Annotated in this window: 42 protein-coding genes and 1 pseudogene; 35 read left to right on the top strand and 8 right to left on the bottom strand. The window is 67.5% G+C overall.

What is annotated here, in order from left to right:
• The first annotated feature begins 440 nt into the window (after positions 1-440).
• From HKK74_RS23395 to HKK74_RS23380, 4 genes are all read left to right on the top strand, one after another.
• Entirely contained in the window at positions 441-1,235 is a 795-nt protein-coding gene (locus HKK74_RS23395) for a DUF3050 domain-containing protein (protein ID WP_187245435.1), read from the top strand.
• A gap of 477 nt (positions 1,236-1,712) precedes the next feature.
• Entirely contained in the window at positions 1,713-1,910 is a 198-nt protein-coding gene (locus HKK74_RS23390; RefSeq protein ID WP_187245434.1) for a hypothetical protein, read from the top strand.
• 36 nt (positions 1,911-1,946) lie between these two features.
• Positions 1,947-2,618 carry a GntR family transcriptional regulator gene (locus HKK74_RS23385; RefSeq protein ID WP_187245432.1) on the top strand — a complete coding sequence of 224 codons (672 nt, stop codon included), beginning with the start codon at positions 1,947-1,949 and terminating at the stop codon, positions 2,616-2,618.
• A 642-nt stretch (positions 2,619-3,260) separates the two neighbouring features.
• On the top strand, positions 3,261-5,690 hold the full coding sequence (locus tag HKK74_RS23380) for an ATP-binding protein (protein ID WP_187245430.1): 2,430 nt from the start codon (positions 3,261-3,263) through the stop codon (positions 5,688-5,690).
• 341 nt (positions 5,691-6,031) lie between these two features.
• Here the strand turns inward: HKK74_RS23380 and HKK74_RS23375 are convergent, their stop codons facing one another.
• Entirely contained in the window at positions 6,032-7,462 is a 1,431-nt protein-coding gene (locus tag HKK74_RS23375; RefSeq protein WP_187245429.1) for an FAD-binding oxidoreductase, read from the bottom strand.
• 961 nt (positions 7,463-8,423) lie between these two features.
• Here HKK74_RS23375 and HKK74_RS23370 point away from each other — a divergent pair.
• The 6 genes from HKK74_RS23370 (at position 8,424) to HKK74_RS23345 (ending at position 16,636) form a co-directional block, all read left to right on the top strand.
• Positions 8,424-9,365 (top strand): ABC transporter ATP-binding protein, encoded by a 942-nt coding sequence (locus tag HKK74_RS23370; protein WP_187245427.1) that lies wholly within the window; start codon positions 8,424-8,426, stop codon positions 9,363-9,365.
• The gene (locus HKK74_RS23365; RefSeq protein ID WP_187245426.1) at positions 9,362-11,017 is read left to right on the top strand and encodes an ABC transporter permease; all 1,656 of its coding nucleotides are present in this window, start codon (positions 9,362-9,364) and stop codon (positions 11,015-11,017) included. The genes HKK74_RS23370 and HKK74_RS23365 overlap by 4 nt, the downstream gene beginning before the upstream one ends.
• Before the next feature lie 693 nt (positions 11,018-11,710).
• On the top strand, positions 11,711-13,261 hold the full coding sequence (locus HKK74_RS23360) for a vanadium-dependent haloperoxidase (protein WP_187245424.1): 1,551 nt from the start codon (positions 11,711-11,713) through the stop codon (positions 13,259-13,261).
• A 593-nt stretch (positions 13,262-13,854) separates the two neighbouring features.
• Positions 13,855-14,382 (top strand): ester cyclase, encoded by a 528-nt coding sequence (locus tag HKK74_RS23355; protein ID WP_187245422.1) that lies wholly within the window; start codon positions 13,855-13,857, stop codon positions 14,380-14,382.
• Positions 14,383-14,404: 22 nt separating this feature from the next.
• The gene (locus tag HKK74_RS23350; RefSeq protein ID WP_187245421.1) at positions 14,405-14,965 is read left to right on the top strand and encodes an ester cyclase; all 561 of its coding nucleotides are present in this window, start codon (positions 14,405-14,407) and stop codon (positions 14,963-14,965) included.
• Positions 14,966-15,010: 45 nt separating this feature from the next.
• On the top strand, positions 15,011-16,636 hold the full coding sequence (locus tag HKK74_RS23345; protein WP_187245420.1) for a class I adenylate-forming enzyme family protein: 1,626 nt from the start codon (positions 15,011-15,013) through the stop codon (positions 16,634-16,636).
• Between the two features lie 279 nt (positions 16,637-16,915).
• On the opposite strand, the gene HKK74_RS23340 is transcribed toward HKK74_RS23345, so the two are convergent.
• Positions 16,916-18,367, bottom strand: coding sequence for an FAD-binding oxidoreductase (locus tag HKK74_RS23340; RefSeq protein WP_187245491.1), 1,452 nt, complete (start codon positions 18,365-18,367; stop codon positions 16,916-16,918).
• A 321-nt stretch (positions 18,368-18,688) separates the two neighbouring features.
• Here HKK74_RS23340 and HKK74_RS23335 point away from each other — a divergent pair, with 321 nt between their 5' ends.
• Together HKK74_RS23335 and HKK74_RS23330 are read left to right on the top strand one after the other, a co-directional pair.
• Positions 18,689-20,299, top strand: coding sequence for a class I adenylate-forming enzyme family protein (locus HKK74_RS23335; RefSeq protein ID WP_187245418.1), 1,611 nt, complete (start codon positions 18,689-18,691; stop codon positions 20,297-20,299).
• 227 nt (positions 20,300-20,526) lie between these two features.
• Entirely contained in the window at positions 20,527-21,846 is a 1,320-nt protein-coding gene (locus tag HKK74_RS23330) for a protoporphyrinogen/coproporphyrinogen oxidase (RefSeq protein ID WP_187245416.1), read from the top strand.
• A gap of 381 nt (positions 21,847-22,227) precedes the next feature.
• Here the strand turns inward: HKK74_RS23330 and HKK74_RS23325 are convergent, their stop codons facing one another.
• Positions 22,228-23,232: a prenyltransferase gene (locus tag HKK74_RS23325; RefSeq protein ID WP_187245414.1), complete on the bottom strand. Its 1,005-nt coding sequence runs from the start codon at positions 23,230-23,232 to the stop codon at positions 22,228-22,230.
• A gap of 765 nt (positions 23,233-23,997) precedes the next feature.
• On the opposite strand from HKK74_RS23325, the gene HKK74_RS23320 reads away from it, so the two are divergent.
• A complete protein-coding gene (locus tag HKK74_RS23320; RefSeq protein ID WP_187245413.1) occupies positions 23,998-25,245 on the top strand; it encodes a DegT/DnrJ/EryC1/StrS family aminotransferase in 1,248 nt (415 codons plus the stop codon).
• Complete coding sequence (locus HKK74_RS23315) at positions 25,242-26,357, top strand: DegT/DnrJ/EryC1/StrS family aminotransferase (protein ID WP_187245411.1); 1,116 nt, start codon at positions 25,242-25,244, stop codon at positions 26,355-26,357. The genes HKK74_RS23320 and HKK74_RS23315 overlap by 4 nt, the downstream gene beginning before the upstream one ends.
• Positions 26,358-26,410: 53 nt before the next feature.
• Here HKK74_RS23315 and HKK74_RS23310 read toward each other — a convergent pair whose 3' ends face one another.
• Positions 26,411-27,073 (bottom strand): response regulator, encoded by a 663-nt coding sequence (locus HKK74_RS23310; RefSeq protein ID WP_187245410.1) that lies wholly within the window; start codon positions 27,071-27,073, stop codon positions 26,411-26,413.
• A complete protein-coding gene (locus tag HKK74_RS23305; protein ID WP_187245408.1) occupies positions 27,070-28,218 on the bottom strand; it encodes a sensor histidine kinase in 1,149 nt (382 codons plus the stop codon). Before HKK74_RS23305 ends, HKK74_RS23310 begins: the two co-directional genes overlap by 4 nt.
• Before the next feature lie 380 nt (positions 28,219-28,598).
• Here HKK74_RS23305 and HKK74_RS23300 point away from each other — a divergent pair, with 380 nt between their 5' ends.
• From HKK74_RS23300 to HKK74_RS41545, 6 genes and pseudogenes are all read left to right on the top strand, one after another.
• The gene (locus HKK74_RS23300; RefSeq protein WP_187245407.1) at positions 28,599-29,045 is read left to right on the top strand and encodes a DUF6220 domain-containing protein; all 447 of its coding nucleotides are present in this window, start codon (positions 28,599-28,601) and stop codon (positions 29,043-29,045) included.
• On the top strand, positions 29,042-30,889 hold the full coding sequence (locus HKK74_RS23295) for a multicopper oxidase family protein (RefSeq protein WP_187245405.1): 1,848 nt from the start codon (positions 29,042-29,044) through the stop codon (positions 30,887-30,889). Before HKK74_RS23300 ends, HKK74_RS23295 begins: the two co-directional genes overlap by 4 nt.
• 44 nt (positions 30,890-30,933) lie before the next feature.
• Entirely contained in the window at positions 30,934-31,317 is a 384-nt protein-coding gene (locus HKK74_RS23290) for a VOC family protein (RefSeq protein ID WP_187245404.1), read from the top strand.
• 3 nt (positions 31,318-31,320) lie between these two features.
• A pseudogene (locus HKK74_RS23285) lies at positions 31,321-31,469 on the top strand (3-dehydroquinate synthase II family protein); the annotation flags it as partial.
• A 240-nt stretch (positions 31,470-31,709) separates the two neighbouring features.
• The gene (locus tag HKK74_RS23280; protein ID WP_222722632.1) at positions 31,710-33,887 is read left to right on the top strand and encodes an MMPL family transporter; all 2,178 of its coding nucleotides are present in this window, start codon (positions 31,710-31,712) and stop codon (positions 33,885-33,887) included.
• 557 nt (positions 33,888-34,444) lie between these two features.
• The gene (locus HKK74_RS41545; protein ID WP_312881690.1) at positions 34,445-36,502 is read left to right on the top strand and encodes a LuxR C-terminal-related transcriptional regulator; all 2,058 of its coding nucleotides are present in this window, start codon (positions 34,445-34,447) and stop codon (positions 36,500-36,502) included.
• Between the two features lie 129 nt (positions 36,503-36,631).
• Here the strand turns inward: HKK74_RS41545 and HKK74_RS23270 are convergent, their stop codons facing one another.
• Both HKK74_RS23270 and HKK74_RS23265 read right to left on the bottom strand, forming a co-directional pair.
• Positions 36,632-37,084, bottom strand: coding sequence for a DUF6069 family protein (locus HKK74_RS23270; RefSeq protein ID WP_187245401.1), 453 nt, complete (start codon positions 37,082-37,084; stop codon positions 36,632-36,634).
• Positions 37,085-37,274: 190 nt separating this feature from the next.
• Complete coding sequence (locus HKK74_RS23265; protein WP_281397984.1) at positions 37,275-40,184, bottom strand: helix-turn-helix transcriptional regulator; 2,910 nt, start codon at positions 40,182-40,184, stop codon at positions 37,275-37,277.
• Positions 40,185-40,684: 500 nt separating this feature from the next.
• Between HKK74_RS23265 and HKK74_RS23260 the strand changes: the two genes are divergently transcribed.
• From HKK74_RS23260 to HKK74_RS23210, 11 genes are all read left to right on the top strand, one after another.
• Positions 40,685-40,867, top strand: a complete 183-nt coding sequence (locus HKK74_RS23260) for a hypothetical protein (protein WP_187245400.1) — start codon at positions 40,685-40,687, stop codon at positions 40,865-40,867.
• 136 nt (positions 40,868-41,003) lie between these two features.
• Positions 41,004-42,092, top strand: a complete 1,089-nt coding sequence (locus tag HKK74_RS23255; RefSeq protein WP_187245399.1) for a polyprenyl synthetase family protein — start codon at positions 41,004-41,006, stop codon at positions 42,090-42,092.
• Positions 42,092-43,195, top strand: coding sequence for a mevalonate kinase (gene mvk, locus HKK74_RS23250; protein WP_187245489.1), 1,104 nt, complete (start codon positions 42,092-42,094; stop codon positions 43,193-43,195). Before HKK74_RS23255 ends, mvk begins: the two co-directional genes overlap by 1 nt.
• Complete coding sequence (mvaD, locus tag HKK74_RS23245) at positions 43,185-44,234, top strand: diphosphomevalonate decarboxylase (protein WP_187245398.1); 1,050 nt, start codon at positions 43,185-43,187, stop codon at positions 44,232-44,234. The genes mvk and mvaD overlap by 11 nt, the downstream gene beginning before the upstream one ends.
• Positions 44,231-45,349 carry a phosphomevalonate kinase gene (locus HKK74_RS23240; protein ID WP_222722629.1) on the top strand — a complete coding sequence of 373 codons (1,119 nt, stop codon included), beginning with the start codon at positions 44,231-44,233 and terminating at the stop codon, positions 45,347-45,349. The genes mvaD and HKK74_RS23240 overlap by 4 nt, the downstream gene beginning before the upstream one ends.
• Entirely contained in the window at positions 45,346-46,437 is a 1,092-nt protein-coding gene (fni, locus tag HKK74_RS23235; RefSeq protein WP_187245396.1) for a type 2 isopentenyl-diphosphate Delta-isomerase, read from the top strand. Before HKK74_RS23240 ends, fni begins: the two co-directional genes overlap by 4 nt.
• Complete coding sequence (locus HKK74_RS23230; protein ID WP_187245395.1) at positions 46,434-47,495, top strand: hydroxymethylglutaryl-coenzyme A reductase family protein; 1,062 nt, start codon at positions 46,434-46,436, stop codon at positions 47,493-47,495. The genes fni and HKK74_RS23230 overlap by 4 nt, the downstream gene beginning before the upstream one ends.
• Before the next feature lie 3 nt (positions 47,496-47,498).
• The gene (locus HKK74_RS23225; RefSeq protein ID WP_187245394.1) at positions 47,499-48,671 is read left to right on the top strand and encodes a hydroxymethylglutaryl-CoA synthase; all 1,173 of its coding nucleotides are present in this window, start codon (positions 47,499-47,501) and stop codon (positions 48,669-48,671) included.
• A gap of 29 nt (positions 48,672-48,700) precedes the next feature.
• The gene (locus tag HKK74_RS23220; protein WP_187245393.1) at positions 48,701-49,588 is read left to right on the top strand and encodes an aromatic prenyltransferase; all 888 of its coding nucleotides are present in this window, start codon (positions 48,701-48,703) and stop codon (positions 49,586-49,588) included.
• A gap of 343 nt (positions 49,589-49,931) precedes the next feature.
• Positions 49,932-50,315: a hypothetical protein gene (locus HKK74_RS23215; RefSeq protein ID WP_187245392.1), complete on the top strand. Its 384-nt coding sequence runs from the start codon at positions 49,932-49,934 to the stop codon at positions 50,313-50,315.
• 62 nt (positions 50,316-50,377) lie between these two features.
• The gene (locus tag HKK74_RS23210; RefSeq protein WP_222722628.1) at positions 50,378-50,863 is read left to right on the top strand and encodes a MarR family winged helix-turn-helix transcriptional regulator; all 486 of its coding nucleotides are present in this window, start codon (positions 50,378-50,380) and stop codon (positions 50,861-50,863) included.
• Between the two features lie 7 nt (positions 50,864-50,870).
• Here the strand turns inward: HKK74_RS23210 and HKK74_RS40170 are convergent, their stop codons facing one another.
• Positions 50,871-51,488 (bottom strand): DUF6059 family protein, encoded by a 618-nt coding sequence (locus HKK74_RS40170; RefSeq protein ID WP_246491914.1) that lies wholly within the window; start codon positions 51,486-51,488, stop codon positions 50,871-50,873.
• A 6-nt stretch (positions 51,489-51,494) separates the two neighbouring features.
• On the opposite strand from HKK74_RS40170, the gene HKK74_RS23200 reads away from it, so the two are divergent.
• The 4 genes from HKK74_RS23200 (at position 51,495) to HKK74_RS23185 (ending at position 57,566) form a co-directional block, all read left to right on the top strand.
• Positions 51,495-52,964 (top strand): acetyl-CoA carboxylase carboxyltransferase subunit alpha, encoded by a 1,470-nt coding sequence (locus tag HKK74_RS23200; RefSeq protein ID WP_312881689.1) that lies wholly within the window; start codon positions 51,495-51,497, stop codon positions 52,962-52,964.
• Between the two features lie 7 nt (positions 52,965-52,971).
• Entirely contained in the window at positions 52,972-53,484 is a 513-nt protein-coding gene (gene accB, locus HKK74_RS23195; RefSeq protein WP_187245390.1) for an acetyl-CoA carboxylase biotin carboxyl carrier protein, read from the top strand.
• Between the two features lie 23 nt (positions 53,485-53,507).
• Positions 53,508-54,899, top strand: coding sequence for an acetyl-CoA carboxylase biotin carboxylase subunit (locus HKK74_RS23190; protein ID WP_187245389.1), 1,392 nt, complete (start codon positions 53,508-53,510; stop codon positions 54,897-54,899).
• 510 nt (positions 54,900-55,409) lie between these two features.
• The gene (locus tag HKK74_RS23185) at positions 55,410-57,566 is read left to right on the top strand and encodes an AfsR/SARP family transcriptional regulator (protein WP_222722627.1); all 2,157 of its coding nucleotides are present in this window, start codon (positions 55,410-55,412) and stop codon (positions 57,564-57,566) included.
• The last annotated feature ends 105 nt before the right edge of the window (positions 57,567-57,671 follow it).

Raw genomic sequence — 57,671 nt, 5'->3', positions numbered from 1 at the left:
AAACTTCTCGGTCGCCGGGAAGAAGTCAAGAAAAGAAGAGCAGGATGGTCGAATTAAGGTATGCCGAAGATTGTTAAGTGCCAGGGTTCTGCCATGTCGTCGATCTGTCGTGTCATGACCCTGCTATGGCCGGGGCCTGCTCGGTTCAATCCTGGCTGTAGCCTGCCACCCTCTTGCTCTGAAGTCGGCTGCGGCCCGGCTTCGACTCTGGCGAGGTCAAGGGGCCCGGCCGGCCGAGGCGCATTGAGCCGCGGCTGACCATTTCGCGCCTCCGGCGCGCCCTCCCGCCCCGCATCGCGGCGGCGGGGGGGCGCGCTTTTCGTGTGGGGGAGCGGTCGCCTGCCACTGCGACTGGCCTTTGTCATGGCCTTGCTATTGCCTGGCCGGAAGCCATCGCAGACGATTCAAGAAATCCATCGATCCGCTAAAAGGGAGCCTCGATGTCTCGTTACGACTGGGGCAGAGAAAACCCGGCCATCGATGATCTGAAGCTCCGGATCGAACCGGTCCGGGCGGAAGTCATCAAGCATCCGATCTACAGCCGGCTGCGCACGCTGGACGACGTCAACGTCTTCAACGAGCACCATGTCTTCGCGGTCTGGGATTTCATGTCCCTGCTCAAGAGCCTGCAGCAGCAGCTGACCTGCGTCGAGGTGCCGTGGGTGCCGCGCGGCTCCAGCGAGAGCAGGCGGCTGGTCAACGACATCGTCCTGGTCGAGGAGAGCGACGAGTTCGGCGACGGTTTCATCAGCCATTTCGAACTCTATGTCGACGGCATGGAGCAGGCGGGCGGCGACGCCGGGGTGGTGCAGGCGTTCCTCGACCTCGTCGGGTCTGGCACGCCCGTGCGGACGGCCCTGGTGGAGGCCGGGGTGCCCGCGGCGGCGGCCGACTTCGTCCGGATGACCTGGGACATCATCGAGCACGCTCCGCTGCACTGCCAGGCCGCGGCGTTCGCCTTCGGCCGCGAGGACCTGATACCGGAGATGTTCGACCAGGTCATCAAGATCGACGACCACGGCGGCCGGCTCGCCAAGTTCCGCGACTACCTCGCCCGGCACATCGAGGTCGACGGCGAGGAGCACACACCCATGGCCATGGCGATGCTCGCGGACCTGTGCGGCGATGACGACGCCAAGTGGGACCAGTGCGCCGAGACGATCAACACCGCGCTGCGCGCCCGCATCGCCCTGTGGGATGGGATCATCGCGGCGATCGAGGCCCGGGCCGCCTGAGCCCCGCATCGACGACCTCGCCGGCCACATGGCCATCTTCTGGACGGAGCGCGGCGGCGAGCCGGGGACGCTCCGGAAGCTCGCCCTCGACGTGGCCACACCACCGGGTCGAGCGCGGCCGGCTGGTCGATGACTGGGATGTCGTCGACCATTCGGTCCCGTCCCGCTGGGATGGGTCGTGTTCGTGCTGCGGGAGGCTTTCGAGTTCTCTCTCGCCGAGGTCGGGGCGTTGCTGAGGCGGTCGGCGCCCCGCGGTGCGCCGGCTCGCCCGGCGGGCCCGTTCGCACGTCGACAGCGGCGCGGCCCTGCCCATCGCCGGGTGATCGGCAGGAATGCTCGCGAGGCCCTGTGTTCCCGCCTGCGCGGCCGGAAACTCTTCTGACTGGAGAATTCCTGGGTGATATCCAGGGCTATGACATTTGTCATTCGGCCCGCACGATGGCAGCGCACATTGAACACCCGAATGGGAGGGGCAAAGTGTCTGACGTATCGCAGGATGCCTTCGTCTCGAAGGGGGTCGGCGGGGATCTGGAATGCCCTCTCGAAGTGTGCAGAGCGGAGGACGATCCGAACGTGACGATGGCGGCCGAAGCGCAGCTCAATGAGCGGGCCGGTGGAGGGGAATACGCCACTGAGGTGGCCGACCTCTCCGGCGCGGCGCCGGGACGCTCCTAGGCCCCGGCCGGGAGCGGAGAAGGCGCTGGAGCCGGTGTGCGTCCAGAGGAAATAGCCGTCCTGCTGCGGCGGGCGGTCCGCCGGAGGGTGCTGCGACCGGGACAGACCCTCAACCAAGACGATCTCGCTCGCCGGCTGGGCGTGAGCCGGGTCCCGGTGCGGGAGGCGCTGCGGACCCTGGTCGGCGAGGGACTGATCACCATGCAGTCCGGTATGGGCGCCATCGTGGCGGAGTTGGACGCCGGGGGGGTCGAGGAGCTGTACGACCTGCGCCTGCAGCTGGAGCCGCCGCTGGTGCCCCGGCTGATGGCCAATATCGGTGAGCGGGACATCGATGAGCTGTGCGACCTGCTGCGCCGGTTGGACCAGGCGGAGGAGCCGGATCCAGCGGAGTGGTCCGGTCTCAACTACGCGTTCCGCCGCAGGCTGTACGAGCTGCCCGAGCGCCCGCAGAGCGTCCGCCTGGTGATCCAGGTACTCAACCTCGTCGAGCCCTATTCCCGGTACTACGCCCACGTACTGGGCGGGCAGGACGAGATCAGGGAGGAGCTGACCGGCGAGATCTCGGCCCTGCGCGACCGCGATGCCGATCGGCTTGCGGTGCTGATCTCCGAGCATCTGACCAGGGCCCGCCGCGAGCTGATCGCCGCGATGCGCGCCGGGGGCGAGCCTAGTGACGACCTGACATCGCTCTTCTCCGACATCTGAATCGCACGGCTGGACCGAAAGAGTAGGACGATGGCGCTCCAGGTGATCGCTTCGCCGAGCTCGACGGTCCGGGAGCACCGATCCGGAGGCCGTCCGAGACGTCCTGGCCGCGCAGGTGACGATGAAGATCAAGATCTAGGGCGGAGTATTAGACGCAGCGTCGATATGTCGAGATATCGCCACGAACAAGGCCTGGGCGACGTGCGGAGCGCGAGCCGCCAAAAGTGTGCCCAGATGAGCGGTTTGATTGCCGTCGCGCCTTACCTTGCTCAGTATCCTGGTGTGTCAATGAATCTGGCCGGATGTGGCCAATGAGGGTTGATGTTGCGCTGTTACGCTCGGCTCCGTGTGCCCCCTCAATTTGCGCAGCGTGACTTTTGTAATGGGCATCGCGGTTTTACGCAATTGACGTTGGCGAGGCATCTCTCGGTGTTGGCGTGGATGCCTGGAGTGAGTGTCTCAATCGTGGTGAGTGACAAAGATCTGGGTGGCGTTATCGCCCATTGCATGGTTACTGTATTCGTAGTAAACGGCACATACAGCGAATACAGCTCATACACGAATCCGTCGGATGCGATCGAGCCCGCCGCAGTGTGACCGGGCTCCGGGCGTCCAACGCGACCAGAGGGGCTACGGCAGACAATGCAGAACGCTCAGCGCTTTGTCCTCCTTGGTGTCGGCGATCCCGGCTCCCAGACGGCACATCCCTTCCACTCTCTGGGCCCGCTCATCGGGCGTTCCGCCGAGCTCACCGCGCTCCGCCGCAGGGTGACCGAGTCGCCCGAGCGGATGGTCGCCCTGACCGGGCCCGTCGGCGTGGGTAAGAGCCGGCTGGCGGCGGAGGTGTTCAAGGAGGCGTGCACAAGCCGCCGCCAGGGCTGGTTCGTCGACTTGGGGGTGATGAAGAGCGGGGACGACCTCCCGGAGCGGCTCGCCGGTGCGCTGGGCTGCCCCGAGCGCGAGGACGTCCCGGCCCCGGCCCGGCTGGCGGCCTGGTGGGGGGAGCAGGACGTTCTCCTCGTGCTCGACCATTGCGAGCATCTGATGGACGACGTCGTCGGCCTCGTGCGCCCATTGCTGGCGGAGTGCACCGGGCTGCGGGTGCTCGTCGTCGGGCAGGAGGCGCCCAGGATGTACGGCGGGTCGCTCTTCAGCCTCGCGCCCTTCGTCGTGGCGGAGGAACGCAGCCCCGCCACACTGGAGCAACTGTCGGGCATCGCCTCCATCGAGCTGCTTCTGCACCGCACCAGCGTGGTACGTCCGGGATTCGCGCTGACCGACGAGAACCGGGAGGTGGTGTCCGAACTGTGCCGGCGGCTCGACGGGCTGCCCCTCGCGATCGAGCTGGCGGCCGCGCGGCTGAAGCTGCTCACCCCCGGTGCCCTGCTCGGCGAGCTGGACGAGGGGCTGGAGTGCCTGCACGGCAGCCGGGCCGACACGCTGTCGCGGCACTTGAGCATGTCGGCCGCGGTGGCGCAGAGCTGCGACCGCCTCTCGGTGGACGAGCGCGAGCGGTTCGTCCGGCTCGCGGTGTTCGGCGGCGAGTTCGGGATCACCGCGGCGGAGGCGATGATGCGGCCGGGCGACGGGCCGGTGCAGGAGTTGCTGGCCACGCTCGTCGACCGGAACCTGCTCGCCCAGATGGAGCGGGCGAACGGCGAGCTCGGGTTCTCGATGCTGGGCACTGTCCGCGCGTACGCGCTCGCCCTGCTGGACCGCATGGACGAACTCGACCGGGTCAGGCAGAGTCACGCGGCCTACTTCCTCGCCCGTGCGAGGCTCGCCGAGCGTGAGCTGAAGGGGCCCGGTCAGGCGTTCTGGACCGAGCAGCTGGTCAACTGGGACAGGGAGCTACAGCGTGCCCTCGCCTTTTTTATGGAACGCGGCAACGGCCACGACGCTGCGGCCCTCGCCGTCGCGCTCCGTCCCTACTGGATGGCCTCCGGTCGGCTGCGCGAGGGACTCGACTGGCTGGAGCTGGTCCTGGCGGAGGACGGCGTCCGCGGCGAGCCGCAGGCCAAGGTGCTGGAGGCCGCCGGGGAGCTGGGCGCCTGGTTGCGTTGCGAGCGGGCGGTGGAGCGGCTCCTGCGCGCCCGGGAGATCTACCGGCGGCTGTCGGACGACCGTGGCGCGGCGGCCTGCCTGCACCACCTCGGCCTGGCCGCCTACATACGCGGTGAGCTGGGCAAGGCGGCCGGGCTGCTGCAGGACGCCGTCGTCGCCCGGCGGGCCGCCGACGACGCTCATGGGCACGCATGCGCCGCGCGGGATCTGGCCGCGCTGCGCTTGGACGTCGGCGAGACGGCGGAGGCCAGGAACCTCGCCGAGGTGGCGGCCGAGGCATTCCGCCGGCTCAAGGACGCCCGCCAGCTGGCGCTCACCCACACGGTCCTGGGGGCGGTGGCCGCGGAGGAGGGCGCCCTCGCCGAGGCGGAGGAGATCGCCGACCAGGTCCTGCGGTTCTTCGCCGACGGCACGGACCCGATCGCCGTGGCGGGTGTCCTGGAACTCACCGCCCACCTGCTGTCCAAACACGGCCGGGACAGGGAGCGCTGGCGGCGCTGCACGCTCCTGCTGTCGGCCGCGCACTCGCTGCGCGCCGAGGCGGGCTGCGAGCTCTCCGGCCACCGGCGCGCCAGCCGGGACGACCTGGCCGAACGGGCGCGGGTGCGGCTGGGTGGCTCCGCCTTCGACCATGACTGGACCGAGGGCCGGGCGCTGTCGCTGCGCGCCGCCGTCGACCGGGCGCTGGCGCCGCCGCCGCAGGAACCCACGGCCGTCGGAGACCTGGACGTCGGTCTGCCGACACCGCTCACTCCGCGCGAGCACGAGGTGGCCGAGCTGGTGGCGCGCGGCCTGACCAACCGCGAGATCGCCAGGCGGCTCGGCATCGCGGAGTGGACGGCCGTCAACCACCTGCGGAAGATCATGCGCAAGCTCGACTGCTCGTCCCGGGTACACGTGGCGAACTGGGTGGCGAACCGGCAGACCGAGGAGAGCGCCGTCGCCGCTCCGATGCAGCGCCGCGTCGGGGCCGCCTCCGCAGTGCGGGCCTCGCACTTCCCGGGGTGACCGGTTCGCCCGATGGGTGCCGGCAGACGGAGCGCCAAGAAGGCTCTGCCGTGCTTGCCAACGGGGTCGACGCCCCCGTTCTCGGTCGCCCGCAGCATGCTGGGCAACGCGGACGAAGCCACGGCGGTCGTCCGCGAGGTCCGGGACCGGTGGTTTTGGGGAGGCGGGGCGCTACGCCTCCGGTTCGGCGACCGCGCTCGTCCAGCGGGTTCCCTGTCCCGGAGAGGCCCGCACCGTCGCCGCCATGGTGCGGCGGCGCACGGCGGCGGCCGCGATGCCTGCCCGGGCGGAGTCCTGGTTCGGCGAGGCCGTGGCCGCCGACGCCAAGGTGGTGGCCGGCGTCAGGCCCCTATCCTTCGCTGTGGTGCGGAGACGGAGTTGGTGGTCCTGTCCCAGGGCGCTGCGATCAGACCAGCCGGATCGTGCTCTTCCCTCAGCTTCACCAGGCCGGCGACGGCTTCCTGGCCGAAGGACCGTTCCCACATGCCGCGCGACATCTCGTCGTAGCCGTAGACGTACGGCCTGCCGCCGAGTTCGGCCGTGACCTGGAGGCAGGTGTCGATGGCGGCGCGCAGCCGCGCCAGGTCGGTCTCGTCGGCCGACGGCAGCATGCAGTACAGGCCGCAGGTGAACGTCCGTCCTTTTCCTGTGGGCCGCAGGTCGAATGGAAAATAATCGTTGTCGTCCGCCGAGGGCGACACGCCCAGGATGTGCACCGCCCGCAGCGCCGAGCCGAAGGCGCCATCCTTCGACTGGCGCTGGATGTGCTCGCAGAACTGCCGGAATGCCGGATACTGGAAACCGAAGTCGGTCCACAGATTGTAGGCATTCGGCAGTTTCGCGACCCAGCGGTTGACGTTCACGTGGTCATAGAACCTGGGAAGTCCGCGGTTTTCGATGACCTGTGGCTGCCCGAGAAGGCTCTGGACGTCCTCGAGCGTGCCCAGCCGTTCTCTGGGGGGCATCTGACCGATGGCCTCGTCGTACGGGTAATCCCCGTAGGAGACGCGGCCCTCGCGGTCGGGCGCGTCGGAGCGGGCGCGCAAGTAGGGCGGGGCCGGGGTCTGCGGATCGGCCAGCCACGCCATGGAATCGGCAAGGGAGATGAGCGAGTCGTAGTGGTAGGTGGCCCGTCGCAGTTGGACGTGAATGGCCGAGGTGCGCATCCGCACCCTGACGATGTAGCCGACCCGTCCGGTGCCGGCCAGCGCCATCCGGAAAAGCTGCGGATTCGACGAGGGGGAGCACCAGTGCGTCGCTCCGTCGGCGGTGATGATCTTCAGGGCCGTGACATGGTCGATCTGGCCGCCCAATTGAACCGAGTCGGTGCCGTACCCTCCCACCGAGAGCGTGCCGCCGACCGACAGTTGCAGCACGTCGGTCGTTACCGGAACCGAGCGCCCCCATTGTGCGAGATCCGCTTCCACCTCCTGCCATTGCAGGCCCGAGGTCAGCTCGACTTCATCATCGGACAGCAGGACCGGGTCTTCTTTGATCCGGTTGTGCAGCAGGATGCCGGCGGAGTCGACGAGCGACTGGCCACCACAAGAATGCCCTCTGCCCTGCATTCCGACCGCGACGTCTCGTGTGCGGGCGAATTCCAGAACGCTGCCGAGTTCCTCCTCGCTTCGCACGGTCACGATCGCGCCGGGATGGGACTGCGCGAGCCCACCGAAGTCACTGGTCGGCTCGCCTTGGCTCACGGCCGACCCGGGAAGGTCGCCCCGCAGCGCCTCGGCCAGGTCGGTGGCGTGGATTCGCCGAACCCCCATGACACCTCCTGCGCGGTGCATCACTTTGCGAAGTGGCCGTCAGCCACATCGAGAGTCACCCAACCCTGATGCAGAGATTGTCAGCCCCGGTCGCAGGCAACGTAGCCCGGTCGCCAATTGCCGCCCAATAGTCCGCTGGTGGCAAGTCCTTGGCGACCTGTGAATATCGCGTAGCAGTAGCTTGTCCGTTGGCCTTTCGAGTCCTGAGTCATTGACAAATTGTGGAGGTGTGTAAAACTGTTGCCTGTGGTAGTTATTCCTGGATATGGCTATGGCGACCGCGGGCGGCCGCCGCCGACCCGGCCGGACCCGGGTCGGGAGCGCGCCCATGAAGGGGCGTGCCCGGCGGAGTTGTCCGGCGGGGTTGCCCGGCGAGCCGCCTGGCGGGGTGCGGCGTCCGTGGTGGGGCCGGCCGAAAGCCGGATCGGGCGAAACGCGGCGGCCACGGCTCGGACGGGAGGACCCGGATCGGGGACGGAGCCGGGACGGGAAAGGGCAGGTGCGGTGGCCGATGTGTCGCGTCGTTATTGCGCATCGACAGGGAGTAACATGCCAATTAAGCCCGGTTCATGGTGATTTTGACCGATGTGTCGCCTTATGGTCAAAGCAGTGATCCGGCGTGGCTTTCGATCTTATAGAGGAATGGCCGTTGTCGCCCCGTGGGGGTGCAGTCGGGTTGCCGGAGGCGACCCGTTAGGCTCTGTCGAGAAAGCGCATCCGGACCCGGCGAAGATTGGACGAGCGGGTGTGGTTCCGTGTCATGTTCGGACAGGTGATCGCCGACGGGTTCAAATGGGCAATCGCACTGGCTGACCTGCACGTTTCTGCAAGACCGCCACCCAGGAAGCCGGGCGGCCGCAGGATAGCGGGTCGCGCGGTCAGTGTGGCTGAAAGTGGCAGAGCTAAATAGGATCGGAGCGAACTTGTGCGGTACCCGCAGCGAAGTCCACAAAACGGTTCCGTGAACAACGCCATCGATGTCGTCGGCCTGGTGAAGACATTCGGCCAGACGCGTGCCCTGGACGGACTGAACCTGCAGGTGAAAGCGGGTGAAGTTCACGGATTCCTCGGCCCTAACGGGGCGGGTAAGTCCACCACGATCCGCGTGTTGTTGGGACTGCTGCGCGCCGACGCGGGCCAGGTGCGCCTGCTGGACGGCGACCCGTGGAGTGACGCGGTCGCACTGCACCGGCGCCTGGCCTACGTGCCCGGCGATGTGAGCCTTTGGCCGAACCTGACCGGGGGAGAGGCCATCGACCTGCTGGCCCGGCTGCGCGGAGGGCTGGATCCGGCCAAGCGCGAGACGCTGTGTGAAAGGTTCGATCTGGACCCCTCCAAGAAGGGCCGCACCTACTCCAAGGGCAACCGGCAGAAGGTCGCGCTGGTGGCGGCGCTGGCCTCCGACGTGGAGCTGCTGATCCTGGATGAGCCCACCGCAGGACTGGACCCGCTGATGGAGGCGGTCTTCCAAGACTGCATCAGGGAGGTGAAAGAGGCCGGGCGCACCGTGCTGCTGTCCAGCCACATTCTGGGGCAGGTCGAGAAGCTGTGTGACAAGGTCAGCATCATCCGCCAGGGCGTCGTGGTGGAGAGCGGGGTGCTCAGCCAGATGCGGCACCTGCGGCGCACCACCATCGAGGCCGAGGTCGAGCGGCCGGTGACCGGTCTGTCCGAGCTGGCCGGTGTGCACGATGCGCACACCGAGAACTCCCTGGTGCGCTTCTCCGTGGACGGCGAGCACATGGACAAGGTGATCGCGTGGCTGGCGCCGCACGGCGTGCGCAGCCTGATCAGCCAGCCGCCGGCCCTGGAGGAGCTGTTCCTGCGGCACTACGGCGACGAGCTGGCCACCGGGTCCGACGGGCAGCGGGTGGCCTCCGGCGACGCGGGGGCGGCGCGATGACCGCGGTGAGTGAGCGGCCGGGCGTGCAGGTGGGCGCGCCCGCCGCGGCGGGCGGGCCGCTGACCGGCACCGGAACCTTGATCAAGTTCATCCTGCGCCGGGACCGGATCCGCATCCCGGCCTGGATCCTGGTCATCACTTTCAGCCTCTTGTCGGTAGCGCGCGGGCTGCAGCAGGCCTACGCCACCGCGGCCGACCGTCAGGCCCGCGTGGAGGTGATGGACAGCCCGGTCGGCCGGGCCGTCGGCGGGCCGGGCATCGGGCTGGACGATTACACCATCGGCGCGATGCTCTCCAACGAGTTCCTCAGCTTCATAGCGATCTTCGTTGCGCTGATGAGCGTGCTGCTGTTCGTCCGGCACACCCGCGCCGAGGAGGAGACCGGCCGGGCCGAGCTGGTGCGGGCCGCCGTGGTGGGGCGATATGCCGTCACCACCGCCGCCCTGGTGGTGGTGACGGTCACCAACCTGGTGCTGGGCCTTCTGGTGGCCCTGGCGTTGGCCAGCACTGGCGAGGAGAGCATCACCGTGCAGGGCTCGCTGATGTATGGGGCCAGCCTGGCATCGATCGGGCTGGTGTTCACCGGCATCGTCGCAGTGTGCGCGCAGATCACCGAGTACGGCCGCTCCGCCAACGGGATCGCCGGTGCGTTGATCGCCGTGGTGTTCGTCGTGCGGGCGGTGGGCGACATGGGGGGCAACTTCCTGTCATGGCTGTCGCCGATCGGCTGGGCGCAGGCGACCCGGCCCTACGTCGACGACCGCTGGTGGCCGCTGCTGGTGTCGGCGCTGGTGACGGCCGTACTGGTGGCGGCGGCGTTCGTGCTGAGCACCCGGCGCGACGTCGGCGCCGGGCTGGTTCCGCCGCGGCCGGGTCCGCGTCAGGCATCCCCGCTGCTGGGAACCCCGGTCGGCCTGGCCCTGCGCATGCATCGCGCCTCCTTGCTGTGGTGGGGGCTCGGGCTGTTCGCCCTGGGCGCGGCCTACGGCGCGTTCACCGGGGAGGTCGAGACGTTCCTCCAGGACAATGAGACGTTCCGTGACATCTTCCTGCAGACCGAAGGCACGAGCTTCATCAACTCCTGGCTCAGCTCGATCACCAGCCCGCTCCTGGCGGTCGCATCGTTCTACCCGGTGCTGGCCATCCAGCGGATGCGCGCCGAGGAGACGGTCGGGCGCGTCGAGCCGCTGCTGGCCACCGGGCTGTCCCGGGCGCGCTGGCTGGGCAGCCAGGTGCTGGTCGTCCTGGCCGGCGGCGTCATCATGGCGGTGGCGTGCGGCCTCGGCGTGGGGCTGACCTCGGCGCTCAGCGCCGGCGACGGGAGCCTGATGGCCGACGGCCTGGTCGCGGCGCTGGCGTACCTGCCGGCCACCTGGTTCGTGGTGGGCGTGGCCGTGGCCTTGTTGGGAATCCTGCCCCGGGCTCTGGGCGCAGTCTGGCTCGTGGTGGTCTATGGACTGTTCATGGAGATGACCGGCGGCCTGATCGAACTGCCCGGCTGGGTCACGGATCTGTCACCGTTCGAGCATATTCCCGCCCTTCCCGCCACGGAATTCAATGCGCTACCGCTGGTGCTCTTGACCGTCATCTCCGCAGGGTTGATCGCACTGGGTTTCGTCGGCATGCGCAAGCGGGATCTGGAATCGAACTGAGCCGAGCCGTCGCGGGCCGGTTCGGCGCCGCACGGACCCATTCCTGGCCATTGAATCTACGTTACGGATGCCGCTTTTTCGGCGTCGCCGATCCCTGCGTTGTGGGCGCGGGCCTGCTCATCTGGGGAGGGCACGCCCGCGCCCATCAAAGAGAAACCGATCGAAGATGTAGAAGTCGGCGACAAGGTCCTCGCCACAGGCCCGGAGACCGGTAGGACGGAAGCCAAAGAGGTCCTGCCCGGCCGCGGCAACAGCGGCTCCAGCCGCGCCCACTGCTCATCGGTCAGGTCGAACCGCCTCGTCACCGCTTGGGTGACCGTGAGGTCTCCGGTGTGCCCCCGGCGGTCGACAGCTCCCAGCGGCGCCGAATTATCCAGACCTGAACACTCGGCTGCCAATGACAAGAAATTGTCATTGGCAGGATTCGGCCAGCACAGATCAACTTGAGTGGTCGCCTACACATAGCCGCCACATCTAGTATTTCCCCCGGAAAGTGAGAGAGACTCCTTCCTATCGTTGCCAGAAGTGCTCACCGTGAGCGGCAATCCCTCAACCGTGAGCGACCTGCCATGGCTCCGGCGTGGGGCAACGTCCAACAGCCCTATTCGATCGTGTCGTGGACGACAGAAATTGTTTTGCCAGCTTCTCTTCAACGTAGCGCGCCCGGCTTCGAGGAAAGATTGAGGTCAATCCATGACTCCGTCCAAGCGTTCCCCGGTCTCGGAATTCTCACCGCGACGCAGGTCGCTTCTGCTCGGCGGTGCCTCCACCGCAGCGCTGACCACCCTTGGGCTCGGTGGAACGGCCGCGGCCGGCCTGGCTCCGCGCTCGCCGGAGAAGGCTGCCGCCGACTTCAACTGGGACACCGGCAACTTCATCATCGACCTGGTCGCCACCTACGCTCCGGACATGGACGTCTTCGCCCCAATGGACCCGACCGTGCTCCATCGGTTCCTCCACTTCGGGATGGTGGGGTGGTTCGACGCGCTGGCGCCGTACCACCCGACCGCGGTGGGCGTCCACTCCCGGGTCCCCCGCCGTCCCTCCAGCGAGCGCCGCACCAACCGGCAACGAAACATCGCCGGCATGCACTCCTCGTGGCAGGTGATCAAGGGCGTGGAGCCGGACCGGATGACGAACTTCCGGAAGCTGATGGAATCGGTCGGCCTGAACCCCGACGACGAGTCGATGGACAACACCACTCCGGTCGGCATCGGCAACCTGACCGGGAAGGCCGCCGTCGCGGCCGCCGTCCGCGACGGCATGAACCAGCTCGGTGACATGGGCCGCAAGTACAACGGCAAGCCCTTCGAGGACTACACCGGCTACCGGCCGGTCAACAGCGCCTACGAACTGTCCAACCCCTCGCGCTGGCAGCCGCGGCTGGGAACGCACAACCGCCGCCTCGCCGGTGGGGCGGGTGACGCCGGCGCCTTCACCATCCAGTGTTTCCTCACCCCGCAGATGGGGAGGGCCAAGCCGTACACTTTCCGGGATCCGAAGCAGTTCGAGCTCGCTCCGCCCCGGCACACCGACCACACCCGGCCCGGAGACTACAAGCGCTCGGTTGACGAGATCCTCATGGCGTCGGCCTCGCTCACCGACGAGCAGAAGGCGAAGGCGGAGTTCTTCGACGACAAGCGGCAGGGCATCGGTGCCTCGCCGGTCGCCTCCATCATGGCGCACGGCGGTCTTGACCTGGACGGCTGGACCCATTTCCTCCTCTCGAACTCGGTGTCGCTCTACGACGCGCTGATCGCCGCCTGGCACCAAAAGCGCGCTTACGACAGCGTCCGGCCGTTCAGCGCCGTCCGGCACGTGTACGGCCGGCAGGAGGTGCGCGCCTGGGGCGGGCCCGGCAAGGGGACGGTCGACGACATGCCCGCCAACGAGTGGGCCGCCTACCTGAACGTGGGAGACCACCCCGAGTACCCGTCAGGCTCCACGACGATGTGCTCGGCCGAGGCGCAGGCCGCACGGCGCTACTTCGGTGACGACGTCCTGAAGCTGACCCACACCCTTCCGGCCGGCGGGTCGCTGGTGGAGCCGAAGATCACCCCGGCCCGCGAAATCACGCTGCACTGGGCCACCTGGACCGAGTTCCTCAAGGACTGCGGCTACAGCCGGGTGTGGGGCGGGGTCCACTTCAAGCAAACGGTCGAGGCGTCCATGGCCTTCGGCAAGCAGTTCGGCGACCTGGCCCACGAGTTCATGCAGCGGCACGTCAAGGGTGACGTCGACTAGTCCGGGCCAGGGCCACGGCAGGATGTCGGCGTTGGACGGCGCTCGTTGACCGAGCGCCGTCCAACGGCCCTGGGGTGTTCTGGCGGGTTTCTCATACAGCGACAAAGCGACGGCGATGTCGGCGGGAGTCACGCAGCCGGGCGGCGAGTGCGCCCGCACCCGGAGCAGATATGGCGATGTAGAAGTTCAGCGAATTCCCAACAATGCCCATCATGACCGCCCGCCGGACAATGCGCCGATGGTAGGCGGTGGGCACGACCCGTGCGCGACCTTGGGGAATGACAGAATTCGGCCACATCCGGGACGAAGGTTGTCACGCCCATGTCATAGCTCGCCGAGGTCGCAGAAAATATCTTTGAGACGTGTTCGGGTGCCTCGTCTTCGAGGAGTCCTAATGCCTGACGAAGAGGAAGCACGGTCACTGGCCCGCTCTCCGTCATCGTGCAGCCGTGCCGCTCGCCGGCCGGTACCGGAACCGAGGAAGCGGCGTCTGAGGATCGCAGGGGACACCGGCATGGCTCGAGCCCGTCGCAGGCGGCGGGCCCGCGGGCTCGGCCGCCGCAGGCCGCCGAACTTCGAACGGAGGGTGTCAGTTGGCCGAACAGGAGATCAAGAACCTGGCCGTCTACGTCTGCGACCAGGTGTTCAACCACCGGAACCACAAAGTGATCGACGAGTATTTCGCCGCCGATCTCATCAGCCATTTCCCGACCCTGGAGCCGCAACACGGCCGGGACGTCTTCATGAAGCTGGCCGAGGACCTGCACAAGGCGATGCCCGACTACCGGGGAGAGATCCTGGAGACCCTGACGGAGGGGGACCGGGGGTTTCTGCGCGCCCGGCTCACCGGAACCCAGGAGGGGACGCTGATGGGCCTCCCAGGTACCGGGCTCTCGATCGAGTTCAACGAGATGTGGTTCTTCCGCTACGCGGACGGCAAGATCGCCGAGATGTGGCAACAGGGTGACTATGTGGGGTTCATGGAGCAGATCGGTGTGATGCCGCCGCTGGGTGCGGGCGCGTTCCGGCAGGCGACCTATCCCTTCGCGGTGATGGCCCGGTTCGCCGCGCTCAAGCTCAAGCCGAAGGCCAAGCAGCGCGCCGCCGCCGGCACGAAGTAGGGCACCGGCCGAAGGGAACGACATGAGCAGCTCCAAGAAATCGGACGACGCGACGACCGGCACCGGAGACGGCCTGAAGGACATCGCCGGTGAACTCATCAACAGAGCGTTCAATCAGCAGGACTTCGACGTCATCGACAAGATCGCCCACCCGGAGTGCCGGTACAGCGTCCAGGCGCAGCCCTCGCTGGGAAATGCCGAATTCGTGAGCTTCATCCGCGGGCAGGCCCGCGGCATGCCGGACATGCGCATCGAGGTCCTCGACGCGATCGAGGACGGCGATCTGGTCGCCCTGCGTACCTCGCTCAGCGGAACCCACAAGGGCGAGTTGATGCGCACCCCGCCTACGGGTCAGCGCCTGCGGATCGAGGAGATGGTCCTGCTGCGGTTCGACGACGACGGCAGGCTGCGCCATTACCGACAGGAATCCGACTATGTCGAGATGATGGTGCAGATCGGCATCATGCCTCCGGCGCGGACCGGGACCCTCGGCATGATCGGCCACGCGTTCTCCAGCGCCGTCCGCTTCGCCCGACTCAAGCGGCAGGCCCGCCGACAGGCGGTCAGCGCCGTGGCGAGATAGCGGCGAAAGCGGCGGAACAGGGAAACAGGAAGAAGGTCAGGCCGCATGAGAAGTCGGACGAGCAAGAACTGGCCGAAGAACATCGGGATGGTGTTCGAGCATTTCGCCGGCGCCCAGCGGCCGGTGTTCCACCTGGACCGGCCCTTCGACATCGCACCGGAGGGCGGCACCCGGTACACCGTGGCCGACCTCGCCGACCTGATCGCCCGTACGTCCGGCGCGCTGTCCGAGGCCGGCCTGGGGCCGGGTGACCGGATGGCGGTGGTCAAGGACAACAACCTCGACGTGATCGTGCTGGCGGCGGCGGCCGCCCGGATCGGTGTCCTGCCCGCGCTGATCACCCCAGCAGTGCGCACCGAGCATCTGCCGATCATGCTGGAGCGGCTGGACCCCAAGGCGGTGATCGCCTCCCCGGGCGTCCTGGAGGCCGCCGAGCAGTCGGGCTCCCCTCTGGCCGGCCCGCAGGTCACGCTCATCGTGGCCGGTCGGGGCCGGGTTCCCGGCGGCACGGTCGCCTTCGCGGACCTGCCGGCCGGCGAGGCGCCACCCGCCACCCCCCGCCCCGACCACGAGGCCATGATCTGCACGCACACCTCCGGGACCACCGGCGCGCCGAAGCTCGTCGCGCATTCCGCGAACACCATGCTCGGCGTGATCAAACGCATGGAGGCGATGAACCGGCTGCCCGGCCTGGCCTTCCGGCCGGACGACGTCATGGCCTCGTGCATCGCGTTCGTCCACGGCCGAGCGATCGCATGGATCGTGCAGCAGTTGGTCCAGCCGCCGGGCGAGGTGGTGGCGCTGTCGGACTCCGAGCCGGACAACGTGGCCGCCACGCTGGGCGCCCGGCCGCCCACGATCGTGGAGTCCTGCCCGAACATCTTCCAACGCTGGGAGGGTCTCACCAGCTCCCATCCACAGGTGTTCCGCCGCGTCCGCGCCTATCTCAACACCTTCGACGCCATTCATCCCAGTACCGTCCGTAAGTTCGTGACGACGTCCGAGCGGCGCGTGGTGGTCTGGGGACAGGCATGGGGTCAGAGCGAAACCGGCCCGATCTGCATGGGCGTTCTCACCCGGCGCAAGGTCCTGCGCTCCGAAGGGGCCTCGACCCCGGTCACCCACTATGTGGGCCGGTCGATCCCGTTCGTCTCCCGCGTTCGCGTCGTCGCCCCCAGCGACCGGCGCAAGCTGCCGCGCGGTGAGGAGGGGATCGTCCTGGTGAAGACGCACGGCCGGTGCATCACCTATCTCGGCGAGGACGAACGCTACCGCGAGAAGCTCTGGGACGGCTGGTGGAACACCGGGGACATCGGCGTCAAGACCCGCAGCGGACTGATCCGCCTGGTGGACCGGGAGGTGGACACGATCCCGGGGGCGAGCGGCATCGAGCTGGAAAGCCTGCTGCTGGAGCGGGTTCGCAACGCCACCGAGATCATCGTCCTCGGCGTCCCGGGGCGCCGCCCGCTTCCGGTGGTCTCCACCCATGACGGCGACCTGGATCCGGCGATCTGGGAGAACGCCACCAAGGGCCTGCCCGAGATGGATCCCCCCGTCCTGATCGCCTGGGAGGAGTTCCCACGCACCGGAACGTGGAAGGTCCGCCGTCATGAGCTGCGGGAGAAGGTCCTCGACACCACCGAGACCCACGGCACCGGACGGTGGACCTGAGCATCGCGGAGCCTGAGCCGTTCGACTTCGCCCGGGGCGGTGCGCCGGTTACCCGTTGAGCGCCCGTCCCGGGCGGTGCGGTGTCCGCGTTGCCGGTGGCCGGCGCCCTGCAGGCGAACGTCGGCCCGGGTCACCGGCGGGCCGCCCATCGTCACCGCGGAAATGGGAATGAGCGTTGTCGACCGGCGGAAGTACATCTACATCGGTCCGCCGAGGGCATGACCGGTCGACCGTGTTCATTGCTCTGTCCTGCCCGGATGAGGGGCTACGCAGGAGAACTCAGCGGCCGACCACACACTTCTCATAAAGGTCGTGCAGCCGCCCGTCCGGGTCGTAGGCGTCCTTGAGCGGCCGGTAGGCGGGTCCGTTGTAGCGGCGCCAGAACTCGTCCTCGGTGTAATAGGAGGTCGAATACAGCGCCTTGCATCCCCCGAGGCGGGCGATCTCGTCCTCAATGAGGCGATTGTGATGATCGGGCGACTGGCCGGCCCGCAGTTGCACCCGCGACCAGAATCCGACGTCGATGTAGATCTGGTTGGGGTCCAGCGGATACAGCGGCCATCGGCGCAGCGCGCGCAGCGGGCACAGCCACACGGGGCTGATCCCGATCTCGCGGTGAAAGAATTCGAGATATTCGCCGATCCGGTCGAGCGGGATCTCGACGTTCTGAATGACGTCCTCGCGCGGCGGCCGGCGGGTCCAGCGGTCCAGGCGAGCCGACAGCGCCGTTCGCTCGTCCCAGGCGATCAACCGCCGGTAGACGTCGGAACGGAGCTTCGACCGTGGCCACAGCGCCCGGACGAGCGGGTTCTCCAGACCCAGGTCCCGCGAGGACCAGAACCAGTCGGTGTCCCAGCGCCACAGGTAGTCGTGAACGGTCAGGTAGTCGGCCGAGCGTTCGCGGAGCGAGCGGTAGTAGATCTTCCGGCGGGTGTAGTCGGAGGTGAAGGGGGCGTCGTCGACGAACGTTCCCACGGTCAGGTACATCTCGTCCGGCGCGAACACCGTCCCGTCGACGAAGTCGACCGATGTCCCCTCGTAGGAGCGCGACGAGCAGATCTGCGCGATCGCCTCGGCGCATCGGTCCGCGCGGGCGAAGCGCAGGTGACGCAGCTGCACGTACGGCCGGACCGGCTCAAGTCTGATCTTCAGCCGGGTCGCGTAGCCCAGCGTGCCGTAGGAGTTGGGGAATCCACGGAACAGCGCCGAATGGTCGGCGTGGCCGGCGTCGGGCCGCGGCCGTTCGCCGGAGCTCTCGTCGGTCTCCTCGCCCGGCCGCGCGGTGATCAGGCGGCCGTCGCCGGTGAGGATCTCCAGCTCCAGGACGGACTCGTGCGGCATCCCGTTGCGGAACGAGGACGACTCGATGCCCAGGCCGGTGATCGCGCCGCCGAGGGTGATGCCCTTGAGCTGGGGGACGACCGCGGGCATCAGCCGGTGCGCGAGAGTGGCCGCCACCAGGTCCTCGTAGGTGGTCATGGCCTGGACGTCGGCGGTACGGGCGTCGGGATCGACGTCGATCACCCGGCCGAGCCGGCTCACGTCGAGGCCGGGCGCGCCGGCCGCCTGCCGCTTCCGGAACAGGTACGAGGTGCGCTTGGCCAGCCGGACCGGCGCGTCGCGGGGAATCGCGCGATAGGACTCCTGGAGCGCTTCGACGGCTTGCGCGTGCCGGCTCCACGCGTCGCCCGTTCTCGCCGCGGAAACTGCTGAATCCGCTGGGACGCGCATCTTTTCGGCCATCGCGACCCTCCTTGCCCATAGCCCGTTCCTGGTCGATGGCTGCCGCGAATCATGCCGTGGCGGCAACCAGCCCCGGACTCCAACGAATTTAGGTATCCCGCCACTGGCAAGGCTATGACAAGGCCATGACACAAAAAGGTCCTTCCGCATGGCAAAGGTCAGCGCACTTGGCCCCTGCTCTTGAAACGACCGTCGTGCTGAGCCAGATTGGGGACACGACCGGAGATGTCGCGTGTTCCTCGCCTCTAGGGTCACGCCGGGCCGCTAATTCAAAATCTTCTGGCTGGCGACTCGTTACAGGGAGTGCAAATGAATTTGTTCAAGAGCAGGCCGCTGCACCTTGGCACTCTCATCGAGGACTACGCGGACCGCCGGCAACGGACCAAGTTCATTTTGAGCCGTCCTTTCGATATCGCGCCGGAGGCGGGAACCGAACACGACATCGACTCCATGGCCGAGCTGGTCAGGAGCGCCGCCGGGTGGTTGCACGCCGCGGGCGCCACGCCGGGCCGCCGGGTGGCGATCGTCAAGGACAACCACTGGGACTACGTCATCCTCGCCAGCGCGGCCGCCCGTCTGGGGGCCGTGCCCGCGATGTTGTCCTACCGCCTGCCGCCGGAGGTGCTCCAGAAGCTGCTCAAGCGGCTCGACCCGGCGGTGCTCGTCACCACCGAGCGGATGTTGTCGGCCGGCTCGGAGGTCGGCGTGGACCTGGCCAGCGCCGCCTCCGGAGTCGTGACCCTGGACGAGTCGGCCGGCGGGGCGCTGTCGCTGAAGGACGTCCAGGGCGCCCCGACGCCCCCGCGCCGGCTCAGCGCGCCCGACGAGCCGATGCTCATCACCCATACCTCGGGTACCACCGGGGACCCGAAGCTGGTCGTGCACTCCTCGACCACGATCATGCGGTACCTGGGCCGCACCGAGTCCATCCGGTGGCCGGTGCTCGGGATGAGCCGTAGCGACACCGTGGCGATCAGCTCGGCGTTCGCGCACATGCGGATCATGACCTGGACCCAGGCCGTGCTGCGTCGGCAGCCGCGCAAGGTGCTGTTGATGGACGAGGCCGATCCCGAGTCCGCCGAGCGGGTGTTCCGGGTGCACCGACCCAGCCACGTCGAGGCGCTTCCCGCCGGATACCTCAAATGGGAGAGCCTGACCGGCGAGGCCGACAGCGTCTTCTCCAACGTACGGCTCTACGCCAACACCTTCGACGCGGTGCATCCGCCCACCGTGCGCCGTTTCCTCGACGCCTCGCGTCGCTCGTTCCCGGTGTGGCTGCAGGGCCTGGGCCAGTCGGAGACCGGTCCGTACACCATCCGGCCGATGACACGCCGGACGATGGCCAAGCAGGGCAACCGGCACCCCACGACGCGCAATGTGGGCCTGCCGGCGCCGGGGTTCATGGCCGCCAAAGTCGTCGACCCGGAGACGCTGCGCCCGGTGCCCGCAGGGCAGACGGGGGTGTTCATGGTGCGCACCCCCGGGCGCTGCATCAACTACCTGGGCGAGGAGGATCGCTGGCGGTCCAAGACCCAGGGCAAGTGGTGGAACACCGGCGACCTCGGCGTGCGCAACCGCTTCGGCGTGCTGCGGCTGCTCGACCGGGAGGTCGACGTCATCCCCGGCATGAGCTGCCTCGAACTGGAGGACGTCCTCGACGACCGGCTGCCCGAGGTGATCGAGGTGGTGGTCATCGGGTGCCCGGGCCGCCCGCCGTTGCCGGTGGTGTGCACCGAGGACGGGGAGTTGGACGAGGCCGCCTGGCGCGAGGCCACCCGCGACCTGCCGGAGATGGCGGAGCCCACCGTGTTGACCTGGGATGAGGTGCCCCGGACCGGAACCGGCAAGGTGCGCCGGTTCCAGTTGCGGGACCGGCTGCTCGGGGCGACCGAGACCTTCGGCACCGGAAAGTGGACCTAGGGCGTGCCCGACGGCTCTGTTGTCCTGCTGTGCGCCGCTCGGACGGCGCCTCGCGGCGTCGTCGCCGGTCGCCGGCCCTCGGGCGGAGTCCCACCTCCGCGTGCTCGTTTCCACCGCCCGAACCTGTTTCAGCCACCACCTGACCACCGCCGGCGACGTACGGAAGTCGTCGGACACGCCCTGGACCTCTTCCGACGTGGCGACGTGAGCGCATTGCGAGGTATGCCATGACCGACATCGACGTGGCCGTCATCGGCGCGGGCATCTCCGGGCTGGCCGCCGCCTTCCGCCTGCGGGCGGCCGGGCGCTCGGCCGAGGTGTTCGAGGCCGAGGAGACGCCGGGCGGCCGGATGCGCAGTCGGCGCCACGACGGCCATGTCATCGACGCGGGAACCCAGACGCTGGCCACGCACGGGTACTCCGGTACGTGGCGGTTGATCCGGGACGTGGGCATGAGCGACGAAGAGGTGCCGGCGGTCAAGGGGCTGGTGGCCGTCTGGCGGAACCAGCGGGCCCACCCCGGGGTGGGCCACTGGCGCGGCGCCCTCAACGGGGCCGGCCTGTCGGTCGGCGGCAATATGGCGCTCACCCGCCTGATGGCCTCGCTGATGGCGTCCATGCGCCGCTACGACGTGCGCCGGCCGGGCGACAGCCCGCTGGGCGTGACGACCGTCACCGAGTTCGGCAGCCGCCACCGGCGTGAGCTCTTCGACTACGTCCTTCGGCCCGCGGTGGAGACCGCCTGGGGCTGGTCCCCGGAGCGCTCGTGCATCGCGCCGCTCATCTCGACCATGCTGGCGACCCGCGGTCTGATGGGGTGGCGCACTTACCGCGGCGGCATGGACGCGCTCGCGGTGCGCCTGGCCGAGAGGGTTCCGGTGCACACCGGCCGCCCGCTGGAGGAGGTGAAGGAAAGCTCGGGCAGTTCCCGGCTGGTCTTCGCCGACGGGCAGTCCCTGACCGCGCGCTCGGTGGTGCTCGCCGTGCCCGCCCCCGTGGCGCTGTCCCTGTACCCCTCGATGCCCGCCGACGAGCGCAGGTTCCTTCGCCAGGCCACGTACGCGCCGATGATCAGGGTGAGCTGCCTGCTCGAATCTCCGCTGGAGCCGGGCTGCCGGAACGTGTACACGCTGATGCTCCCCGACTGCGAGGACGGCGTGCTGAGCGGGATGACCTTCGAGCAGAACAAGATCTCCGACCGCGTTCCCGCCGGGCGCGGCCTGATCACCCTGCTGTCCACCCCCCGGATGACCGCCGAGCTGATCGACAGGCCCGACGACGAGGTCGTCCAGCGACTCCTCCCGCGCGCCGAGACCTACGTGCCCGGACTGGGCGCGCAGTGCCACGAGTCCTTCGTTCACAGGTTCCGCCACGCCGCGCCGGAGGCCACCCCCGCCGCGGTCGCGCTGCACGGCGAGTTCATGAACCGGCCGGCGCGCGCCGTCGAGTACGCCGGAGACTGGGTCCACCTGCGTCCCAGCAGCGAGTCGGCGGTCCAGTCCGCGGAGCTGGCGGTCTCCCGGGTCCAGGCGGCCGCGGGCGACTGACACCGAACCTGCCCGAATTCCGGCGCGTGGCGTCCATGAGCGGTGTCTCTCGTCACCGTCGCCTCGCCACGGCCCCCGCCTTCCGGCGCCCCGGGTACAAGAGCGCCACGCAAGGGAGCCCGCACAGTCCTCCAGGGACCGTCGCCGGGCATCGGCGGTATTTCGGAGACGAGGGCGTGATGGTCGCAGCATTGGCCGCGTGGAGCGCGGGCCGTCGATGGACGGGCCGGGGTATGAGCCGCGCTGTGGCGCGTGCCTCCTGAGTGCGGCCGGCCGCCAAGGGAAGTCGGCAGAGGGCCGCACCAGGAAGCGATCACGGGGACCTCGCCGGGGCAGGGCGCGGTTCGGGCAGCGGGAAGCCCCGCCGGCGGCGGGGACCGGTCAGGTCGCCATCAGGATGAGATAGGTCGTGATCAAGCAGACGACGCCGACCCGGAAGGCCGCCATCCCCCTCTTGCGAGCGAGCAGTGCGTCTCCGGTGCGCAGGAAACCGGTGTACTGGCGGATCCGCAGCCCGAGCACCGGCAGCATCGTCAGGCTGAACCACCAGGGGGCCCAGCCCACCGCCGCGGAGGTGAAGATCAGCGCCGGCTCGGCCAGGGAGAGGACGCCGATGAACAGGTGGTTGCCGCGCTCGGAGGCGCGCACGGCCACCGTGCTGCGGTTGACCGCCTTGTCACCGCTGATGTCCTTGGTGTTGGAGTAGGCCGACACCAGCATCTGCCAGTGGCCGAACAGCAGCGCCCCGACGAGGGCCAGCGCGGGCAGGTCGCCGGCGGCCAGACCATAGGGGGCGAGGGCCATCACGAACGGACAGCCTGCGACGAGCACCTCGCCGAAGCCGCGGTAGCTGAGCTTGAGGCCCCATGAGTACTGCACGCCTGCCAGCAGGCACAGGGAGGCGGCCAGCACCGCCCACCAGGGCGCGTGCGCGGACTGCACGATGGTAAGCGTCCACAGCGCGGTGCCGCACAGCAGGGCGAGGTAGCCGAAGCGTTCAACCTGTCGCAGGGTCAGTTCGCCGGTGAGCAGCGGCTTGCGCCGCAGCGGCCGCAGCGGCGTGCCGTCGGCGGCGACGTAGTTGGCCTTGTCGCTGCCGTCCTTGTAGCCGGTGACGTCGTCGAAGGTGGCCACCACCGCGAACAGGCTCGTCTGCCCGGCGAGGAACAGCAGGAGGGTCACCACGTGGTGACCGGCGAGCCCGGGGCCGGCCGCCAGAGCCGCCAGCACGACGAGGGAGGCGAGGGAGTAGTCACGGACGAACTCGATCTTGGCGAGCCTGGCGTAGGCCGAGATCCGGGCGGCCAGGCCGACCGCTGATCCCGACTGACCGCGAGCCGGTGCAGGTCCGCTGGTCTGCGGCCCGACGGCGCTTCTGGCTTCCATCTGTGCTCCTTGCCGGGGCAGGTGTCCTGGATGAGCGGCGCGGCGACCTCGGACGGCGCGACCGCCGGACTGGTCGGGTCAGGGCCGGTCCTGCCGGCGGCCGGTTACGGCGAGCCGCCGCGCGACGGTCAGGGCGCACGGCACTGCGGACCGGACGGCGCGTATTTTTCTCCGCTCGGCCGGTGCCCGCAATTGCCGACGCCGAGACGGCCGGGCCCGTTACCGAAGGCACGCACATGGGGCGGCGCGCCGGAGAATTCGCGGCGCAGCGCGGCGAAATCCCCGGTGTGGACCAGTGGCGGTGCGCCCTCCACGACGCGGCATGGGCACCACCCTCGCGACCCTCGCGAACTGCGCCGACCAACGTCCTCGCGACGGCGCGCCCGGCCAACATCACCGATGATGACAGCGGTTCTTCCGCGCTGCCTCATGTGCATGGCCCCGTCTCTGATCTGGGCTGACCCGACTCGTCGATCTTGCGCCGTGGCTTTCGCCAGAAACTGTACCTCGGCGGCACTGGGCCGGAGAATGACAATATCTGTACGCAAGAACTTGCTATTGTCAGTGCAGAGATTATTGCGGCTCCGCGGCGATTCCGGCCAAGTCCACTTGGCAATTGCGTCCAGGTCGCCCGGCCGGACGCGTTCCCGGAGATAATTGGTGTGCGGGCGCGGTCTCGGCCGCCGGTTGTCGCGGCCGAACGGTGTTTTGTTGCTACGCGTCTGCTATTGATGCCGGTCGCGGGACCGCCGGACACTTGAGCGCATGCGTGAACCGGACCACCGCGGACGAGCCCGTGATGGGGGCATCGCGAGTCAGCCCAAGGTACCCACAGCGGTCGCTTCGCACGGCGGCGACCAGGCGATTCCCTTCTTCAACCAAGCGCCCATGTTCGAGGAGTTGTGGCCGCAGCTCGTCGAGCACGTGGACGACATCGTCGGCCGGAGTAAGTACTCGCAGGGACACAAGGTCGCCGAGTTCGAACGGGCGGTGCAGCGCTACACCGGCGCCCGGCACGCGATCGCGGTCAACAACGGCACCGACGCGCTGGTGCTGCTGTTGCGCGCCTGTGGAGTGGAGCCCGGCGACGAGGTCGTGGTGCCGGCGTTCACCTTCATCGCCTCAGCGACCTCGGTCGCGCTCGCGGGCGCCACACCGGTGTTCGCCGACATCGACCCCGACACCTACGCGATCGACGTCGACTCGCTGGCCCGCGCCATCACCCCGCGTACCCGCGCCGTGATGCCGGTTCACCTGTTCTGGCAGATGGCGGACATGGATGCGGTGTGCGAGATGGCGCGCCGCCACGACATCATGGTCGTCGAGGACAGCGCCGAGGCCATCGGCATGCGCTGGAACGGGGTGCACGCCGGGCTGCTCGGCAAGGGCGGCACGCTGTCGTTCTTCCCGACCAAGACCCTCGGCGCCATCGGCGATGCCGGGATGATCCTCACCGACGACGCCGAGGTCGCCCGGCTGTCGCGGATGATGCGCCGCCACGGCTGGCCCGACGCCGACGGCGACCCGCTGGCCCTGACCACCCAGCAGTCGCAGCTGTCCGGAACCAACAGCAAAATGGACGAGCTCCAGGCGGCGATCCTGCTGACCAAGCTGGGGCGCCTGGACCGCGACATCGCCCGGCGCGCGGAGCTCGCCGAAGCGTACAGTCAGCGGCTCGCCGATATTCCCGGCATCCTGAAGCTGCCCAGAGTGGTCGCGCGCAACGCCGAGACCAACCCGGTGTTCTACGTCTACCTGATCGAGGTCGAACGGCGCGACGAGCTGGAGGCGTATCTCACCGGCAGGGGAATCGTCACCGAGACCTATTACCCCATCCCCTTGCACCAACAGCCGTGCTTTGCCGACCTTGGATACCGGCCCGGGGATTTCCCGAACGCCGAAGCGGCCTGCAAGCGCACGATCGCGCTCCCGTTCTATCCCGATCTGACGCTCGAGGAAGTAGATCGAGTGTGTCATGGCATCCGCGACTTCTCTGTCGGGAGGAACAAGTGAAGCTGCCGTATTTCCCGTCCGGGCTGTTCGAATCCGAGCGGGACGCGCTGCTGGAATCCCTCTACTCGGTGGCCACGCACCCTTCGCAGAAGTTCATTCTGGGGGAGGAGACCGCCCGCTTCGAGCGGATGCTGCGCGAGGCCACCGGGGCCGGCGACGTGATCGCCTGCGGCAGCGGCACCGGCGCGCTGACCCTGGCGCTGCACGCCATCGGCGTCGGCCCCGACGATGAGGTCATCGTGCCCGCCTTCTGCGCCCCGCCCGTGGCGAGCACTGTCGTGAACCTCGGCGCGAGGCCGGTCTTCGCCGACGTCGACCCGCAAACCATGGTGATGGACCCCGCCGCGACCGAGAAGCTCATCACCGACCGCACGCGCGTGCTGATGCCCACGCACGTGTTCTCGGTGATGGCGGACATGCCCGCTTTCAATGCCGCTGCCGCCGGCCACGGGCTCGCCGTCCTGGAAGACGCGGCGACCGCCCAGGGGGCAAGTCTCAACGGCATCCCGGCCGGGCGGTGGGGCGACATCGGCGTCTACTCGTTCTTCCAGATCAAGCCGTTCGGCTCTGCCGGCGAAGGGGGCGCGATCCTCACCGACGAGCCGGAGCTCGGCCGCGGCGTGCGGATGCTGCGCAACCACGGCCAGGACGGCGTGCACCGCTTCCGGCATCACCGGATCGGCTACAACAGCCGCTTCGACGACGTCCTGGCCGCCTTCCAGACCCGGCGGCTGGACTCCCTCGCCGAGCGGCTGGAGCGCCGGGCGCGCATCGCCGAGTACTACACCGAGCGGTTCGCCCCGCTGCGCGAGCACGGCGTGATCACGCCGCCGGCGGGAGGCGAGGGACGCTGCTACTACGTCTACGCCCTCCTGCTGGACCAGCGCGACGAGTTGCGCGACCACCTCACCGAGCGCGGGATCGGCACCCACGTCTACTACTCGGTCCCGTTGCCCCTGCAGCCCGCCTTCGCCGGCTACGCGCGGCCGGGGCAGGTGTGGCCCAACGCGCTCGAGGCGGGCCGGCGCAACCTCGCTCTTCCACTGTGGCACGGCCTCACTGACGCCCAGGCCGAGCACGTGGCCGACACGGTGTGCGAGTTCTTCAAGTGACCGCGTGGCCCTGACCGTGCGCTGCCGGCAGTGGCAGGCTGCGGGCCGTCGAGTCAGTGGTTGGGTGGGGTTAGCAGGCCGGATTCGTAGGCGAGGACGACGAGTTGGGCGCGGTCTCGGGCGTGGAGTTTGGTCATGGCTCGGTTGATGTGAGTTTTTGCGGTTAGTGGGCTGATTACCATGCGGTCGGCGATTTGGTCGTTGGATAGGCCTTGCGCGACCAGGGCGACGGCCTCGCGTTCGCGGTTGGTGAGTTCTTTGAGCCTTGTGTCGGCGGCTGTGTGGGGTGGTTGGGTGATGTATCGGTCGATCAGCTTGCGGGTGATCGATGGTGAGAGCAGGGCGTCGCCACGAGCGGCGACGCGCACGGCGTGGAGGAGGTCTTCTGGTTCGATGTCTTTGACGAGGAATCCGGCGGCGCCGGCGCGTAGTGCGTTGAATACGTATTCGTCGAAGCCGTAGTTGGTGAGGATGACGACGTGGACGTCGGTCAGGTCGGGGTCGGCGGCGATGTGTCGGGTCGCTTCTATGCCGTCCATGATGGGCATTTGGATGTCGATGAGTGCGAGGTCGGGTAGGTGTTTCTTGATGAGCGCCAGGCCTTCTTTTCCATCGGCTGCCTCGGCGACGACTTCGATGTCGTCTTCGATGTCGAGGAGTGCGCGGAATCCGCTGCGTAGGAGCGGTTGGTCGTCGACGAGCAGGACACGGATCACGAGGTTGTGCCGACCGGGAGTGTTGAGCCGACGGGGAGTTCGGCTTGGACGGTGAAGCCGCCCTCGCTGCGTGGTTCAGCGCGTAGGCGGCCGCCGAGGGCGGTGACTCGTTCGCGCATGCCCAGTAGCCCGACACCGGGCATTGGGGGGGTGTCGGGTGTGGCGGTCCCGTCGTCGTCGACTTGTATGGCGAGGGTGTCCGGACGGTAGTCGATCCGGATGGATGCGGTTGCGGCGGCGGCGTGGCGGGCGATGTTGGTGAGCGATTCCTGAACGATTCGGTAGGCGGTGCGGTCCACGGCGGCCGGTACGTCGTGTCGTTGTCCATCGATGATCAGCGTCGCGTCGAGGCCGGTCGCACGGGCTCGTTCCACGAGTTCCGGGACGTGGTCGAGCCCGTGGGAGGGGGGCTTGCCGTCGTCGCGTAGTGCCTCCAGGGTCGCTCGTAGTTCCCGGGTGGCCTCGCGACCGGCCTCCTGGATGGCCAGCAGGGCTTCCGGTACCTGTTCGCCGCGTCTGCGGGCCAGGTGGACGGCGACTTCGGCCTGCACCTTGATGATGGAGATCTGGTGGGTGAGTGAATCGTGGAGTTCTCGCGCGATGTGCACTCGTTCCTCGTTGGCGCGGCGCCGCGCGGTCTCCTCTCGGGTGCGTTCGGCTTCGTTGGCCCGCCGCTCGGCCTGCCGCAGCGCTTCACCGGCGGCAGCGGCGGCGATCAGCCAGGCCAGTTCCAGGGCGCCTCGGGCTTGCATGAGTGCTTCGCCGGTGGTCCTGCCGTGGGGGAAGGCCAGGGCCAGGAGCTGGAAAGCGACGAGCATGGTCGCGGACGCCGCGACCGTGATCATGCGGTGCTCGGCCCGGACGGCGGCGTACACCGCGACCAGGTAGGCGACGGCGGGCACATCGAAACCGATCGCCTGGCAACCGACCGCGGACAGCCCGGTGACGGCCAGGACGGCGATCGGTGCGCGGCGGCTGGCGGCCAGGGCCAGGCCGCTGGTCGCCAGCAGCGCGTAGCCGAGTAGGTCGAAATCTGTGTCGGAGTGATTTCCCGACAATCCGACGATCAGGAGCATGGCTGCCACGCAGGCGGCGATGGCCCAGTCTTTGACGGCGGCCTGTACGCCGGATCGTGGTGTGCCCATGCGCGCACCTTAGCCCGAGGTTGCCCGCAGGTGACTCCTACTCGCGGACGAGTGGATGGCTACCGCACCGACAGTACCTTTCACAGCCCTTGCGTCGTCGGTGGTAGCGGGTGCGCCATCAGCGGTAGCGGTAAGTGCGTCTGTATGGGGGAGGACCGGTGGCGCACCGGGCGGGGATGATCAGGTGGCGGCGAAGCCATCCGAAAAGCCATCGGAAAAGAGGCATATGACAGCGGAGATGGGCCATGAGCGCATCAGGCCATGCGCCCCCCTCGGCGCCTGAACACTCCCATCGTCCGATCCCTCCTTCTCCCCGCCATCTCACGGCCTCCGGGGTCAGGTTCCGGTCCCGATCAATTCCTCACAACGGAGTGATCCACATGCGCAAGGCCTTTGTCATCACCAGCGCGATCGTCCTCGCCGTCGTGCTGACGCAGTTCTATCTGGCCGGAGTCGGCGCGTTCAGCCGGCCGGCCACCGCAGACGCGTGGGACGGGCACCGTATCGGGGCGATGGCCATCATGGCGGTCGTCCTGCTCAACACGGTCGTCGCGGCGCTGGCGCGTGCCGACGGGCGGACCATCGCGTTCGCCGCGTTGCCGATCGGCCTGGTCATCCTCCAGTTCGTCCTGAACGCCATGAGCAACGGCCTGGGCGGGAGCCAGGATGACCGCACCGGCATGCCGCTGTACTTCGTCGCCCTGCACGCGGTGAACGGCCTGGTCGTGATGGGCGCCGCCGCCACCGGCCTGAGGAACGCCCGCCGATTCGCCTCCGGGGCGGCCGCCGGGTCGGCCACCGAGGCCCAGCGCGCGGGAGCGGCGTGAGCGTGTTGCTCGTCCTCGACCTGCTCTTGGTGGTGGTCGCGGGTGGCCTGTGGGTGGCGGCCTGGCAGTTGCGGGGTGCGACGGCCGGCGCCGCGGTACTGATCGCGGCCGTGCTGACCACGGCCGCGCGGGTCACCGTGGTCGCACTGCTCGGCGGCGCCGGCTGGTGGTTCGTTCCGGACCGGCTGGTGACCGTCGTCCCGCTGACGCTGCTGTCCGGGGTGGTCGGCGTCGCCATGGTCCGCCGACGGACGCCTCCGGTACCGGTGATGATCGCGGCGGCGTACGTCGCGGTCGCGGGCATTGCGATGCAGTTCCTGGTCGGGTATCCGGTGACGGTCGGTGCGGTCGCGGCCGTTTTCGGTCCCGGCGTCGCGGCGCTGCTGGTATGGCGACTCTCGGCCCGCACGGCGCGGGTCGCGGTGGTGGCGACCACGGCGGTGGCGCTGCTGGCCGCGGGTGTCACGGCCGCCGTCGGCAGCCGCTTGCCCGACCGACTCGACCACAACACGCACGGCGCGGACAGCGGCCATGCCGCCCACGGCGGATCCGCCGCGGCGCCCGGTGTGTCCATCGCCGACCTGCGCGGTCCGAGCCGCGCGCCGACGCGGAAGTTCACGCTCACCGCCCGCGCCGCAACGGTCACCCTGCCGTCCGGCGCGAAGGTCGACGCGTGGACCTTCGATGGCCGGCTGCCGGGGCCGGAGCTGCGGGTGACCCAGGGCGACATGGTCGAGGTGACACTGCGCAACGAGCTGCCGGGCATCGGGGTCACACTGCACTGGCACGGGTACGACGTGCCGGCCGGCGAGGACGGTGTCGCGGGTGTGACCCAGGACGCGGTGCCGCCGGGGGGCACGTTCACCTATCGTTTCGAGGCCAAGGACGTCGGCAGCTACTGGTATCACTCACACGAGATGTCCAGTGAAGCCGTCCGCAAGGGCCTCTACGGCACTCTCGTCGTGACCCCCGACAGAACCGAACCGGCGGAGACGGACATCACGTTGCCCGTGCACCGCTTTGACACCGGCGCGATGATACTCGGCGGATCCGACCGGCGGGAGACCAGGGACGTGCCCGCGGGTCGACGGGTCCGCCTGCGGCTGGTCAACACCGACAACAACGCGCATCGCGTGGCGGTCGGCGGCACGCCGTACACCGTCAGTGCGATCGACGGCCGGGACCTCAACGCCCCGACCGTACTGACGGCCGCGACCACGCTGCGGCTGCCCGCCGGCGGCCGCTACGACGTCGTGTTCACGATGCCCGCCGGGGCCGTGCACGTGATGGTGGACGGCCGGGAGTCCGACGGGCTGCTCCTGGGTACCGGTGCGATGCCGGCGCACCCGGCCGGCACCGACCTGGACATCACCCGGTACGGCACTCCCGCGCCCGGACCATTCGGCCGCTACGACAAGGACTACACGCTGGTACTGGACCGGCTGGTTCGGTTCCTGGACGGCGTGCCCAGCTACGCGTACACGGTCAACGGAGGCGTCTACCCGGACATCCCGCCGCTGATGGTGGACCGGGGCGACGCCGTGCGCACCACGGTGGTCAACCGCGGCACCGAAAGCCATCCGATGCACCTGCACGGCCACCACGTGCTGGTGCTGTCCCGCAACGGCCGCCCGGTGACCGGCAGTCCGCTCTGGCTGGACACGTTCGATGTGCTGCCCGGCGAGGTGTGGCAGGTCGCGTTCCGGGCCGACAACCCGGGGATCTGGCTCGACCACTGCCACAACCTGCCGCACGCCAAGCAGGGCATGGTGCTGCATGTGGCATACCGGGGGGTGACATCGCCGTTCACCGTCGGCCGGCGTACGCCGAATCATCCCGAGTGACCCATCGGGCTTCCGCCGCCACCGTCGTCGAAGGAGTGTTGAACGTGCCCGAAGAGCTGGTCAATGTCCGTTATATGGTCGATGGCGTTCAGGCGGCCGTCGACTTCTATACCACCCACCTGGGTTTTCAGCTGCGCTCGTCAGCCGCGCCGGCCTTCGCCGACATCACCCGGGGTGGCCTGCGGCTGCTGCTGAGCGGGCCGGGATCCTCAGCCGGACGGCCCATGCCCGACGGCGTTACGCCGAGCCCGGGCGGCTGGAACCGCATCCACCTGATCGTCGACGACCTGGCCACCGAGGTGGAACGGCTACGCTCAGCCGGGCTGTCCTTCCGGAACGACATCGTCAACGGGCCGGGCGGATCCCAGATCCTGCTCCAAGACCCCTCCGGCAACTTCGTCGAACTCTTCCAGCCCGCCGCGCGCTGAGCGAAGGACGACTGGCACGTACGGGTGCTCGGGCCGGGCGGCGAGGTTTTGAACGTCACGGATCTGACGGCGGGCACGAAGGTGCTCGGCTACCTGCCGGTCGAGCAGTGGCACGTGGCTACCCCATCGATGAGTTCTGCATCGAGAAGTGAGCAGTGACGGCGATGGCAGCGCACCGCGTCTTCTTCTTTCGCACATGCCAGAGCCATGACCATCGCGCTGTACGTCCTGGCCGCCATCCCCGCGCCCCGGCCCGACTGACCGCGTGTACTGCGGAAGGAGTACAGCATCCGCGGTAACGCGATCGGCGTAGTGCCTTCTCATGCACGACGACTCAGGGTGGCCTGATCACGAGTATTGAGTGCAACGCTCAACGACTCGAGGAGAAGATGATGCCAACCGAGACTCCCCCTACGGATGGAGCTCTGGCTGGACTGGCCCGGTTCTGTTACCGGCGCCGCCGCCTGGTCCTCCTGACCTGGATCGTCGGCGCGATCGCCGTGGCGTTCGTCGGCTTCGGCTTCGGCGCCGCCCCCGACAACGACTTCTCCGGTGGAGACTCCGATTCCGCCAAGGCGCAGGTTCTGATCGAGAAGCACTTCCCCGAGCAGCAAGGGGACACGCTGACTCTTGCGATCAAGGCAGAGAAGGGGATCGACGACCCTGCCGCCCGGCAGAAGATCGAGAAGGTCATCGCCGATCTGGACGCCTCACCCCTTACAGGACCGGTGACCTCGCCGTATCAGGACGAGGATCTGGTGACGAAGGATCGTCGTATCGCCCGTACGACCATTCCGCTGACCGACAAGGAGGTGAAGAAGACCGCCGCTGAGCCCCTGGTGACCACGGTCAAGGAAGCCTCCGGTGACGGCGTGACGCTGGGGCTGGGCGGGGAGAAGGCAGAGAAGGCCGAGACACCTCCGCAGGGTCCGGCCGAGAGCGTGGGCGTCCTGGCGGCAGCGGTGATCTTGTTCATCGCCTTCGGGTCGCTGGTGGCGATGGGCCTGCCGATCGTGACCGCACTGCTGGCGATCCTCGGCGGCATCGCCCTGATGAAGCTGGTGGGGCACGTGGTCCCCTCGCCGGATTTCACAGTGATCCTCGCCGCGATGATCGGGCTCGGTGTCGGCATCGATTACGCACTGTTCATCGTGACCCGCTACAAGGACGGCCTGCAGGACGGCGACGAGCCCGAGAGCGCCACTGTCAAGGCCATCACCACCGCAGGTCGCGCGGTGCTGTTCGCCGGCACGACCGTCGTGATCGCGTTGCTGGGCCTGGTCGTCATGGGACAGAGGCTGATGACCGGAGTGGCCGTCGCCACGTCGGTGATCGTGCTGGTGACGATGATCGCCGCGGTGACCCTGCTGCCGGCGTTCCTGGGCTTCACCGGCCACAAGATCAACTCGGTGCACCTGCCTCGTCGTACGCCCCGCCGGCAGAAGGCCGACGGTGTCCCGTCCGGGGAGCGCCGCACTTTCGCCGAGCGCTGGGCGGGCGTGGTGCAGCGCAGGCCGCTGGTCGCCGCGGTTCTGGCCGGCGCGGTCCTGCTGGTGCTGGCCGCCCCCATGCTGTCGATGCGGCTGAGCCTGCCCGACGCCAGTGTCCAGCCCCACGACAGGAGCAGCTACACCTCGTACAAGATCATCTCTGAGGGTTTCGGTCCCGGCTTCGGCGCACCCCTGATCTTCGCCACCGAGGTCGACTCCAGGGACGCCGATCTGCGTCCCGTCGTCGAAGCGGTCAGCAAGACCGAGGGCATCGCCTACGCGACGCAGCCTCGGGCCAGCAAGGACGGGCAGGCCGCCACCTTCATGGCCTTCCCCAAGACCGGATACCAGGACGAGGCGACCGCGGACCTGGTGCACCAGCTCCGCGACGACGTGCTGCCCAAGGCACCCGGCGGCGAAGGGGTCTACGTCGGCGGCCCGAACGCGGCCACGATCGACATCGCCGACGAGGTCGGCTCGCGCCTGCCTCTGATGATCGCGGTCGTCATCGTGCTGTCCCTGGTGCTGCTGATCGCGCTGGTCCGGTCGGTCACGATCGCGCTGCAGGCCGCCGTGATGAACCTGCTGTCGATCGGCGCCGCCTACGGCGTGCTGGTCGCGGTCGTGCAGTGGGGATGGTTCGGTCCGGCCCTCGGTTTCCCCACCGAAATGCCGATCACGACCTGGGTGCCGATGATGATGTTCCCGGTCCTGTTCGGCTTGTCGATGGACTACGAGGTCTTCCTGATCTCGCGGGTCCGTGAGGAGTACGAGCGCACCGGCGACACCCGGATGGCCGTCACTCGCGGGCTGGCGCGGACCGCCAAGGTCATCACGGCCGCGGCCGCCATCATGATCGCCGTCTTTACGACCTCCCTGCTCGGCCACGACGTCGCGGTCAAGCAGGGAGGTCTGGGCATGGCCGTCGCCGTGCTCATCGACGCCACCATCGTCCGGATGATCCTCGTCCCCGCGGTGATGGAACTGTGCGGCAAGGCCAACTGGTGGATGCCCGGACGCCGGGCACCGAAGGCGACCTCGGCTTCTCCGGCCGGGGTCGGGGAAGAGGCCAGAGTCTGACCCTTCCTCGAGTCGGAGTGCGGGGAACCCTCGGGCGGGGTTCCCCGCACTCTTTGCGCTCTCTGGAGAGCGCATTCTCGTGGAGGGGACCCGTACGCGAGCCTGGCATGACGGTCATCTGAAGGACAAGGACTTCCCGCCGAAGGTGTGCACGCTCCGACACGGGCGACCAGTGTGTCCAGGTGGGAGCCCTAGACCGGCCCGTCGTGTGCAGTAGATGTAACAGCCCATTACGTATGTCATGGCCCGCACCAATCAAAAGTAATGCAGGAAACTGTAAGAACTACATTCCCATGCAGTGACAAAGTTTCTCTGGAAACGCTCGAAAATGCAGGTCATGATGGCCCGCGTGGCATCGATCCTGAGACATCACGGTGTGGTACAACACGGGCTGCGACGTACTGCATTCGTCCGACGCGACCGGAGTGATTCGCTGCGGTTCGCCCAGGCCTCTGAGCTGGCAATGCTGCCATCAGGACCATCACCATCACCATCCTGATCGGGGAAAGGTGCTTCGGGCGCTCTCTCCAGTCGCACGAGCGTAAAGTGAGTTGGTTGTGACAACGAGGCCGACGATAGAGAACCAAAAGCCAGAAGCCATACTCAACGCTGCAAGTGTCACCAAGCAGCTGGTGCCGGTGCCGCTGGATGAAGATGCCAACGAACAGGTCTTGCGGGACATCCTCGGGGCTGATATAGACCACGAACTATTCGACTTCGCAGCTGGTGCCGGCGGAAATCCTCGGCTGCTTGCTGAACTTGCGCTCGGGCTTGCAGAAGAAGGACTTGTAGAGGAGCGCAATGGAACGGTTCAACTGACTGGACGGCGGATTCCGCGTCGCGTTCTGGCGTTTGTGAAGCTCCGGATGGGCGATCTGAGCACGAACTGTCAGCAGTTCCTAAAGATCGCGGCAGTATTGGGGAGATTCTTCATGCTGGAGGATGCGTCCAGAATGTTGGATCGATCCTCGGCAATCTTGCTCTCACCATTGGATGAGGCAATGGCCTCGGGCTTCGTCGTTGTTGCGGAGCATCAATTCGCGTTCCAGAGCGATTTCCTCTGGCGAGGGGTAATCGAGTCTATCCCCGCTCCCGCACTTGGAACGTTGCAACGTGAGGCAATGGGTCACTCCGGGAGACGTGCACAGGCATACGTTCAGCCATTTTCGGTGACCGAGCGGCCGATTTGGGTGACCGAGCGTCCTACTGAACCGTCCAATGGGGTCCAAGCGGAAGCCGGCGGAGTATACTCAAAGGCGCACAGTCTGATAATGAACGGGCAGGCGACAGCTGGAATACGTGTCGCGGAGCGTATTCTCGCCAGCCCGAGCATTTCGGCTTCCGCCCGGCTTGATGCGGAAGCATCTCTAATTCTAGGTTGCTTCCTACTTGGCAAGGAAGAAGCCGAGGAGCATTCAGAGAGAATTTTGCGGGAGCGAAGGACTGGGCAAGGCGATATTGCCGTGTTGATGGCACTAACAACACTCTCCAACGCTCGCTGGCGTGTTGGAGAATTGGCTGAAGGCCTTAGCCTGGGACGTACTGCGGTGCGATACAGTGATAATGTTGATCCGGTTTGGCGTCTTCATTTCCAGCTCGCTCTGGCCGGGAAGCTGGCAAACCTTCGTGAATTCGACAAGGCCGAATCGCTGATCAATGACGCGGAAGCCGGCCTGCATGGACTATCCGCGCAGGTCTGGACTGCTGCGCCTGCGGCAATGCGATCTCGGTTGTTCCTCCAAGCCGGACAACTCAGAGACGCTCACCGACAGGCGGAGCTGGCGACTGCCGCAGCGGGGCGGGACGCTGTTCCCATGCTCAGGCCCCTTGCGTTCTCCGTGCTCAGTGCCGTCTCTCTTTATATAGGGGACTTGCCCGCAGCCGCTGAGCACTTGAATCGAGCGCAAAGCGAGTTGGCGACAGACCGCGCGGTGCTTCACTCCACGCAGTATGCCTGGACAGAAGTGCGTCTCACTGCTAAGAGAGAAGGGCCTCGGGCGGCTATCGAGCTGTTGTCCGATAAGTACGGCCATCTTCCGACGCAACGGAGTCTGTATATCGAGGATCCGGGTGCCGCTGCATTCCTGGTCCGCCTTGCACTCGATATGGGTGACACCAACCTTAAGCACAGTGTTCTCGAAACAGTGGACGGTCTCGCGGAGGACAACCCTGGTATCTCGGTCATTAGCCTTAGCGCCATGCATGCGAACGCGTTGGCGAACGGCGATCCGGCTGCACTGGAGCGCATAATTACCCAGTCACCAGATCCAGTGGCGGTCGCCCTGGCGACCGGTGAACTCGCCAAGCATTATGCCATAGAAGTTCCAAAGAGGCCGCAAAGCGTCTCGGATTGCTGGTCCAGTCTCTCCGACATGGAGCGACGTATCTCATATCTGGTGAGCGTGGGGCTGACAAATCGCCAGATCGCCAAACGAGTCCACCTGTCGGCGCATACAGTGAATTACCATCTTAGGAAGATCTATAGGAAGCTAGGTATCAACACCCGCGCCGAACTGGCACACGGAGCTGCAACCTATTCGAGCGGAGCTGCAATCTATTCGATGGGAGACGAGGAGAAGCGGGGCTCTGGCAAAGTCGGCGGTGATGTCCTCTGACCTGTGGCGAGGTGGGCCGGTCAGGCCTTGATCGCCGGGTTCCCCGCCAGGAATGGCTGAGCGACTTCGACTTCGCCGCCAACCCGAACGTCCCCACCCGCAGTCGTCCAGGGCCTTTAACGGCCTGTATCACGTGCAGGAGAGCCGCCTCGCCAGGATGGGGATGATTACAGCGGCGGCCACCACGTGCGACGCTGCGAGGATGACCTGGGTGGACACGGTGGTCTGCGTCGCGGCGGCAGGGGCGGTGAGGGAGAGCACGGTGAACGCGACGGCGGCGACCACGAAGGTGCGGGTGGGCCGCTTGGCCCAGCGGGCCAGAGCCACCGCGAGGAGGATCCCGCCGATCGACCACAACACAACGCTCCGGGCGATGCCGCCAACCGCGATCTCCGTGGCCTCCTTCTCCCCGAAACCGGCCGCCTTCATCGGGACGCCGGCGCCCCGGGCGACGAGCGTGAACCCCTCGGTCACGACGGCACCGGCGAGGGTGGCCAGGACGCCGACCTGCCATACGGGGCGCGTGGCCAGGGACCAGGCGAACCTGGGCGAGGACGGGGGCTGGGGGGTGGTCTCACTCATGGTGATGCCTCCTGTTCGGTGTCCGGGGGAAGGGTGTGCCTGTCGTAGCGTAGATCCACGCACCCGTCGGTGGACGCCGACGGGGCGGAGGACCCCGGCGCTACGCTTCGGCGACCCTCAGGTCATGGCCCCGGTGCACTGTGCTCCACGCTGCTCGCCGCGACCGGCATGGGCCTCCACCACGGCCAGATCAGCCGGCGGACCCAGGCTGATACGAAGCGGCCATAGCGGGTGAGAAGGCCTCGTGCGCGATGAAGTGCTTGGTCAGTTCGACGCGACTGTTGATGTCGAGCTTCGAGAACACGCGCCGGAGATGGCTGTCGACGGTGTGGGGCGAAAGGAACAGGATGCTCGCCGCTTCTCTGTTGGTCCTGCCGTCGACGATCGCCCGTACGACGCGAAGCTCGGCACTCGTAAGACTTTCCCAGCCCGCCTTGGGCCGGTCGGCACCCAGACCACGTACATTGTGCACGCCGAGACGCCGCAGCTTCTTCTGCACTCGGGCCACGTCACGCTGCGCACCGCAATCCAGATAGAGATCCATAGCGGACTCGAGGAGCCGAACTGTTCGGGCCTTGTTCCGAATGCTCTGCTCCTCCCGTGCCGCGTCCTCGAGTGCGCTACCCGCCGCCAGCGGGCGTGCGGCGAGCCGATAGAGCTCCACGGCGCGGTGCAAGGCAACCGGGTCGCGGCGCAGGACGCCCTCGGCGTGTTCGGCACCACCCGCCAACGACGGCACGGTCGGGTTGCGCTCGGTGATTCGCCGGGCGAACTCGGCCGCCCGTTCAGCCTCCGCGTCAAGTCCCACCTGCCTGGCCAGGCGTACGAGCATTGCCGCCGCCGTCGGCGCCTCGGTAAAGAGCAGCGAGTCGGGTGTGACCTGCCCCTCGACGTTGATCAGCGTCTGGACCATCATCGCTGGACGCCCACTGACCGCGTGGAATTGCGCGAGTGCCCAATTCAGGCCGGCCTTGTCGGCTGCCGCGTCACCGGTCACCAGCCGTTCGGTCATCCGCAACTGTTCGCTGGCGGTGGCGAGATCGCCACGATGCATGCTGATTCGGGCTATGACCATTCGCGCGGGTACGGAGTCCTCTGGTGCCGACCGGTCCGTCAGACGAAGCGCGGCCTCGGCTTCGACACGCGCTTCCTCAAGCCGGCCTTCCGCTGCCAGGAGTTCGGCGCGGTAGCCGTGCCACAGGGGATCCGGCCTGGCCTCGCCGAGCTTCTCCGCCTCCTGCTTGATGGCGGCGCAGACGGCTGTCGCCTCCTCGAACTGATCGGCCGCGATGAGGGCCCGGACCATCCACGTCCACAGCGGGCGTTCGCATGCGTCACAGTACGGCGGGGTCGCCGCCTGCCGCGGCTCCCGAGCGGAGAATCCCCCGCCGGTCTTATCCGTGCCGTTGCCGGACCCCGCGTCCCGACTGGGGATGAGCGGCGGCGCGAGGCCGGCCGGCTGCCCACGCCCCGGTGCCGCGTTCGCGCTGGGCACGCCGCTCACGCGCTTCGCCGTGTCCGCGAGCGCCTCCTTCAGCTTGACACGATCCAGCTCACGGAGGTCCTGCCGCGCCAGCGTTCGCTGAAGAAGCTCGGCCGACATGCCGTGGCAGTCGGCGTCCCGCAGTCCTTGCCCCAGCTCGAGCACCAGCTGCGCCTCGGCCGCCGCCTCGATACCGGGGCGCACGGCGACGTCCGCAAGGCGGCCGGCCTCGGCGCCCCGGCCCGCTCCGGCAAGCAGACGCAGGGCACGTGCCAGCGTTCGCGGTGCTTCGTCGCCCAGATCTCCCAGAGTCGATATGGCCCGAGCCGCCATATCGTCACAACCGCATCCGGGCGATTGCGGTGGCGGTGAAGTGCAGGGTATGACGACAGGTGGGACAAGGCCTGGCCGTTCAGGATGGGCGTCCGCCACCCTGGTCAGGGATTGGTGCACCCTAGGAGCAGGCGAAGGCCGGCCTCCGGGCTGTACCTGAGGAGCCCCGCCGGCCGCCCCGGTGCCGATCGCGGTCACGGCAGATGGCATGGCCGAAGGCGCGGTGGCGGGCGTGGCAGAAGACACGGCAGAAGACACGGTGGCGGGCACGGCCGCGGCGGGCTCCCACCCCCGGACAGCGGCATGCTGAAGCGCTTCCCCGATCACCTCGTGGGTGAACGCCAGCTCCATGCCATTCCTTCGGATCAAGCCCAGTTGCACCGCCTCGTCGACACTAGAGGACAGATCGGGGGCCGACTCGCCGAGCAAGGCCGCCGCCTCCTCGACCGTGAACGTATGACCGATCCTTCTCCCATGCACGAGCAGACGCCGAACCGCGGGCGGCATCTCGTCCAGCAGGCGGCCAACAGCAGCGAGGACGCCTTCGGGCAGACGTTCGGCCACCACCGAAGCCGTGCCGTCGACGATGACCACCTGTCCCGCTTCGATGAGCGCGCTGAACAGGTTCTCCACCAGCCACGGGTTACCGCCGCAGCGAGCCGCCCAGCTGAGCACAGACGAATCCGGTTTGGCGCCGAGGATGCTGGTGCACAACTCGGCTACCGCCTCATTGTCCAGCGCCCCAAGGTGAAGCCGCACCGCGGCGTGATCGATCAGCCAGCCGATGGCGTGCTGGGCGAGCGATTGTGTGGGAACCGGCCGACGTGCGAGCAGCCACAGCACCGGTGATGAGGCGAGCGACTGCACGAGCCCCCTGAGGGCCAGACCACTGACATCGTCGACCCGCTGGGCATCGTCCAGAACGATCATGAGGGGGCGCCTGCGTGCCGCGTTCTCGACTAGTTCCCCAATACGATCCATCAACCAGAAAGGATTACTATCCGGGCGAACCAGATCATCGACATCGGCTTCACCGGACATCACGTGCCGCAAGAAGTTGATCAGCAAGTGAATGGGGATCGGCTGGTCGGTTCCACCTGCCCGCCCGGCGACCACGGTCAGGCCGCGTTCGGCCCCCTCCAGGGCCGTGGCCTTCAAAAGGCGAGTCCTGCCTATGCCGAACGGTCCCTCGACGATAACACAGCCGCCGGAGCCCTGCGAGGTGGCATCCAAATGGCTGTCCAACGCGGACAGTATGTGTTCACGCCCTACCAATGGATTCATGATTGCCCCCGTGTTGCTCTGGAGAATCGTCCAACGCGTGCCATGGGCATGGCAATGGATGCTCAACGAGTACTAGCGTGATGGCGTGGACGCCTTATCTCAAGAGGCACTCATTGATACACCTGACCGGCGAATCGATCACTGTTTGAAATAACAAGCTCACGTAGTGTGTTTGAGGTGGGTTCGCCTTTGCGTGATAAAGACGTGGCAGGTCGTACTCGTTCTCCACTGACCGCCGATGCATTCCCATTGAGGCGTGGGTAAGGGGAGCCAGGCCCGGACGGGCCCAGGTAGCGTCCTTCAGGCGCATCGCGGCGTTCAACTGCCCGGACTGGTCAGTTGCACACCCGGGGCCGAATCAAGATCGCTTCGAGGCGTTACGACACGATCATCGCGTAATGCCTGTACGAGTTGGCACTACTCATGCGAGTAGTGGGCAGGGCGGTACATCGCGATTACTGTCGTGCCATGCCGATTCGATGTTGGGTGGTGGAGCGACCGTGGATGCGCTGGTCCAGAAATTGGCGTTACTTTCCTGGAGCCGCTCGATCGCGTTCGTCACGCCGCCTGCGTATCGCGAAGGCGCGGTGGTGGGGGTTCCGGCCGCGATGAAGGAGTGGCCGGCCGGCGCTTGGCCATCGTCCGTCGCGGTTTCCACACCTGGAATGGCATCACCCCGCTGAGACGCTGCGCCGGGGGTCGTGCGTTCGGAATGGACCGGAAACCCCGCGCTCGAAGTGACGTGATCTCAGTGAATTCATGGGGGTCCGAGATGCGTGAGTACGAAGGCGATCGTCGCCTCGATCGGGAGATGAGAGCATGACCGTCAGCTATCTCGGGGCAGCCGCGGATATGGCTGCCATCGATGTCGCGATCAGGGACTTCTTCGCCGAGCGCCGAGCCGAAGCCGACGCGCTCGATCAGGACCTCGCGGCAGCGGTCGTCGAGCTGGAGAGCTACGTTCTGCGCGGCGGCAAGCGCATCCGCCCGGCCTTCGCCTGGCTGGGCTGGATCGGTGCCGGCGGTGACCAGCGCGACCCGGTCGCCAGGGCGGTGCTGAGCGCCTGCGCGGGGTTTGAGCTGCTGCACGCGTCGGGCCTGATTCACGACGACATCATCGACGCGTCCCGGACACGCCGCGGCCATCCCGCCGCACACGTGACCTTCGCCGAGCGGCATCGGGTGCGGCGCTTCTCCGGTGCCCCCGACGCTTTCGGCACGGGCGCCGCCATCCTGGTCGGGGACCTGGCCCTGATATGGGCCGACGTAATGGTCCGCGCGTCCGGGTTGCCGACAGACGCGCAGGTCCGGGTCGGACCGGTGTGGTCCGCGGTGCGCTCGGAGGTCATGTACGGTCAGTTGCTCGACCTGATCAGCCAGGCGAGCGACGACGAAGACATCGATTCGGCGCTGCGCGTCAATCAGTACAAGACGGCCTCGTACACGGTGGAACGCCCGCTGCAGTTCGGTGCCGCGATCGCCGGCGCGGGGGCCGAACTCGTCGCAGCCTATCGGGCGTTCGGCGCCGACATCGGGATCGCGTTCCAGCTCCGCGACGACCTGCTGGGCGTGTTCGGCGACCCGACGGTGACGGGCAAGCCGTCGGGCGATGATCTTCGCGAGGGCAAGCGAACGGTTCTGCTCGCGACGGCGCTCAAGAGCGCGGATGAACGCGATCCGGGCGCGGCGAGATTCCTCAGGGCGAAGATCGGCACCGACCTCTCCGATGATGAACTCGCCGCCGCACGCGCCATACTCGTCGATATCGGCGCCGTGGACCACATCGAACGGCAGATCGTGCTCCGCGCCGACCGGGCCATGGCCGTGCTGGAGGCGAGTAACGCCACCATCCCCGCAAAGGATCAGCTCGCCGCGATGGCGATCAAGGCGACGCAGCGGGCTCAGTGATGCCACCGACGAATTCGCGTACTTTCGCCGACCGCGGAACCTCCGCGGGTGATCCGGACGCTGAACGCGACCGGCTCGGCGTCGGACGCGCCCACGGCAAAGCCATTCTGCTCGGGGAGCATGCCGTCGTTTATGGCGCTCCGGCACTGGCCATTCCGGTTCCGCAACTGACGGTCACAGCGAACGCCACGCGATTCTTGTGCCCGGGCGACGGTGCGGACAAGGTCTCCTTCGCGATGACGGGACCGGCGTCCGCGCCGGCGACACCGCTTGCCACGGATGGCCTGCGGCGCCTGGTGGCGGAGTTCAAGGAAATGACCGGCGTCGCCGGCCGCATGTGCGTCGATGTGCTCATCGACTGCACGATCCCGCAGGGCTGTGGGCTTGGCTCCAGTGCCGCGTGCGCCCGGGCGGTCGTTCTGGCATTCGCGGATCTCTTCGCCCGCCGGCTCGACGCCAGGGCGGTGTTCGATCTCGTGCAAACTTCGGAGAAGGTGGCGCACGGCAGGGCGAGCGGCATCGATGCGCTCGCCACCGGTTCAACGTCTCCCATCCTCTTCCGTTCCGGCACCGCCAGGGAACTGCCCATTCCCATGCCGGGGGACGGCCCCCCACATCCCCCAGAGCGGACCGACGGCCGCGCCGATGTAAGCCGGCCTTTCGGCTTCGACGGGCTGTTCGTCATCGCGGACAGCGGGGTCGCCGGCAGTACCAAGGACGCGGTAGAGCTGTTGCGGCGCAAGTTCGAGCGCAACGCGGAAACGCAGGCGGAATTCGTACGCCGGGTGTCGAGCCTGACTCACGCGGCCGCGCGCGACCTCGCTCGCGGCCAATCGAGCGACTTCGGCGCGCGGATGACCGATAACCACAAGCTGCTCCGTGAGATCGGGCTCAGCACGGACCGGATCGACGCACTGGTCGATGCCACACTCGCGGCCGGCGGCCTGGGCGCCAAGATCAGTGGCGGCGGGCTGGGAGGCTGCATGATCGCGCTGGCCGGAGAGCCTGGCCGGGCACAGGCGGTCGTGCGGCGCCTCCACGAAGCCGGCGCCGTCCGGACCTGGGTCGTGCCGGTGGGGAGGTTCGCGAGTCATGCCAATTGACCACCAGTTGGGGCCGGTAGGGCCGCATGAGAGGGTTCTCGATCGCGGCGCGACCGCTGTGGCCCATCCGAACATCGCGCTGATCAAGTACTGGGGCAAGCGCGACGAGCGACTCATCATCCCGTACGTCGACAGCCTGTCGATGACCTTGGACGTCTTCCCGACGACCACCACCGTCCGGCTCAGCCCCGCGGCGCAGGCCGACAGCGTCACGCTCAATGGAACGCCCGCGGCGGGCGAACCGCGGCAGCGCGTCATCGCTTTCCTGGATCTGGTACGGGAGCTGGCCGGGCGTACCGAACCGGCCGCCGTCGAGACCCGCAACTCCGGTCCCACCGGAGCGGGCGTGGCGTCTTCGGCGAGTGGATTCGCCGCCCTGGCCGTCGCCGGCGCCGCCGCATACGGTCTCGATCTCGATCCCACCGCGCTGTCGCGCCTGGCCCGGCGCGGGTCCGCGTCGGCGGCCCGGTCGATATTCGGCGGCTTCGCGATATGCCACGCGGGCCGGGGCGTCGGCGCGGCCGCGGACCTCGGCTCCTACGCCGAGCCGGTGCCCGTACCGGAATTCGACCCCGCGCTGGTGATCGCGCTGGTCAATGCCGGCCCCAAGGCCGTGTCCAGCCGTGCGGCCATGCGGCGAACCGTCGAGACCTCGCCGCTCTACCGGTCGTGGGTGATCTCGAGCAAGGCCGACCTGGCCGACATGCGGGCGGCGCTGCATCGTGGCGATCTCGAAGCGGTAGGGGAGATCGCCGAGCGGAACGCCCTGGGCATGCACGCGACGATGCTGGCCGCGCGGCCGGCGGTGCGCTACCTGTCGCCGGCCACTCTGTCCGTGCTCGACGGCGTACTGCGGCTTCGGGAGGACGGTGTACCGGCCTACGCGACCATGGACGCCGGACCGAACGTCAAGGTGCTCTGCCACCGAGCGGATGCCGCCCGGGTGGCCGAAACGGTGCGCGGCGCCGCGCCGGGATGCTCGGTGGTCACCGCCCGGCGTGGGCCGGGCGCTCGCCTGCGGATGGGGGCCGAGCAGTGACCGGTCAGGCTTCGATCAGCCGGCATGCGCCGGGCAAGCTGTTCATCGCCGGCGAGTACGCGGTGGTGGAGCCGGGGCACCCGGCGATCCTGGTAGCGGTCGATCGGCAGGTCAGCGTCACCGTGTCGGGATCCAACGGCGTCGACGTCGTGATCGATTCCGACCTCTGCCCGGGAGGGGCGCGATTTCAGCGGCGTGGCGCCGGGCTCGCCGGGCTCGGTGCAGACGATGAGCGACAGGCGCTGGACGGCCTCACCCATGTGGTGTCGGCGATCGAAGTGGTCGACGGGCTGCTGGCCGAGCGCGGGCTGCGCGCGCCCCCGATGCATGTCTCGATCAGGAGCCGCCTGCACCGCAACGGAACCAAGCTCGGCCTGGGGTCGAGCGGCGCGGTGACGGTCGCCGCGGTGGCCGCCGTGGCTGCGTACTGCGGTATGGAGTTGTCGCCCGATGCCCGGTTCCGGCTGGCGATGCTGGCGACGGCGCGGCGCGGTACCGGTTCCTCTGGCGGCGATCTCGCCGCGAGCGTCTGGGGCGGTTGGATCGCGTACCACGCGCCCGATCGGGCCGCCGTACTCGAAATGGCGGAGCGCCGGGGCATCGAGGAGACGATCCGCGCGCCGTGGCCGGGTTTTGGGCTGCGGCGGCTGCCGCCGCCCCGCGGACTCGTGCTGGAGGTGGGCTGGACCGGACAACCGGCCAGCACCACCTCGCTGACGGGGCGCCTGGGAATGCGGGAGTGGCAGGGCAGCACGTCACAACGGAGCTTCGTGGCGCGCAGCGATGAGTGCGTGCGCGCCTCGATCCGCGCGCTCGAGCGGGGAAACGACGACGAGTTGCTGCGACGGGTCCGAGGCGCCCGCCAGGTGCTCGCCGATCTGGACAACGAGCTTCGGCTGGGCATCTTCACCAGCAAGCTGACGGCGCTGTGCGACGCCGCCGAGGCCGTCGGCGGTGCGGCCAAACCGTCGGGCGCCGGGGGCGGTGACTGCGGCATCGCATTGCTGGACGCCACGGCGAAAAGGGAGATCTCGCAACTGCGGGCGGGGTGGTCCGCCGCGGGAGTGCTCCCCATGCCGATTCATGTCCAGCCGACGGAAGTGAGCGCAGAATGATCGCTGATCGCAAGGACGACCATGTCCGGTTCGCCGCCGAGCAGCAACGCCACCTCGGCGGCTACAACCAGTTCGACGATGTGTCCTTCGTCCATCACGCCCTGGCCGGCATCGACCGGTCCGATGTTTCGCTGGCCACGCGGTTCGGCGGCATCGAATGGCAGGTTCCGCTGTACATCAACGCGATGACCGGCGGCAGCGCCAAGACCGGTGCCGTCAACCGGGATCTGGCGATCGCCGCTCGCGAGACCGGCGTCCCGATCGCGACGGGATCCATGAGCGCGTATTTCGCCGACGAATCGGTGGCGGGCACATTCAGCGTCATGCGCCGAGAGAACCCGGATGGGTTCATCATGGCGAACGTCAACGCGAACGCCTCTGTCGAGAAAGCGCGGCGGGCCATCGGCCTGTTGCGGGCCGACGCCCTGCAGATCCACCTCAACTCCATTCAGGAAACGGTGATGCCGGAGGGCGATCGGTCGTTCTCGTCCTGGGGCCCGCAGGTCGAGAAGATCGCGGCCGGCGTCGACGTCCCGGTGATCGTGAAAGAGGTCGGATTCGGGCTGAGCCGCGAAACCGTATTGAGATTGCAAGAGATGGGTGTGCGTGCGGCCGATGTCGCGGGCCGCGGCGGCACGAATTTCGCGCGCATCGAGAATGACCGGCGCGATCACGCCGACTACTCCTACCTCAACGGCTGGGGACAATCCGCTCCCGCCTGTCTGCTGGACGCCCAGGGTGCCGGGATCCCGGTGCTGGCGTCCGGCGGTGTCCGCAATCCGCTTGACGTGGCGCGCGGACTGGCCCTCGGCGCGGCCGCTGCCGGAGTGTCCGGCCAGTTCCTCAAGACAGTGCTCGACGGCGGCGTGCCGGCGCTGATCTCGCAGATCTCAGCGTGGCTCGATCAGCTTGAAGCCCTGATGACCGCGCTGGGCGCCCCGACCCCGGCCGATCTGACCCGGTGCGACGTGCTCATCCATGGCGACCTGCGCGCGTTCTGCGCCGACCGGGGCATCGAAACCCGCCGGCTGGCCACACGCTCCAGCACCCACAGCACCACTCACGAGACGATTGGAAGCACCCGATGAACGACACGCACGCGGTCGCCGGCGTTCCCATGAAATGGGTGGGACCGCTGAGAATCTCGGGAAACGTGACGACAACCGAGACGGAGGTTCCGCTCGCCACTTATGAGTCGCCCCTGTGGCCCTCGGTGCGTCGGGGCGCGAAGATCTCGATGCTGATCGAGGACGGTATCGTGGCCACCCTTGTCGACGAGCGGATGACGCGCTCGGTGTTCGTCAAGGCCAAGGACGCGCAGACCGCATACGTGGCCGCATTGGAAGTTGACGCGCGGCTCGACGAACTGCGCGAAGTCGTGCGCTCCTGCAGCAGATTCACCGAACTGATCGGGTTCCGCCACGAGATCGCGGCGAACCTGCTGTTTCTCCGGTTCGAGTTCACCACCGGCGACGCCTCCGGGCACAACATGGCGACGCTGGCCGCCGATGCGCTCCTGACGCACATACTGCAGACCATCCCGGGAATTTCGTACGGCTCGATTTCGGGAAACTACTGCACCGACAAAAAGGCAACCGCGATCAACGGTATCCTCGGTCGCGGCAAGAACGTAGTCACTGAACTGCTCGTACCGCGCGACATCGTCCATGATGTGCTGCGCACTTCGGCCGCCAAGGTAGCCGAGCTGAATGTGCACAAGAACATGATCGGCACCTTGCTCGCCGGCGGAATCCGCTCGGCCAACGCACATTACGCGAACATGCTGCTCGCATTCTATCTGGCGACGGGTCAGGACGCGGCCAATATCGTAGAAGGCTCACAGGGCGTGACCATTGCCGAAGACCGGGACGGCGACCTCTACTTCTCCTGCACCCTGCCGAACCTGATCGTGGGAACGGTCGGCAACGGAAAGGGCCTTGAGTTCGTCGAGGAAAACCTGACGCGGCTCGGCTGCCGGACAGCACGCGAACCCGGTGAGAACGCCCGCCGGCTCGCCGTGATCACGGCCGCGACGGTGCTGTGCGGCGAACTCTCACTACTGGCGGCGCAGACCAACCCCGGCGAACTCATGCGCGCGCATGTCCGCCTGGAACGCAGTGACGAGACCACGAAGACGGGGGTATAGGCCATGACCAGTGACGCCATCGGCATTCACGATCTCTCATTCGCGACGACACGGTTCGTCCTGCCGCACACGACACTGGCCGACCACAACGGCACCGACATCGGCAAATATCACACGGGTATCGGCCAACGATCGATGAGCGTTCCCGCGGCCGACGAGGACATCGTGACCATGGCCGCCGCCGCTGCCGCGCCCATCGTCGCCCGGCATGGCGCCGACCAGATCCGCACGGTCGTGCTCGCGACAGAGTCGTCGATCGACCAGGCGAAGTCGGCCGGCGTGTACGTCCACTCACTGCTGGGACTGCCGTCGTCGGCCAGGGTCGTCGAAATGAAGCAGGCCTGCTACAGCGCGACGGCGGCCTTGCAGTTCGCCATCGGACTCGTCCATCGTGACCGCTCACACCGAGTCCTCGTGATCGCCAGCGACGTCTCACGATACGAGTTGGACAGTCCCGGGGAAGCGACCCAGGGCGCGGCGGCGGCGGCCATGCTCGTCAGCGCGGACCCCGCCCTGGTGCAGATCGAGGACCCGTCGGGCCTGTTCACCGCCGACGTCATGGACTTCTGGCGGCCGAACTATCGCGCCACCGCGCTGGTCGACGGGAAGGAGTCCATCTCCGCGTACTTGCAGGCGGTTGAGGGAGCGTGGAAGGACTATGCCGAGCAGGGCGGCCGCGCGCTCGGCGAGTTCAGCGCATTCTGCTACCACCAGCCGTTCACGAAGATGGCCTACAAGGCACACCGCCACCTGCTGGGCTACTGCGGGCACGACGCCGATAAGGGCGAGATCGCCCGCGCCATCGCGGACACGACGACATACAACGCCGACATCGGGAACAGCTACACCGCGTCGATGTACCTCGGGCTGGCCTCGTTGCTCGACAACGCGGACGATCTGACCCACCAGGCCATCGGCTTCCTCAGCTACGGGTCCGGCAGCGTCGCCGAGTTCTTCGCCGGAACCGTGGTCCCCGGTTATCGCTCACAACTGCGGGTCGCGGCGCATCGCGACGCGATCACCCAGCGTCATCCGATCGACTATGCCAAGTATCGCGAACTGCACGAACAGTCCTTCCCCGACGACGGCGGAGACTATTCAGCGCCGAGGGAGACCGCCGGGCCGTACCGGCTGGCTGCGCTATCCGGTCACAAGCGCATCTACGAGCCGCGATAGGACACCTTAGTCCAACACTTGGAGGATAAATGTCCGTAACCACTGAGGTGGAAGAACTTTATTCGGTCATTGAGGAATCAGCTCGGCTGCTGGATGTAGCCTGCTCGCGTGACAAAGTCTGGCCTATCCTGACCGTGTACGGGGACGCATTGGCGCATGCCACGCCCGTTGCCTTCAGGGTGGCGACTGGCATGCGCCACGTGGGAGACCTCGACTGCCGTTTCGTAACGCATCCAAAGGACCGGGATCCATATCCCGCCGCTCTGTCGAATGGCCTTACCGCGGAGACGGACCATCCCGTCGGCGCCCTGCTCTCGGATATCCGGGGACGATGCGCCATTGACACTCACGGTATTGACTTCGGAGTCGTTGGCGGCTTCAAGAAAGTCTATTCGGTCTTCACTCCGGATGACCTGCAAGAGCTGTCAAAGCTCGCCGACATCCCGTCTATGCCGCGCAGTCTGGCCGAGAATTTCAATTTTTTCGCCCGCCATGGCCTGGACGAAAGAGTCGGTGCGATCGCGATCGACTACCCGCACAGAACGGTTAATGTGTACTTCAACGAGGTACCCGCTGAATGCTTTGAATCGAAGACCGTCGTGCCGATGCTCCGCGAAATCGGACTACCGGAACCGAGCGAGCAGATGCTAAAGCTCGGCCAGGAAGCGTTCGGACTATATGTCACCCTGAGCTGGGATTCTTCGAAGATCGAGCGATTCTGCTTTGGCGTGACAACCACGGATCTGACGACACTTCCCGTTCGAATCGAACCCGAAATCGAGCAGTTCGTGAAAAGTGTTCGTCATGGTGATGGCGACCGTAAGTTCGTCTACGGCGTCGCGTCGTCACCCGAAGGAGAGTACTACAAACTCGAGTCGCACCTTAAATGGAAGCCCGGGACGGTGGACTTCATTTAATAATCCGAGCCGGTCACCGCGTGGGGCGGGCCTGGCAGGGGCACCGTCAAGGACTTGCCGGGTGATCGGTTGCGCTCTTGCCCGCAGTCAGCTGGAGTGGGTACGTCCGCGACTGCGGACGCCGACGGGCTACGCGCCACCGAACGTCGACGCTGGGCCTTGTGATAGGCGATCGACCGCGCGATGTCCGCCAGCGACTGGCGGCCCGGCCGAGCCGGCTCTGCGCGGTAGTCCTTGTCGACATATCAAACATGCTTACAGTAACCATGTATATAGTAACAGGGTTGTCGCCGTTCACCGAGGCGGTAACGCAGGAAGAGTCCATGACAGTGAAGGAGGTCCGATGAGCTCGCGAGGCACGCTATCCACTGGCAGCAAGCTGACGGTGGTCGCTCTCCTGGTCGGCGCCATCGGCTTCGTGCTCCAGATGATCGCTGGAGTGACGGACACCCCGACGATCCCGCCGGGCCTCGTGGCCATCTTGGTGGCGGCCGGACTGGTCGCATTCTTGCCTGGCCGGGGCGTGCCGGCCGCCGGCCCGGCCGCCGGGCTGTTCAACCTGATCATCTTCTTCGCTGCCGGCAAATCGGACAGGCTTTTCGAGTCGAGCCCGGCGAGCGGCATGGTCGGTGCGTGGCTCATGGTCGTGGGACTGGCCGTCGCCACCATCGCCGGGACGATCGCCACCATGCAGAACTACCGGACACAGCCGGTGGCTGACGGGTGAACGAGCCCGTCCGTCGTCCCGCAGCAGGTCTGGCCTCGGTAGTAAACATATAGACTGTTGTGGTGCAATCGGCCGAACCCCATCCGACGGGCTATCTCCTCTGGCACTTGTCGCTGCGGTGGCGGGTGGCGATGGACCGCATGCTCGCGCCGCTCGGGCTGACGCACGCCCAGTACGCCGTGGTGGCCTCGCTCTACGCCATCACGATGGGTGGTACCCGTCCGAGCCAGCGGCAGCTGGCCCAGTTCAGCGGCTTGGAACCCATGTACGTTTCGAGGTTGGCCCGCACCCTCGAAAAGGCGGGATTCCTGGAGCGGGCCGACAACCCGGACGACCCACGGGCCGTCCAGCTTGCGCTCACACCCAAGGGCGTGGAGGTGGTCAAGACGGCCGCGCCCAAGGTGCGGGAGCTTGAGGACCGCTATCTGGAGCCCTTGGGCGGGAGCGCCAGTGGGAAGAATCTTGAGCTGAGGCGGACTCTGCAAACGTTGCTCAGCCACGCGCACTCCCTGAGCGGCGCACAGTCCCAGACAGCGATTGGGACCTAGGCTCCATCTACCGAGGCGGCTTGCCGAGGTCGGAGAGCTGCATCCACAACGACGCCGCCTCGGCACTGATCGGCTCGTCTGGGACGAGCCGTTCCGGGTGAGCCGGCGGCAGAGACGGCGTCGGCGTCGTGGCGACGTCTTGTTCGGCGTCCGGGTAGACCCGAAGTGGAACGGGCGGCATCCAAGCAGCGGCGTAGGCGGTGTAATTCAGGCCTTTCCAGAGGTGTCTCAACAGCCGACGCCCCAGGTTTGCGCCCATCTTGTCCTCCAGCGGTAGCCCGTACTTCGTGGTGGACGATGGCAGAGAGCACTCAAGGGCCGGTTGAAGATCGGTGGGCAGGCGTCGAATCCGGTATCGCGACCCGGTCCACCGTTGCCGGTTGTCCCAGCCGTCTTCCATTGGCAGTTGAGCCGGCCGGGCCACTCTGCCCTGGTGAATCCGCAGACGATGACCGCCGACGTGGAGCAGTGGCATGGTTGCCTTCATTGCCGCGAGCTGACCTTCGGCAGACGCTTCGAACGCTCCATGCGCGTGTGTCCCGGGTGTGGTGCCCATACTCGGCTCACCGCCGAGCAGCGCATCGGACAACTGTTGGACGCCGAGTCCGTCATGCCCCTCGGCCATGTGAGCGTGAACGACGATCCGCTCGGATTCGTGGACGAGTGTCCCTACCCGGAGCGGCTGAGCCGTGCGCGCGAGACCACCCAGGCCGAGGAGGCGATCACCTGCGTCACCGGGAGTCTGCAGGGACATCCGGTCGTGGCAGCGGTCATGGACTTCCGGTTCATGGGAGGCAGCCTCGGTGTGGGGGTGGGGGAGCGCCTGGCAGCGGCGGCACGGACCGCCCTGCGGACTCGCACGCCGCTCTTGCTCGTCACCGCATCGGGCGGGGCCCGAATGCAGGAGGGCGCCTTCTCGTTGATGCAGATGGTGAAAGCGAGTCAAGCTCTCGCCGAGTTGGACGAGGCGGGCGTTCTCACCATCTCGCTGATCACGGATCCGACCTACGGAGGCGTCGCCGCCTCGTATGCGACGTTGCCGGATGTCATCTTCGCCGAGCCCGGTGCGCGGGTGGGTTTCGCCGGTCCCCGCGTGATCCAGCAGACGATCCAGCAGGCCCTTCCCAAGGGGTTCCAGACCGCCGAGTTCATGCTGGAGCGAGGCTTCGTGGACGCCGTGGTCCCGCGTGCCGCACTCCGGCCCGCCCTCGCCTCCGTTCTCGGCGCGGGAGTCGGCGCAAAACGCGAAGCGGGGGGTTCTCCGCCGCCGCCCGCTCGCCTGATCCGCGATGCGGGAGCCCTGCCCGAACGGGATCCCTGGCAGGTGGTGGAGCTGGCGCGGCATCAGCAGCGGCCGACGACCATCGACTATTTCAGCCGGTTGCTCGCCGAGTTCCAGGAGTTGCGCGGCGACCGGGTCTCGGGCGACTGTCCCGCCATCGTGGGGGGCATCGGCCGTCTCGACGGCAGGGCAGTGATGGTCATCGGCCATCAGAAGGGTCGCAACACGGCCGAACGGGTCGCACACAATTTCGGGATGGCCTCGCCGGCCGGCTACCGCAAGGCCGGACGGCTCATGCGGATGGCCGCCAAACTCGGGCTGCCGATCGTCACGCTGGTCGACACGCCGGGGGCGCATCCGGGGGTGGAGGCAGAGGAGGCGGGGCAGGCTTGGGCGATCGCCGAGAACATTCGCCTGATGTCGGGGCTCCCGGTGCCGATCGTCACAGTGATCATCGGCGAGGGCGGCAGCGGCGGCGCGCTCGCGCTGGCGGTGGCCGACCGGGTGCTCGCCTTCGCTGGGGCGATCTACTCGGTGATCAGTCCTGAGGGCTGTGCGGCCATCCTCTGGAAGGACCGGGCCGAGGCGCCGCGGGCGGCGGCCGCGCTGCGCCTGGACGCACGTGACCTGCTCGCGCAGGGAATCGTCGACGCCGTCGTGCCGGAACCGGCGGATGGAGCGCACGAGGACCCCTTGGCCGCGACCGAGTTGTTGCGCGATGCGCTCATCACGACGTTGAACGAGTTGTCGGAGGCCGACCCGGGCGAACTGGTCGGCCGCAGACGGGAGCGGTTCGCCGCGTACGGCGTAAAGGACTGAGGTGCACATGAGTGACGAACCGGCCAGCAGTACGGAGAACACCCTCGAAGAACTGTGTCTGCGGACCGTCGAACTGATCGACGCCACGAGCGGTCCGCTGAAGAGCGTGCGCCTCCAGAGGGGCGACACCAGCATCGAGGTCGAGTGGCCCGACTTGGCTCGGGTGACGCCCCCTGCCTTGGACGCGACCGCAGTGCCTGTGCCTGTCGCGGATGTGGCCCCTGTGCCGGTTGCGGGCGCGGCTCCGCCGCAGACCCCTGACGCGGCTCGCCCCGGGGATTCCTTCGTCGTGGAAGCCCCCCTGGTGGGCACCTTTTACCGTGCGCCTTCCCCGGGAAGCAGGCCGTTCGTGGAGGTCGGCGACATCGTGGAGGAGGGTCAGCAGGTGGCCATCGTAGAGGCGATGAAGCTGATGAACGCCGTCAGCGCGGAGCGGTCCGGCCGCGTCGTCGAGGTGCTGGTGAACGATGCCGTTCCGGTCGAATACGGCGAGCCTCTGCTGGTGCTGGCTTCCGCCTGACCCCACGCTTTGGGAGGAGACCTATGTTCTCGACCGTTCTGATCGCCAACCGGGGGGAGATCGCGCTCCGGGTGGCTCGTACCTGTCGCGAGCTCGGCATTCGTACCGTCGCCGTCTGTTCTGACCCCGACCGTGAGTCCGCGGTGACGCGCTTCGTCGACGAATGCGTCCGGATCGGGCCCGCCGCTCCCCGGCGCAGTTACCTCAACGCCGCGGCCGTGATCACGGCCGCGCTTCAGGTGGGTGCCGACGCGGTGCACCCCGGGTACGGGTTCCTGTCGGAGGACCCTGACTTCGCCGAGATTTGCGAGACCGCCGGGCTGACGTTCGTGGGGCCGTCGTCGTCGCTGCTCGCCAAGCTGGGCGACAAGGCCCGGGCCCGTGAGATTGCCCGGGAAGCGGGGCTGCCCGTGCTGCCGGGCAGCCCGGAGACGCTTGAGACCGTCGGCCAGGCCAAGTCCGTCGCCGCCGCCATCGGCTACCCGGTCATCATCAAGGCGGTGGCAGGAGGTGGCGGCCGCGGCATGACGGTGGTGCGTGACCCCAGGGACCTGTCAGGCGCCTTCCTGGAGGCAAGGGCGGGTGCCCAAGCGGCGTTCGGCGACGCGAGGTTGTACGCGGAGCGGTACCTGGAGAATGCCCGGCATATCGAGGTGCAGATTCTCGGGGACGGCGAGGGCGAGGTCGTACAGCTCGGTGAACGGGACTGTTCCGTTCAACGGCGCAGGCAGAAACTGCTCGAGGAGACGCCTGCGCCTGGGCTGCCTCGTGAGCTGGCCGACCGGATCTGCGCGGCGGCGGTGCACTCAGCGCGCGAATTGGACTATGCGGGAGCCGGAACCTATGAATTCCTGGTCGACCAGGACGGGGGTTTCTACCTCATGGAGGTCAATTGCCGGATCCAGGTCGAACATCCGGTGACGGAGCTGGTGACCGGTGTGGATTTGGTGCGCGAACAACTCCGCGTTGCCGCCGGTTACGGTCTGTCGATTCGCCAGGAAGACATCGCGCCCAGGGGTGTGTCCATCGAATGCCGCGTCAACGCAGAGGACCCAGAGCGGGGCTTTCTGCCGACGCCGGGCGTCGTCGAGGAGTTCTCTGCTCCGGGTGGACCGTTCGTCAGAGTGGACACCCATGGGTTCCCGGGACTTCGAGTTACCGCCGACTATGACCCCCTGCTGGCGAAGGTGGCAGTATGGGCGCCCGACCGCCGTCAGGCCATCGAACGGGCCGATCGCGCCCTCGGTGAGTTCCGCGTGGCGGGCAGGGGGATGAGCACGACACGCGAATTCCTCCGCGAGGTGCTGGCAGACGCGACATTCCGTGCTGCCAAGCACACGACCGGCCTGGTCGGGGATCTGAAGCCGGCCGAAGTCCGGCGGACCGGTGCGAGACGGGCGTCCTGTCCATCCTGACCCAGGATGCGGTGATCCTTGCGCACGGCCGCGGGCCGGATGTGGCCAGCGAACGGCGCTCGATTCATATGTAATTCCCCAAACGTTCTCCCAACGTAGTCGGATGATCACATGGAGAAAGCCCTGGAGCTTCGCGCAACGGAATCACCCGTACGACTTTTGTTACATGGGAATGGCGGATTCATAACTGGAGCAGTCGTGCGGCGTGGGCTCCAGAGGGACGCGAGTCATCTTCGAGTGCCGCGCGAGGCCCGGCTGTGCATGGTGTGGCGGTGATCGTCCTGGTAGTGGCAGAGAGCGCTACTCGGGTGGAGCGAATTGAGCGGAGTGAAGGGTTCCTTATCTCGGGCTACAGGGGGTGAGAAATCGTACCGGCGGAGGTCCGACGATTCAAGGCCAGGTCGACTCACGGTGCGCTGGTGTTCGATTACCGCATTGCCCGAGTCGGACAAAAAAGGCCGAGAATCCGACATATGGCACGGGTCAGCGTGCATCGAGCGTCAGCGCAGAATGGCGGAGCGTATGCATTTCCGGATTCTGGGCCCATTGTGGGTCGCCGACGGGGTATTGGAGCTCACTCCCACGGCTCCAAAGGTACGGCAGGTTCTCGCCTTCCTGCTCGTCCGTAGCGGGAAGCTCGTGCAGGTGGATGAGCTTATCGACGAGCTGTGGGGCGACGAGCCCCCGAGCAGTGCGATGACCACACTGCAGACCTACATTTACAAGCTCCGCAAGGAGCTTCTGGAACGTTGCACATCGGCACAGCTCCAAACCCGGGTCTCGGGGTACCTGCTCGACGTCTCGGCGGAACGGGGCGACATCCTCCGGTTCGAACGGCTGGCCCATGAGGGCCGGACGGCATTGGAGGAGGGCGACCCGGCGCGCGCCGCCGAGCGCCTCACCGAAGCACTGGCACTGTGGCGCGGCCCGGCGCTGACCGACGTCGCCGTCGGGGAGATTCTGTCGGCGCACGTGACGCGGCTTGAGGAGGAGCGCCTGCGGACCCTGGAGCTGAGGATCACGGCCGACCTCGAACTCGGACGTCACCAGCAGCTGGTGAGCGAGCTCAAGATGCTGGTCTCCGAGCACCCGCTGAACGAACGCTTTCATGCCCACCTCATGATGGCGTTGCATCAGTCGGGCCGCCGCTACGAGGCGCTGGAGGCCTACCGGAGGTTGCGCCGCATGCTCGTCGACGAGCTCGGCATGGAGCCGTCGACATCCGTGCAGCAGCTACACCAGAACCTGCTGAGTTCCGATGTCGCGGAGAAGAACGCCACGGTGCGGACCGCGGTATCCGCGTCCTCGACTGTCGCTCCGTCCACCACCCCCGACTCTCCCTCCGGGCCTGCTCCTGGACGTTTTGAGACGCTCTTGGTACCCGCCCAGCTGCCCCCCGACATCTACGATTTCGTGGGCAGGAAGAGTGTCCTGGAGCGGGTACATCAATACCTGGTGCGCCCCGACGAGGAGAGCACCGCTGTACGCGCCGTTTGCATCTCTGGAATGCCCGGTGTCGGGAAGACCGCGCTCGCGTTGCGCGCGGGACATGCCGAGCGGGCCGAGTTTCCAGACGGGCAGCTCTATGCCGACCTGCGGGGCACGTCGAAGCACCCGGCCGACCCCTATCGGGTCCTGGAGGACTTCGCCCGGGCGATCGGCATTCCTCCGTCGGAGATTCCCGAGAGCATTCAGGAGCGGAGCAAGCTCTTCCGCACCTGGTGCATGGGCAGGCGGGTGCTCGTCGTCCTGGACAACGCGCATTCGCCGGCCCAGGTGAAGCCGCTGCTTCCGGCCTCGCCGAACTGCGCGGTCATCGTCACCAGCCGCTCGGGCTTGTACAGCCTGCCTGGAGTGCGGCACCTTGAGCTTGAGGAGATGGACGAGGACGAGGCGGTGCGGCTCCTCGTGACCGTGAGCGGGCGGGGGCATTCGGGGCCCATGGTCCGCGAAGCGGAACAGGCTGCCCGTCTTTGCGCCGGGCTTCCGCTCGCGCTCCGTTGCGTCGGCTCGCGGTTGGCGGGCATGCGCAGCTGGCCGATCGCGAAGCTGGTGGCGCGGCTTCAGGACCCGCGGGGACGGCTCGACGTCCTCTCCTTTGCCGACCTGGACGTCCGGAGTCGCCTAGAGACGGCCTACTGGGCACTCGATCCGCCCGCGCGCAGCATCTTCCGGCTGATCAGCTTGTTGCCGCCGCCCGATTTTTCCGCCACCACCGCTGCGCTGCTGGCCGGCAACGAGACCGACGAGGTGGAGACGCAGCTGCTCCGCCTGGCTGACTGCCATTTGCTGGCGATGACGGACGGCGTCGGTGATGGCGAGATCCGCTATCGAATGCACGAACTCGTCCGGATCTATGCCCGGGAACGCCTGGATCTGGAGTTTCTGGAGCCAGTGCCCGGTGGCGTGGCGCGGGATGAGCCAGGCACCGGGCACCGTGGTGGAAAGGACCTCGGGCACCGTGGGAAGGACCTCGGACACCGCGGGACGGACCTAGGGCGCCGCCAGAAGGACCTCGGGTACCTCAAGGAGGATCCGGGGAACACTGGAGGAGCTCTCGAGCATCGCGGGGACGGTCACGAACGCAGTGAGTCGGACCTGCTCCGCGCGACCCCGGAATGCGCCGATCCCCGAGAGCCGATTCCCTTGCCGTCAATAGGCGCCTAGCAGCTCTGCGCTGCCGGGGAGCACCCTCCGGCGCGCTCGCCCGATCTCGTTCCGCCCCCTCTCGTCTCCAGCGGACCTCAAGCCACCACCTCCAGCGGACCTCAA

Source organism: Actinomadura alba, from assembly GCF_014323705.1.
Classification (GTDB): Bacteria; Actinomycetota; Actinomycetes; order Streptosporangiales; family Streptosporangiaceae; genus Actinomadura_C; species Actinomadura_C alba.
This window is presented reverse-complemented; position numbering and strand designations above follow the sequence as displayed.

Coding starts and splice junctions, on each gene's coding strand:
- HKK74_RS23345 (WP_187245420.1), top strand. CDS start 15,011: ATGAGAAGTCGGACGAGCAAGAACTGGCCGAAGAACATCGGGATGGTG.
- HKK74_RS23380 (WP_187245430.1), top strand. CDS start 3,261: ATGCAGAACGCTCAGCGCTTTGTCCTCCTTGGTGTCGGCGATCCCGGC.
- fni (WP_187245396.1), top strand. CDS start 45,346: ATGATCGCTGATCGCAAGGACGACCATGTCCGGTTCGCCGCCGAGCAG.
- HKK74_RS23215 (WP_187245392.1), top strand. CDS start 49,932: ATGAGCTCGCGAGGCACGCTATCCACTGGCAGCAAGCTGACGGTGGTC.
- HKK74_RS23220 (WP_187245393.1), top strand. CDS start 48,701: ATGTCCGTAACCACTGAGGTGGAAGAACTTTATTCGGTCATTGAGGAA.
- HKK74_RS23330 (WP_187245416.1), top strand. CDS start 20,527: ATGACCGACATCGACGTGGCCGTCATCGGCGCGGGCATCTCCGGGCTG.
- HKK74_RS23395 (WP_187245435.1), top strand. CDS start 441: ATGTCTCGTTACGACTGGGGCAGAGAAAACCCGGCCATCGATGATCTG.
- HKK74_RS23230 (WP_187245395.1), top strand. CDS start 46,434: ATGAACGACACGCACGCGGTCGCCGGCGTTCCCATGAAATGGGTGGGA.
- HKK74_RS23320 (WP_187245413.1), top strand. CDS start 23,998: ATGCGTGAACCGGACCACCGCGGACGAGCCCGTGATGGGGGCATCGCG.
- HKK74_RS40170 (WP_246491914.1), bottom strand. CDS start 51,488: ATGGCCGAGGGGCATGACGGACTCGGCGTCCAACAGTTGTCCGATGCG.
- HKK74_RS23350 (WP_187245421.1), top strand. CDS start 14,405: ATGAGCAGCTCCAAGAAATCGGACGACGCGACGACCGGCACCGGAGAC.
- accB (WP_187245390.1), top strand. CDS start 52,972: ATGAGTGACGAACCGGCCAGCAGTACGGAGAACACCCTCGAAGAACTG.
- HKK74_RS23300 (WP_187245407.1), top strand. CDS start 28,599: ATGCGCAAGGCCTTTGTCATCACCAGCGCGATCGTCCTCGCCGTCGTG.
- HKK74_RS23265 (WP_281397984.1), bottom strand. CDS start 40,184: ATGAATCCATTGGTAGGGCGTGAACACATACTGTCCGCGTTGGACAGC.
- HKK74_RS23190 (WP_187245389.1), top strand. CDS start 53,508: ATGTTCTCGACCGTTCTGATCGCCAACCGGGGGGAGATCGCGCTCCGG.
- HKK74_RS23280 (WP_222722632.1), top strand. CDS start 31,710: ATGCCAACCGAGACTCCCCCTACGGATGGAGCTCTGGCTGGACTGGCC.
- HKK74_RS23305 (WP_187245408.1), bottom strand. CDS start 28,218: ATGGGCACACCACGATCCGGCGTACAGGCCGCCGTCAAAGACTGGGCC.
- HKK74_RS23375 (WP_187245429.1), bottom strand. CDS start 7,462: ATGGGGGTTCGGCGAATCCACGCCACCGACCTGGCCGAGGCGCTGCGG.
- HKK74_RS23270 (WP_187245401.1), bottom strand. CDS start 37,084: ATGAGTGAGACCACCCCCCAGCCCCCGTCCTCGCCCAGGTTCGCCTGG.
- mvk (WP_187245489.1), top strand. CDS start 42,092: ATGCCACCGACGAATTCGCGTACTTTCGCCGACCGCGGAACCTCCGCG.
- mvaD (WP_187245398.1), top strand. CDS start 43,185: ATGCCAATTGACCACCAGTTGGGGCCGGTAGGGCCGCATGAGAGGGTT.
- HKK74_RS23360 (WP_187245424.1), top strand. CDS start 11,711: ATGACTCCGTCCAAGCGTTCCCCGGTCTCGGAATTCTCACCGCGACGC.
- HKK74_RS23185 (WP_222722627.1), top strand. CDS start 55,410: ATGGCGGAGCGTATGCATTTCCGGATTCTGGGCCCATTGTGGGTCGCC.
- HKK74_RS23255 (WP_187245399.1), top strand. CDS start 41,004: ATGACCGTCAGCTATCTCGGGGCAGCCGCGGATATGGCTGCCATCGAT.
- HKK74_RS23365 (WP_187245426.1), top strand. CDS start 9,362: ATGACCGCGGTGAGTGAGCGGCCGGGCGTGCAGGTGGGCGCGCCCGCC.
- HKK74_RS23340 (WP_187245491.1), bottom strand. CDS start 18,367: ATGCGCGTCCCAGCGGATTCAGCAGTTTCCGCGGCGAGAACGGGCGAC.
- HKK74_RS23335 (WP_187245418.1), top strand. CDS start 18,689: ATGAATTTGTTCAAGAGCAGGCCGCTGCACCTTGGCACTCTCATCGAG.
- HKK74_RS23325 (WP_187245414.1), bottom strand. CDS start 23,232: ATGGAAGCCAGAAGCGCCGTCGGGCCGCAGACCAGCGGACCTGCACCG.
- HKK74_RS23225 (WP_187245394.1), top strand. CDS start 47,499: ATGACCAGTGACGCCATCGGCATTCACGATCTCTCATTCGCGACGACA.